The organism is Rhodococcus sp. MEB032, from assembly GCF_030208925.1.
Classification (GTDB): Bacteria; Actinomycetota; Actinomycetes; order Mycobacteriales; family Mycobacteriaceae; genus Rhodococcus_F; species Rhodococcus_F qingshengii.
Genome location: NZ_JARVSY010000009.1, coordinates 1 through 56,929, shown reverse-complemented (window position 1 = coordinate 56,929; position 56,929 = coordinate 1). Strand labels below are relative to the sequence as shown.

Sequence of the window (56,929 nt, the reverse complement as noted above, 5' to 3'; positions counted from 1 at the left end):
GTAGGTGTGCGCGCCGAGTGCGTGCAGTTGACGCTCGACATCGTTCGCGATGGTCGACTTTCCCGAACCGGAGAGACCGGTGAACCACAGAACTGCGGGTTGGTGTCCCTTGAGCCTGGTGTGCGCGGCCTCGTCGACGTCGACGGATTGCCAGTGAATGTTGTCCGATCGACGCAGCGAGTGCGTGATCATGCCCGCACCGACAGTGCCGTTGGTAAGGCGGTCGATGAGGATGAAGCTACCGGTGTCACGGTTGCCGACGTACGGGTCGAACGGGACCGGTCGATCGAAACTGAGGTTGCAGACACCGATTTCGTTGAGCGCGAGAGTAGTCGTTGCGGTCTTCTCGAGAGTGTTGACGTTGATCTTGTGTTTCGGTTTGGTGATGCGCGCAGTGACTGTGACGGTACCGATCTGGCACAGGAACGGCCGTTCGGGCAGCATGGGAGCCTCACCCATCCAGACGATGCAGGCCTCGAACTGATCGGCTACGGCCGGCGGATTGTCGCCGATGGACAGCACATCACCGCGACTGATGTCGATCTCGTCGGCGAGCGTGATGGTGACCGAGCGGCCCGCACCGGCAACGTCGAGGTCGCCACCCATGGTCACGATGCGCTCGACTGTGGACGTCTTTCCACTGGGGAGCACGCGGATGGGATCTCCGGGAGATACGGTGCCGGAAACGATCTGGCCGGAGAATCCGCGGAAGTCGAGGTCCGGCCGGTTGACCCACTGCACCGGCATCCGGAACGGAGCCGCGGCGGCAGCATCGTCGATGTCCACGCTTTCGAGATGCTCGATCAGGCTTGGTCCGGAGTACCACGGGGTATTCGCACTGCGCTCGGTGAGATTGTCACCCATGTATGCCGACATCGGGATGGCGACGAACCCGTCCAGACCGATCTCGTGAGCGAACTCTGCATAATCCGCGGTAATGGCATCGAAGACCTCTTGCGAGTAGTCGACGAGGTCGAGTTTGTTCACGGCAAGCACCACGTGCTTGATCCCCAGCAACGACACCAGATACGAGTGCCGGCGGGTCTGGGTCAGTATCCCCTTGCGGGAATCGACAAGGATCACAGCAAGATCGGCGGTCGACGCGCCCGTCACCATGTTTCGGGTGTACTGCTCGTGCCCCGGAGTATCGGCGACGACGAACTTGCGTCGCTCGGTCGTGAAGTAGCGGTAGGCGACGTCGATCGTGATGCCCTGCTCACGTTCGGCGGCGAGGCCGTCGACCAGGAGCGCGAAATCGAGCCCCTCCCCCTGGGTTCCGCTCTTGCGCGAATCGGCTTCGAGCGCCGTCAACTGGTCGTCGAAGACGAGTTTCGATTCGTAGAGCAGACGGCCGATCAAGGTGCTCTTGCCGTCGTCGACGCTGCCGCACGTGATGAATCGCAGCATGCTCTTGTTTGCATGACGTTCGAGGTACGCCTCGATGTCGTCAGCGATCAGATCCGAGGAAACAGTCATCAGAAGTACCCCTCTTGCTTCTTCTTTTCCATCGACGCGCTGGAGTCGTGGTCGATGACCCGTCCCTGGCGTTCGGAAGTGGTGGTGAGCAACATTTCCGAGATGATCTCGGTCAGGCTCGTTGCGGTCGATTCGACGGCTCCGGTCAGCGGGTAGCAGCCGAGGGTGCGGAAACGAACGCTCTTGAGTTCCGGGGTCTCTCCCGGCAGTAACGGCATCCGGTCGTCGTCGACCATGATCAGCGCACCGTCCCGCTCTACGACGGGCCGCTTGTCGGCGAAATACAGCGGAACGATCGGAATCTCTTCCTGGCGTATGTATTCCCACACATCCAGCTCGGTCCAGTTCGAGAGAGGGAAGACGCGCAGGCTCTCGCCCGGCGCTTTGCGGACGTTGTACATCCGCCACAGTTCCGGTCGCTGCTGCTTGGGATCCCAACGGTGCGCAGCTGATCGGATCGAGAAGATGCGTTCCTTGGCGCGGGATTTTTCTTCGTCACGTCGGGCGCCGCCGAATGCAGCGTCGAACTTGTAGTGATCGAGGGCTTGTTTGAGGCCTTCGGTCTTCCACATATCGGTATGGACAGCGCTGCCGTGAGTGAACGGGTTGATCCCCTGCTTCACGCAGTCCGGGTTGGTGTGGACGATCAGATCGAGATCGCCTGCAGCAGCGGTACTGTCACGAAGTTTGTACATTTCACGGAACTTCCACGTGGTATCGACGTGCAGAAGCGGAAACGGCAGCTTCGACGGATAGAAGGCCTTGCGCGCCAGATGCAGCATCACGGCGGAGTCCTTGCCCACCGAGTACAACATCACCGGGTTCTCGCTCTGGGCAACAGCTTCACGCATGATGTGAATGCTCTCGGCTTCGAGTCGTTCGAGGTGCGTCAGTGTCGCGGTCATCGGCCCAGTTCCTCCAGTGCTTTCGGGGCGAGTTCGGGTCGGCAGATCAGCAGATCCGGCAACCACGGGTTTTCCTGGTTGTAGCGCAGTTCGCTGCCATCGATACGCGAAACATGCAGTCCCGCAGCACGTGCGACAGCAACGGGCGCCGCCGAATCCCACTCGTACTGTCCGCCCGCATGTGCATAGATGTCTGCCTCACCCGAGACGACCGCCATTGCTTTGGCTCCGGCGGATCCCATTTCGATCAACTCCGCGCCCATCGAGTCGGCCATGCGCATGACCGGTTCCGGACGACGCGTCCGCGATACGACGACTCGAACCGGCGTCGCGGCATCCCGTTCGGTTCGATCATCGCTGCTCGAATAGGTGACGCCAAGGGCAGGCATTGCGACCGCACCCGTTGTGAGGACACCGTTTTCGGTCAGTGCAACATGAACGGCCCAGTCCGGTCGTCCGGCCTCGCCGTACTCACGGGTGCCGTCGAGAGGGTCGACGATCCACACCCGATCCGCAGCCAGCCTCGCGAGGTCGTCAGCCCCTTCCTCCGACAGCACTGCATCCGCAGGAAAGCGTCGGGCAAGTTCGGCGACGATGAATTCGTGACTGAGCCGATCGGCCGCGTTCTTGAAAGTCGCGACATCACCGTCGTTTTCGCCGAGGGATTTCCGATGGTCGAGCAGAAGTTCTCCAGCCGCAGCGGCGATGTCGATCGCCGCGCGTTCATCGTTAGTGCGTGTCATAGGTACTCCACAACTGTGTAGACCTCCCGATCGATACGGGAAGAAAGGTCAGGCCGACCGCAGAGTGTCCAGCACTTTGCACTGGCCTCGATGTGGTCTGCGCCATACCGTAACACCAGAATGAACGATGTTCATTCTATTTCGAACAATGTTCATTCTATGATCTGAGTCACATCAAATTCTGGACGGCGCTCGACAACGAACAGTGTTCGATGTGAATTGAGGATGCCGACCACCGCGACTACGGTGATCAAATGAGCAGTACCAGCAGCAAGTCGATCTACGGCGACGCCGAAGTGCGTCGACGCCGAACTCTCGACGCGGCGATCTCGCTTCTGGACGAAGGAGGCTACTCCGCGCTCACGATCCGCGCTGTCGCCAAACGAGCCGGCACCAGCACTGGCCTGATCTACCAGTACTTCGTCGACAAGCAGGACATCTTCGCCGCCCTCCTCAGCGAAAGTCAGCTGGAAATGGCGGACTTCGTGAACTCGCTCCCCCGCGAGCAGGGACTGAGCGCCTTACTCGAGTCCATGATTTCCGAGTTTGCTCGGCACTGGGCACGGGTGGGTCGACTCACCACCACTTGGCGCGACATCGAAGGCATGGCCGGGTCCGACCGAGAAAGCATGCGGGAACTTCACGCATCCGTAGCGGTCTACAACTCGGCATTGATTCGAGCGCTCACCGAATCTGCTGCAGCCGAAGGGAGCCGGTTGATCGACGACCCCGCGTTGATCCATCTCGTGCTCTCCGGACTCAAAGGCCTGTCGGACACCATCGTCATCAACATCGCCAAAGAAGTCACACCCGAGTACTTCGTGAGCTTCTCCGCCCGGGCGCTCGCGCGGTCCATCACGGAGTGACGGACCGACACCTTACGAACGAACGAGGCGAGCGATGGCCGCCTGAGCTTCCTTGATCTTGACGTCCGCTTCCGGACCACCCTGCTTGGCAGCTTCGACGACGCAACCCGCAAGGTGGGCGTCGAGAAGCTTCAGGGACACGGACTGCAACGCGCTCGTCGCGGCGGATACCTGGGTGAGCACGTCGATGCAGTACCGGTCGTCTGCGACCATGCGTGAAATTCCGGCTACCTGACCTTCGATACGACGAAGGCGCTTGAGCAGATCGTCCTGCTCGGGGCTGTAACTACTCATACCGCAACTATACCCCCTACCCGTATGAGGGCTACTGCGATGCGACGAAGCCCACCCGGACGCGGCGCACGACATCGATGGCCATCAGCCCCGCAACCAGAATCGACAACCCGGCGCCCGAGATCCAGAGACCGTCGTAGTGCGTGCTCTCGAACGGTGGAGCGCCCTCCAGTATCGGTCCGAAGTCGGACGTCGTCGTACCCGCTCGCCAGCACACGACCGCCAGAATCGTTGCGGCGACGATACCGAGTACACCGATCCACGTCTTCACGTCGACACGCGGGGATGGCTGTGGCTCAGTCATCGGCAGACCCGTCCGGTTCGACACCAACCACAACGACCTGACTCAACGCCTCGCGAAGTGCCTGATCGTCCTTTGCCCACGCCCGCACCAATCCCCCGGTGGTCAAACGTAAGCCGATACCGTGCCGACGCCTGGGCACTCCGGACAGCTCACCGAGCGCGCGTGCCGTTTCCCACGGTTCCATTTCGTCCTCGTAGGCAGCGTCGTCGGACTCCGGGAACACCTCGGCGATCTCGGTGATCGGCACCTCTTCGGTTCCCTGACGCAACGTGGTCGCGGTCAGAAGTACGCTCGCGTGCCGCCGTGCTGCGATCACCTGCACGTAGACCAATCCGGTGAGGATCACGGCGAACATCGCCAGACCGAACCAATGCACCACCGGGCCGGTGAACAGTTCGATGACCAAGGCGATCAGGCAGAAGATCGGACCGAACGCGATGGCCCACCACCGAGAACCCGGTTCGTAGTACAGAACGTCCGGGCCGATTTCCGGCGCGCGATCAGCCACGGGCAAACCAACTTCGGGTGGTGTCGCGGTAGATCGCGACGCAGGCACAGATCAGCATGACGGGAACAACCAGCGCGAGCACGGTACTGATCCCGGCGACGACCAGCGCGATCTGCAGCACCGCGAACACTCCGGACACGATCACCAGGATCCGTCGGCACAACGCCCTTCCGGCGCGAGTGGGACCGGCGAGGCCGCCGATCGCGAGGCCGGTCAACAGCAGAACCAGCCCTGACACCCGCACGAAGGTGACGTAGATGTCGATGTTTCCGGCCGAAACGCCTTGATCGGTGAACTGCTCACGCAACGAATACGAAGCGCTGGTGACATTGATCAGGCCGAAGAGTATGAGCAGGAACGCGCTGGCGATCCACAGCCAGAATGCTGCCTCGACAGCCGTCGGGCGCCTGACCTTCGTAGAGATACTCACGGGTTCAAGTGTGCGCTATCCGCTGACGATGCCCGGAATCATGAGCATCAGGAGTGTCACCAGAACAGAGGCTCCGAGGATCGCGAACAAGATCACTTCGGTGCGTGAACCACGTTGGCGCAGTGGCGCGTCGTGGGTGCTTTCCGTACGCAGGGCTTCCTGAGAACTCATCGCGTCCGACCTCTCCCCTACTACTTCAGTGACCCGTTTCACAGTACCCCGAGCTACCTACCGGTTCCCCGCCGGGGGGAAACGAAGAAAGTACGGATTGGACTCTTTTCGGTGCATCATCACGATCGCCCCGACAGCAGCAACTGCCTGCAGGATTTCCGCTCCGCCGAACAGCAGAGTGGCCGCGCCGCCGTCTCCGCCGAGCCCGAAGATCACCGGGATCGCGGAGACCAGCATGAAGACGCCACAGAACGTCAGCAACATTCGAGCCCAGTTCTTGCCGCGACTCATCGCGCGCACGAACAGAAGGAACACGGCGGTGACGATCACGACCAAAACCGCAGAGAATACGATGACCAGTGGGAACATGCCCTCCACGTCGGAACGCGTCAGACCGGCGTCGACAGCTGCCTGATTTCTGAGCATCTCGTCGACGAACATCGACTTCTGCCCGAGCAGCATCCAGATCATCGCGCCGCCCTGGACCAACCCGAGCGCCGTCACAGCCCACCACAACTGAATCGCAGTCACGATGTCCGTCGGCGGCTCGGGTTTCGGCGCAGGTCCCGGGTATCCGTTGTAACCGGGGCCGTATCCCGGGATCTGACCCGTCGGCATCGGTCCGAGTTCGCGGTACGGCTGATTCTCGAACGGCTGGTTCTCGTAGGGAGGTTCCCGGCGGGGCGGTTCCTGGCGCGACGGCGGCCACTGCTCGGTCATGACACCAGCGTATCGGTCGATACCGGCGCAGCCACCATGCGTGACTCCGTCACAGCCATCCGGCAACTTCCGACGCCCAGTAGGTGAGGACCACGTCGGCACCGGCGCGGCGAATGCTGATGAGCGATTCGAGAATCGCCGCGTCCCGATCGATCCACCCGTTCTGCGCGGCCGCAGTGATCATCGAGTACTCCCCCGAGATCTGGTACGCAGCGACCGGAACCGGGGACCGGTCGGCGGTCTCACGCAGAATGTCCAGGTAGGACATTGCAGGCTTGACCATCACCATGTCGGCGCCCTCGGCGACGTCGAGGTCTACCTCGCGCATCGACTCGCGGCGATTGGCGCCGTCCTGCTGATACGTACGACGGTCGCCTTGCAGTGAGGATCCGACGGCTTCACGGAACGGCCCGTAGAACGCTGACGCATATTTCGCGGCATAGGCGAGCTGGCCGACATCGACATACCCCGAAGCATCGAGTGCACCGCGGATCGCAGCCACCTGACCGTCCATCATGCCGCTGGGGCCGAGCAGGTGCGCACCCGATTCAGCTTGCGCGAGAGCCATTTCGACGTATCGGATCAAGGTCGCGTCGTTGTCGACAGCGCCGCCGGCAGTCAACACGCCGCAGTGGCCGTGATCGGTGAACTCGTCGAGGCAGGTATCGGCCATGATGACCGTCGAATCGCCGAGTTCGTCTGCCAGAGCGCGCAATCCGACGTTGAGGATTCCGTCGGGATCGGAGGCGCCGGACCCCTGGGGATCCTTGTCCTCCGCCTTCGGGACACCGAAGAGCATCAGGCCACCGACGCCGGCTTCCACCGCTTCCACCGCTGCGGACCGCAGCGAATCGAGGGTGTGCTGGAAAACGCCTGGCATGGAACTGATCTCACGCGGTGCGTCGATGCCGTCGGCGACGAACATCGGCAAAACGAGGTGCCGGGGTTCGAGCGAGGTCTCTGCCACGAGTCGCCGGAGCGCAGGAGTGCGCCGGAGCCGGCGAGGGCGATGAGTGGGAAACACGAGAAGTAGCCCTCCTTCGTCGGAACCTGTGAGCGGTTGAGGAGTCCACAGACTCCTCAACCCCTCACGGGTGCGCTAGCGCCTTCGAGACTTCTTGCGCGGGGGCGGCAAAGCACCTTCGGCGCGCAGACGAGCAGCATGCTCGGCGAGAGCCTCCACCAGCGGTCCCACCTGCGAGGTCTCGGGCTGCACGTCGACGCGCAGACCGAACTCGATAGCGGTTTCGGCCGTCTTCGGGCCGATGCACGCGACCAACGTGCGGGCGTGCGGCTTGCCGGCGATGCCGACGAGGTTGCGCACGGTCGAGGACGAGGTGAAGCAGACGGCGTCGAATCCACCGGTCTTGATCATCTCGCGGGTCTCGGCCGGCGGCGGCGCTGCCCGGACGGTGCGGTAGGCGGTGACGTCGTCGATCTCCCAACCGCGTTCGCGCAGGCCCTCTGCGAGGGTTTCGGTCGCAATGTCCGCCCGCGGCAACAGAACCCGGTTGACCGGATCGAAAACGTCGTCGTACGGGGCGAATTCGGCCAACAGGCCTTCGCTGGACTGCTCACCGGTCGGGATCAGCTCGGGGTTGATGCCGAACGAGCGCACCTTGGCTGCGGTTGCTTCACCGATGCAGGCGATCTTCACACCGGAGAAGGCGCGAGCGTCGAGGCCGAACTCTTCGAACTTCTCCCACACTGCGCGAACAGCATTGGTGGAAGTGAAGACGACCCACTGGTAGCGACCGTCGACGAGTCCCTTGACCGAACGCTCCATCTGAGCCGGGCTGCGAGGCGGCTCGACGGCGATGGTCGGAACCTCGATCGGGATCGCTCCGTGAGTGACCAGACGGTCGCTCATCTCGCCGGCCTGATCCTTGGTGCGCGGCACGAGGACGGTCCAGCCGTACAGAGCGCGCGATTCCCACCACGACATCTTGTTGCGCTGCGCGACAACCTTGCCGACGGTGACGATGAGCGAGCCCACCAGTTCGGATCCGGCTTCGTTGAGCGTCGCGAGAGTTGCCTCGACGGTTCGCTGCTGACGAGTGGTACCGCGGACGGTGATCGCAGCAGGCGTCTGCGGGGCCAAGCCGTTCTCGACCAGCGCGCTGGCGGTCTCGGCGAGATGTCCGGACGTCGCGTGCAGGACAAGCGGTCCCGGTGCAGCGGCCAGAGCAGCCCAGTCGACTTCACCGCGAACGTCGGCCTCGGTGTGACCCGAGCCGAGCGCCATGCCGGCGTAGCTCGGCACAGCCGAACCGGAAGGCAGACCCGGGAGAACCTCGAACTGAACCTGCGTGCGGGCGACTGCGGTGACCTCTGCGATCACGGAATCCGTGGTCAGCGGGTCGCCGGAGACCAGACGCACGACGTCGTGGCCGTTCTTGGCCTCGTGCACCAATGTCTTTGCAACCTCGGCAGGCTCGCCGAGTGCCGGACGCACGTCCGCGATCAGCTCGCCGGTCTCCTCGTCGCGGCCCATGTCGATGCCGACGAGTGCGACGACGCCCTTGTCGACATCCGGATCGGTGAATGCCATTGCGGCGCCGGTGAGGACGTCACGTGCGCGAACGGTGAGCAGGGCGGGGTCGCCCGGTCCCGATCCCACGAACAGGATCCGTCCGGGAGTGTTCTTTCGGACTCGGGTCATCGGTGATTCTCCAGTGCGCTGTATCGAAATGGGAACTTGGTGCAAGTGCAAAGTGGGGCGTCAAACATCGGCTGCCTCGCCTGTAGTCACGTTCATCAACTCGCGGGCGCCGAGTTCGAGTAACTCGCGCGCTACCGCTCGGCCGAGTTCCTCGGCCTTGTCCGGCGCACCCACTGCGCCGGTACGGATGACGTCCGAACCGTCGATGGCGGCTGCGCAGCCGCGTACCGACAGTTCGTCGAAGATTCTGCCGTCGTCGTCGAGGGATTCGACGATCTCCGCGATCGCTCCCACCGGAGCGGTGCAGCCGGCTTCCAACTCGGCGAGCAGTGCGCGCTCGGCCGTAACTGCCGCCCGGGTACCCGCGTCGTCGTGCTCGGCGAGGATCGCCGCCAATTCCACATTGGCAGAAAGGCATTCGACGGCCAGAGCACCCTGCGCCGGAGCGGGGAGCATCTGCACGGGCTCGATGTTCTCGGTGATGAGATCGAGCAGACCGATACGAGACAGGCCGGCGCGAGCGAGGATCACGGCGTCGAGTTCACCGGATTCGACCTTGCCGAGACGGCGCTGCAGGTTGCCCCGCAACGGCACGATGTCGAGGCCGAGACCGAGTGCCTTCAGCTGCGAAACACGGCGCGGCGCCGAGGTTCCCACCTTGGAACCGGCCGGAAGCTCCCCGAGGACCAGACCGTCACGGGCGACCAGCGCGTCACGCGGATCTTCGCGTGGCGGAATCGCCGCGATGACGAAACGCGGGTCCTGCGCGGTCGGTAAGTCCTTGTAGGAATGCACCGCAACGTCGACGCGGTTGTCCAGCAAGGCTTCTCGAAGCTCTGCCGTGAACACTCCGACGCCGATCTTCTGGACGGGATCGGTGGACTGGTCGCCCTTGGTCTTGATGATGACCAACTCGGCGGGATGTCCGGCCGCAATGAGGGCATCGCGCACGGTACCGGCTTGCGTGGTCGCGAGAAGACTTCCGCGAGTGCCGATCCGCAGCGGGCTCCCCGATCGAGGGGTGGTGACGCTCATGCCTGCAGGTCCCTTCCAGTGCGGTCGCCGTCCACCAGATCGGTGGGTGTGGCCACGGCCGCGGGAGATCCGGGGCTGAGTTCGAAGAGTTCGCGCAGCGCTGCTGCGTAGGAGTCGCCGCCGGGGGCCGACGCGAGTTGCTTGACGCGCACGGTCGGGGCGTGGAGCAGCTTGTCCACGACGCGTCGCACGGTGCGTGCAACCTCGTCGCGCTGCGGATCGTCCAGGCCGGGCAGACGCGAATCGAGTCGCATCAGTTCGGCTTCGACGACGTCGGCGGCGCGCTGCCGCAAAGCCGTCACGGTCGGAGTGACCTCGGCGAGGCGCTGTCCGGCAAGGTAGGTCGCAAGCTCACCGGCGACGATGGTGCGTGCGGCATCTGCGTCGGAAGCGGCTGCGCCCGCCGCTGGATCACGCTGCAGCGTCTCCATGTCGAGAACGGTCACACCCGGCAGGCCGGCGACGGCGGGATCGATGTCGCGCGGCAGCCCGAGGTCGCAGATGACGAGGTGCTTGGTGTTGTCGCGATCGGGCTCGGCGAGTGCGCGGTGCACATCCGCCAGGGTGACCACTGCCCCGACCGCGCCGGTACAGGTGACCATGACATCTGCCTGCGCCATCGCGGCCGAAAGCTGATCGAAGGCAACACCGTCGGCGTCGACGCCGTTGGAGCGTGCCGTCTCTGCCAGGTGCTCGGCGCGTTCCTGTGTCCGGTTGACGACGACGATGCGTGCGATTCCGGCGCGGGTGAGATGCGCAACCGACAGACCGCCCATCGATCCTGCCCCGACAACCACGGCAGTGCGGCCGACCAGGCCACCCTCACCGATGATGCCCGCTGCACGATCGAGAGCCACGGACACGACTGATGCTCCGGCGGAGTCGATTCCGGTTTCGGAATGCACTCGCTTGCCGACGCGCAGTGCCTGCTGAGCCAGTTCGTGGACTACGCGTCCGGCGGCCTGCTGCGCATCCGAAGATGCGTAGGCCGAACGGATCTGGCCGAGGATCTGCTGTTCGCCGATCACCATGGAATCGAGGCCGCTGGCCACCGCGAAGAGGTGCTCGACGGCTGCTTCGCTGTAGCGGACGTACGCGTGAGCGTGCAGCGCTGTCAGGTCGAGACCCGAATGGTCGGCCAGGATTTCACCGACCTCGGTGAGTGCACCGTGGAACGCGTCCACCACCGCGTAGACCTCCACCCGGTTACAGGTGGAGACGATCATCGCTTCGGAGATGTGCGAAGACGCCAGAAGCTTGTCGATCAGCTTCGGACGATCGGTGTCGGTGACAGCTACTCGCTCGAGCACCGGGACGGGCGCGGTTCGATGCGAGACCCCGACAAGCAGAACACTCACGGCGCGATCACTGATCCGTTTCTTGTCGAACCTGCTCCGACCGGAGCGGGTGAACTGGTGGATGGGACTGACGAAGCGGATGCGGCGTGAGCCACTCGTACTCGCGGCGCGCTGGATGCCTGATCGGCATTGCGCGCACTGTTGAAGGAGAGAACCTGCATCTCGACGGCTAGATCTACACGTCGCAGTTCCACGTGATCGGGAACGTCGAGGGCGATCGGCGAAAAACTCATGATGCAGCGCAGCCCGGCGCTGACGAACTGGTCGCACACGCCCTGAGCTGCCTCGTCCGGTGTGGAGATGACGCCGATGGTCGCATTCAGTTCACGGCAGGCGACGGTCAGTTCCTCGGTGCTGCGCACGACGAGATCCCCGACTCTGCTTCCGATTCGATCTGCATCACTGTCGAAGAGTCCGACCATCTCGAAACCGCGGCGGCTGAATCCGCCGTAGCCGACCAGCGCCTTGCCGAGGTTTCCGACTCCGACGAGAACGACCTTGTGCCCACGATCGAGTCCGAGTGCACGCTCGATGCGGATGCGGAGCCTGTTGACGTCGTACCCGACGCCACGGACACCGTTGGGTCCGAGGAACGACAGATCCTTACGCAACTTCGCTGATCCGACACCTGACGCCTGCGCGAGTTCCTCGCTCGAGACGATGGAGGTACCCCGGTCGGACATCACTCCGAGGACCCGCAGGTATGCGGCCAAGCGCGTCACCGTAGCCTGGGGGATGACGCGATCCTGAGCGATCGGGTCGGTAACCGAGGCGCTGGAAGCGTCGGTGACGGAAGAGCCCGCAGCGCCGGTGACGCGCTGAGCCACAGGCTCATGCGTCTGGTGCGGTTCGGTCACGTCGCTGGCTCCTCGTCCGGTCGACACGACTGTCGACCTCCACGATGCTCCGGGGGAATGTTCACACCACGGTAACCGCTTGTGAACCCATGCACAAAGTTGCTCGAGACGGGTTCGATGTGCCGTTCACCTGCAAAGCGGCTCCGCGGACAACTTTGAGGGTTGCCTTACTTGCGTAAATCGTCACGAAGGCGCTCCTCGTCGACTTCCCAGTAACCGTGCTCGCGTCCGTCGAGAAGAATGACGGGCAATCTGTCTCCGTACTCCGCTCTCAGCTCTGGATCCGTCGCGGCAGCTTCGTCCACGTCGATGCACGTCAATTCCAGCTCGAACTCGGAACAGACCCGTCGCAGGACCTCCGCCGCGCCGACGCAGGACGCGCATCCTGCGCGTGTCAACAGGGTCACTTCATGCGTAGCTGCAGTCATCGACGCATACCTTTCTTCTACGGGGACGCCATCTACTTGATCGGTCGAGTGTGCCTCCGGAGCCCCACTCGGTGCCAAATCGGCGGAGAGGAACGTCACACACCACAGGGAAGGTCACCATCCAACCCATCGGGCCTCATCGCGGAGGATAGGCTGACTCGAAGAGTTCTCTGCTCGAGAATGCAACACGGGAGGTGCGGGTGCCTGCGCGATCACTACCGAACGGCTCCGGATTCGGATCAGGGCTTGCCGGGGTCATTCTCCCCGGACGTCGCCACGTGAAGAATCCGCTGGGCCCGAGTGAGTCGGAAGTTCGAGCCAATCTCGCCGGCGAGGCGAGCGCTGACGCAGCTCTGGCATTGCACGAAGCTGCCAACCCCACAGAACCGGAAACCGGCGAAGAGCCCCCGGCCGTTCCGCGCGACCTCACGGCCGCCGCATTCTTCGACGTCGACAACACCATGGTGCAGGGTGCGTCGATCATCCACTTCGCCCGTGGTCTCGCTGCACGAAAGTATCTCAAGACCTCGGATCTGGTGGATTTCGCGTGGAAGCAGATCAAGTTCCGAGTCACCGGCCGAGAAAGTAGCGACGACGTCGCCGAAGGCCGCGAGAAAGCACTGTCCTTCGTGGCCGGTCGATCCACCGCCGAACTCGCCCGCCTCGGCGAGGAGATCTACGACGAGGTCATCGCCGACAAGATCTGGCCAGGCACGAGGGCGTTGGCCCAGATGCACCTCGACGCCGGACAACAGGTGTGGTTGGTGACGGCAACTCCGGTCGAACTGGCTCAGGTCATCGCCGAGAAACTGGGATTGACCGGCGCCTTGGGCACTGTCGCCGAGAGTGAGGACGGCGTCTTCACCGGCCGACTCGTCGGCGACATCCTGCACGGCATGGGCAAGGCGCACGCCGTACGGACGTTGGCGGTGCGTGAAGGACTCAATCTCAAGCGCTGTTCCGCCTACTCCGACAGCCACAACGACGTTCCGATGCTCTCGTTGGTGGGGACACCGGTGGCGATCAATCCCGACGCAGATCTTCGTGAACTCGCGAAGAACCGCGGGTGGGAAGTTCGCGATTTCCGCACCGGACGAAAGGCCGCCAAGATCGGCGTACCGACGGCGCTGGTGCTCGGAGCGGTCGGCGGGGCGCTCGCGGCAATTCTCGCCAGGCGCAAAGAACAGAACGTCTGAGCGGGTTCGGTCCGGATCGAGCAGCGATCCGGACCGAACTCAGCCGAGAAAGACGTTGCGACGCTTGGCCAACAGTCGATACAGCGTCTGCTGAATGGTTTCCCGGACGTGGTCCGTGACCTCGAACAGGACCATCGGATCGTCGGCGGCACCGCTCTCGAAGGTGTCGGTGACGATGGGCTTTCCGAACTCGATGTACCACTTCGACGGCAACGGAACCAGGCCGAGCGGCCCGAAGTGTGGAAACAGCGGTGTCACCGGGAAATACGGAAGACCGAGAACGCGTGCGAGTGTGGTGAGATCACCGATTTTGGGATAGATCTCCTCCGAACCCACGATCGAGCACGGAATGATCGGAACACCGGTTCGCATTGCGGCCGACACGAAGCCACCGCGCCCGAACCGCTGCAACTTGTACCGCTCACTGAACGGTTTCCCGATGCCCTTGAATCCTTCCGGGAACACGGCCGCGACTTCACCGTCGTTGAGCAGACGCTCGGCGTCGGGGTTGCAGGCCAACGTATGACCGGCTTTGCGCGCCAGTCCACCCACCACTGGCATCTCGAATGCCATGTCCGCAGCCAACATTCGCAGTGGACGATGCGCTGGATGGTGATCGTGCACGGCAACCGACGTCATCAGTCCGTCGATCGGGATCACACCGGCGTGGTTGGCGACCACAAGCGCTCCCCCGGTGAGGGGAATGTTCTCGATCCCACTGACCTCGACGCGAAACCACTTCTCGAACAACGGGCGCAACATCGGCATGACGACGTTGTCCGCGAAATGCGGGTCGAATCCGAACTCGTCGACCTCGTAGTCGCCCGACACCCGACGTCGGAAGAATTCTGCTGCCGAGGCGATCTGGTCGACGATCGCCGACCTGGCCGAATCGACGAACGTGCTCTCACCGCCGTGGTCGGCCGCCGAGGACACTCCGGACGGATGCCGACGTTCACTTTGTTCACGGATGTCACGCTCCGCACCGGTGACGGACTCACGCGAACGGGAAGTTGCCGACTTTCCGGTGTGAGTTGCGCTGGGCCGCAGGGGAATTACCTTCGCCACGTCAGTCACCCCTTCACCGCACTTCGTCCCGACAGCGGCATGTGCATCACGTCTGCACTTGTTGCCGCCGCGGCGGTGTCACCGCCGAGGATGGTGGTCAACGCATTCTCCGCCCGATCGATCCACTCGGACTTGATGATCCGGCGCGTCTGCATCGCACGCATGAAGTCGTCGAGTGCTTGCATGGTGGTCCATCGCGGCTCGAACCCCAGCTCGCTGCGCATGCGAGTGGTGTCGAGTCCGCAGCCGAACCGGAAGTACTCGAGTTGCTCGTCGGTGTACAGCCTCATGGACGACCCCACCAACGCGCTCCCGACGCTGCGGAACAGAGCGAGCGGCATGGGAACTTCCACCCTGCCTGCCCGGCGGATCGCCTGCGACATCATGACCACTCCGTCGCCGGCGATGTTGTACGTACCCGAAGCGTGTCCGATGGTCGCCTTCTCCAGCGCCGCGAGGGCATCCTCGACGTGGAGCAATTGCAGGCGCGCGTTGCGCCCGACGATGGTGGGCACGAGTGGGGCGGTGACGTAGTGCCCGACGGTTGCAGTCAGCTGAGGTCCGATCAACGGCGCCAACCGCAGAATCCCGACCGAGATGTCCGGGCGCCGACGCCCCATCCCGCGGAGGTATCCCTCGATCTCGAGGCTGTCGCGGGCATATCCGCCCGGCGGCCGGCGGCGCGCACTCATTTCTTCGGTGAACTGAGCGGGATCCTTGGCACTGCACCCGTAGACGACCGAAGCCGAGCGCAGGACCACCTTGCGAACCGTCGGAGCTTTCTGGCAGACCGCGAACAGTTGCATGGCGCCGATGACGTTCATGTCCTTCATCGCGGCGCGGCTGCCGGCTTTGGGGGCTTTCTGAAGCGTCGACGCGTGCACGACGGTGTCGACCTCGGCGTTTCGGATCACTTTGCCGATCAGCGGATTGCGGATGTCTGCTCGCACGAATTCCGCGCGGCCCATTCTGCGCATCATGTCCTTGCTCGGACTGACGGCGTCGACGGCGATGACACGCTCGATCGACGGATTCTGCGCAAGCCTGGTCACCAGGTAGCCGCCGAGAAATCTGCTCGCCCCGGTCACCAGTACGACGCGAGGCGTCGTGCCCCCTGAAGTGTTGTCACCTTCAACCACCAAGTACCCCCATATCCAGTAGAAACGCGCTCTGCCGAAGCGTCCCTCCCGCGATTTTCCCCCATTTTACGGGCAGAGGGGGTCCCGCGCTGACTACCCAAATTTCGGCCATTCAAGACAAACCGCCCAGCCAATGAGACGTGGCACACATCGCTTCCCCCCGAATATGCTGATGCCCGCCACCCCGGAAGGGGTGGCGGGCATCAACAGGTACTGCTTATTTACCGAGTTTCCTGCGCTGTACTCGGGTACGACGAAGCAACTTGCGGTGCTTCTTCTTCGACATGCGCTTGCGACGCTTCTTGATCACTGAACCCATAGCGGGTGTCCCTCACGTTCTTCTCTAGCGTTCCTGCGCACGCCGGTCACGTACGCCTGCGCCAAGCAATTGGCGCCTGGCCCTCGTTTTAACTAGCTCAGCGCCTTACGACACCAGCTTGCTGGTACGACAGTGACTCATCGTACCGGTGTGGAGTCACTCGGCATAAACCGAGCCTCCGGCACAGCAACCGCTGTGCCCGCGACTCGGCTCACGCCGAGGTCATCCTCTTCGAACCGGCTGGTCAGCCGGCATCGAAGTACGAGGTTTCGAGGTAATCGTGTACTGCCTTCGCATGTACACGGAACGAACGGCCCACTCGTACAGCAGGCAATTCGCCACTGTGTACCAACCGGTACACAGTCATTTTCGACACCCTCATCAAAGTTGCTACCTCAGCAACAGTGAGGAATTGCGTGCCGGCCACTGCCGGCTTTCCGTCGTGGGACGAACCCATGGACGGCTTGTTTGCAGACACCATTAATCCACATACCTCCAGCACGACTCGCGCCGCCGGCTTCCCCTCCGGCGGAACAGACACGTACGTACTAAGTCGAGCTTAGCTGTACTGGTGGGGTTAAAGCGACGGGTGTGGCTAAACGGACGACTAATCCGCAGCTGCACCCATCGCGGCCGAGCGCGACTTGGCGGCATCCAAGGCATCGAAGAACGCCGTCCGCAGGCCGCCCGCTTCGAGCTGACGCAGTGCCGCAGCCGTCGTTCCGCCCGGTGACGTCACCGCGGCGCGAAGATCCGTCGCGCTGTCGCCGGTGCGATCGAGCATCGCTGCGGAACCGACCATCGTCTGCACCACCAATTCGGTAGCGACCGGGCGCGTCAGGCCGAGACCGACTCCCGCGTCGATCATCGCTTCGGCGACCAGAAAGAAGTAGGCCGGGCCGGAACCGGAGACAGCCGTGACCGCGTCGATCTGCGATTCGGGAACCGTGACCACCTTGCCGACGCTGCCGAGGATGCCGCGTACGAGCTCGAGATGCTCGGCCTTGACGTGCCGTCCGGGCGAGAGCACGCTCACGCCCTCCCCGACCAACATGGGGGTGTTCGGCATGACGCGGATGACCGGGAACCCTGCGGGCAGACGCGTTTCGAAGAATCCCGTGGGGATTCCCGCCGCAAGGGAAACGATCAATTGTTCGAGGTCGCCGTCCAGATCGACCTTCGTCAACGCCGTGAGCGCTGACTCGACGTCGTTCGGCTTCACCGCGATGACGATGACGTCCGCACCCTCGGCGGCATCGGCGACCGTGCTGACGCGGATGGAGTATTCGGCGATCAATTCGTCTGCGCGAGGCTGATATTGCTCGGCGACGACCAGATCCTTGATGGCGTGGCCGGCCTGCAACAGCCCGGAGATCAGCGCCTCGCCGATCTTGCCGCCACCGATAATCGCAATTCTTGTCATGGCGAACAGCCTGCCACGACCGCAGCGATCGACCCTAGCGGGGCATCATCGCCAATTGACGACTCTGGACGACGACTGCGCCCGTCGAATCGAGAACAGCATGATCCTCTTCGAACCACGTGCTGCCCAGAACATCCGAGCTCGCCCGCACGCGAAGCCATCCCGGCGTCGGCAGTCGGCGCAGGTACGTCGTCAACTGCACGGTCGGCGCCCACCCGAACAGGCCGCGGTTCATCGTCACCGGCGCGCTGATGTCACCCGCCATGATCGCGAACAGCACAGCGGTGTCGAGGTCGTTTTCGTCCTCGGGTCGAGGACGGACCCACATCCTGACCTCGGCCTCGCCTTGGCTGCCGGTCAGGAAGTGCGCCGAGGTGGTGTCGATTCGCATGTCGCAACCCTGACCGACATGCACGACCTGCGCCATCGGGTGATGGCCGATGACTGCCACCGCACTCTCCGGCGGTTCCGGTGACATGTCGTCGATCGACGAGGCCGTGACGAAGGTGGGGTCGCCGTCATCGGGGAATCCGAGCGTGACCGCCGCGCGAACAGCGCTGCGGCCCGCCTGGCTCAACTCGACGTCGAACAACGCGACCTGGCGCCCCTGCTTTCGGACGATCACCTCCAGTTCGACTTCACCCGGATCTGGGGCCGACAGATAGTTGGCGCTCACCGCGAGTGGCTGCATCTTCAGAAGCGAGTCGTTCTCACCTGCGCCGTCTCGCAGACATCGACGCGCGGCAGCGGCGCACACAGCCATCATGGAGCCGCCGTGCACTTTCGGCCCGATGGTCCAGATCGAATCGATCGTTGCGGTGTATCGCCCGTCGCCGAGCGAGGTGAGGCGATTGAGATCTTGAAAGGGACTGGTGCTCATCGATTTTCCTGTTCGGTGCTTTCTCGGTGTTGCGGGAAATGTCGTGCGGCCAAATCTTGGTGCGCCAGGCGTCGCAAAGCTGTCAGGACGGGTTCGTACATGGCGGTTCCGAGGACCGCATAGCGAATGCCGTCCTCGGTCGAACTGGTAGGCATCAGCTCGATTTCCACTTCGGCAATCCCTCGGATGTGGTCGCCGTAGGCGCGCAGGCGCTCGTCCGAGAGACTCAGTCCTGCATCCTCGAGGCCGATCAGTGCCCGCTCGAGGTGCGCGACCGCCACGTACCTCGGCTCGAAAACCTGACCGAGAAACTCCAGAACCTTGCGAGCTCTGGGGAACTCTGGATCCGGTTCAGGTTCGACGTACGGGGGTAGTTGCGCGATTGCGCGGCCGAAAGTCTCGAATTCGGATCGCTCGTCAGTGTCCACCAGTTCGAGCACCGCGCGAATCCGTGGAATCGCGAGTCCCGCCCCGGCCAGGGCCCTGATCAACGCGAGTCGCCGGACGTGCTGTTCGCCGTACCTCGCTCCCGTTGCGCTGGTCGGCTCACCCGGCATCAGCAGACCTTCACGGAGGTAGTACTTGATAGTGGCCAGTGCAACGCCGGACTGTGCGGCCAGTTCGGAAACCTTCACCGCTCCTCCGTCCAACTCGCTCGACCGTTTACTGGATAGTGATGCTATCCAATGGTGGCCGAGCATCGGTAAGGAGGACACGCCTTGCGCTAGGGTTGAACCTTCTTTAGTCACACCACCAGAAATTTCCGAACGGAGCGAACAGGCGGAATGACGGATTTGCAGTCGGAGGCTCAGCCCGACGAACAGTGGCGCATCGTGGAACCACTGACGCTGACTCCCCTGCTCACCGCCGCACTCGAGGTGTTCCACGAACTCGGTTACCACGGAGCGTCGGTTCGTGACATCGCAAAACGTGCCGGTGTCACCGTGCCGACGCTGTATTACCACCACGGCAACAAACAGGGCATCCTCGTCGCGCTGATGGAACCGGGCATCGAGAACGTCACCGCACGCGCGAGCGCTGCGGTCGACGCTGCCGGACCGTCGCCGACGGCACAGTTCGGCAATCTCGTCGAGGCGTGTGTTCTGCACATGACCAGTCGCTCCGACATAGCCTTCCTCGATTCCGAACTGCGATACCTCGAGGACGCGGAACGAAAGAGCTACGCCGCCAAGCGAAAGAAGCTCGAGAACCTACTCGTCGACGTACTGACGGCAGGCGTCGAGAGCGGTGAGTTCACGGTCCCGGACATCACCGGAACGGGCCGTGCACTACTGGGAATGTGTCAGTCCGTCGTCCTCTGGTATCGACTCGACGGACCGCAGACTCCGCGCGAAGTCAGTGTTCTCTACCGCGAGATAGCCCTGAAAGCCGTCGGCGTCACTTCTTGAGCACTGAACTTCCCGGCATGTCCGATTAGCCCTTAACTGACGAACGTCACACCTGTCGGCTGACACCGAAACCGGGACGCGCCCACGGTCGCGGGTCCACACTTAGAAGCAGAGATGCGCGGGGTGGATCCGCAGACCGAGGGAGTTCTTGACGTATGGCCAACAGCAATCCATTTGTTCCTCCTAGCGCGGTCGACGTCGACCTTTCCGCGGTCGCCTGGGGGGCGAACCGCACGATGTCCGACTTCGAGACTGGAATGTGGCGGATGGAAGAGGCGCAGCCGCAACTGCGCTCACCGATCGTTGCGGTAGAGGTACTCGATCGTGCCCCGGACTGGGATCGACTTCTCGACGCAGTCGAGTGGGCATCGCACGTGGTTCCGCGTATTCGTATGCGAGCAGTGGAACCGGCAATGCAGCTGGGCAATCCGGTGTGGTCCGTCGATCCCGAGTTCGACATCGGCTACCACCTACGACGCGTCCGCCTACCTGCACCGGCGGACTTCGATCACGCACTGCGCATGTGTCGTCACCTTGCGACGGAACCTTTCGACAAGGCTCGACCGCCGTGGAGCGCGCTGCTCATCGAAGGTCTCGACGACGGTCGCGCCGTGTTCGTGGTCAAGACTCACCACTCCATCACCGACGGCATGGGCGGCATCCAGATGATGACGCTCCTGCACAGCAGACGCCCGGACCCCACTCCGAACAAGCCCGACCGCACACCGCCTGCTCCTGAGCATCTGTCATCGGTGGGCGCCTTCGGCGAGGAGGTCGTCAGCGAGATCCGGCGTGCGCCCTCGCGTATCGCCAAGCTGGTCCGCGGTGCCACCAATGTTGCGACCACGGCGATCTCGAGTCCGATCACGACGGCTTCCGAGGTCCTCGGTTACGCCAATTCACTCCGCAAGATCGTCACTCCCCCAGCTCGTTCCGGTTCCCCTCTGCTCCACGATCGTGGTCTCGGACGGTGGTTCGGAACTCTCGAAGTGGGTGTTCCCGAGCTCAAGGCCGGAGCAAAAGCTGCCGGCGGCTCACTCAACGACGCTTACGTCGCCGCATTGCTCGGCGGCTTCCATCGCTACCACGAAGCCTTCGGACAATCTGTCGAGAGCATCCCGATGGGTATGCCGATCAGCATGCGCACGGGCGCGGATGCCAACGGCGGCAACCGGTTTGCAGCCGTTCGCTTCAACGGCCCGGTCGCCGAAACGGATCCGGCCAAACGCATCAGGCAGGTGCGAGAGATCGTTCTGAGTCTGCGTGAGGAACCGGCGTTGGACGCTATCGACGTCGCCGCCCCGATCCTCGCTCGCCTGCCGAACTATCTACTCGCGAACTGGTATCTGTCCCAGTCGACGGGTCTGGACCTGCAGGCCAGCAACGTCGCCGGCGTACCGGTACCGGTCTATCTCGCCGGAGCGAAGATCGAGCGGATGTTCCCGTTCGGCCCGGCGCCCGGTTGCGCGGCAATGGCGACACTGGTCTCCCACGTCGGGGTGTGCTGTATCGGAATCAATCTCGACACCGCTGCGATCACAAAACCCGCGCTGCTGATGCAGTGCTTGCAGGAGAGCCTGGACGAGATCGTCGCTCTCGGAGTCACAACGGAAGGTGCGTGAGTCATGAGCGAGAACACGACCAACCCGCGCGTGTACCTCACCGAAACCATGACAGAGGCCGAAGCCGGCGTGCTGCGAAAGTGGCTTGCCGACAAGGCAACCGAATCCGAAACACGGCCGGTCACCGTCAACATCACCGACAAGACCCTGGCCGAACTGGCGGCGCGGACCGACGACCCGATGCTCGCGCCGCTTCGCGTGGTGTGGATCCCGGACACCCATACCAAGCACAACGTCGCGGTGCGACTACGTGATGCGCTGGCACCACGCGATCCTCTCCACCCCGGACGCGGTGCACAACGCAGAACCCTGCGCACCGACCCCTCTCGGTGCCAGGTCATCGAAGGTGAACCCGCACCACTGAGCGATCTCGAGCGTCGCCTCGAAAAGAGCGGTGGCGGTTCGCTACCGGAGTTCATCCGACGGCAGGCCGCTCTGGCACTCGAACGCGCCGAATTGGGCCTACTGGGTGGCCAGTACAAGGTGTCACGGTTCGTCGTCGACGAGATCACCGACACCCGCCGATTCGCCACCGAGGTCATGGCTTTGGCCGACCGGTTGAACATCGCCGTCGCCGAAGTCGATCGCCGCGCACGTGAAGCTCTCGAAGAAATGGTTGCCACCCAGAGTCGCCAAGCCATCGCGGTGTGGGATCGCCTGGGCCGCTACTTCGCTCGCGCCTACAAGCTGGACGTGGACACGAGCCGCTTCGAGGAACTCCGTGAGCTGAACAAGGAACACTCACTGGTCTTCCTCCCCAGTCACCGTTCGTACCTCGATCCCCTCGTCCTGCGTCCGGCGTTGATCGCGAACGGCTTGCCGCTCAATCACGTCATGGGCGGCCTCAACATCAGTTTCTGGCCCATGGGCTCGATCCTCAAGCGCAGCGGCACCGTCTTCATTCGTCGAAGCATCGGCAACGACGAGGTCTACAAATGGTCGATGCACGAGTACATGCGCTATCTGCTGACCAAGCGCTTCAATCTGGAGTGGTACATCGAAGGTGGACGCGGACGTACCGGGAAACTACGCCCGCCGCGCTTCGGTCTCCTGACCTACCTGACCAAGGCATTTCAGGTCAGCGGAGCGTCCGACGTGTACCTCGTCCCGGTTGCGCTGAGCTACGACCAACTCTACGAGGTCGGGGCCATGGCTGCCGAGGCGCTCGGCGCCGAGAAGACACCGGAAGGCCTGCGCTGGATGGTGGGTTACGTACGCGCCCAGGGAAAACGCAACGGTGTCGCGCACGTGACCATCGGCCGGCCGCTCTCACTCGCGGACGCACTCAGCCAGGAAACCGATCAGCGCCTTGCCATTCAGAAGGCCGGCATCGAGGTGTGTCACCGCATCAACGAGGTCACCCCGGTGACCGTGTCTTCACTGGCGATGTTGGCGTTCCTCGGAATCGAAGACCGGGCGTTGACAGTTCGTGAACTCACCGCGATTCTCACGCCGCTGTTCGGCTACATCACCGCGCGAAATCTTCCGATCGCCGGCGACGTCGAACTGTCCGATCCGCGTGTCATCGAGAAGGCATTGCAGACACACGTCGATTCCGGGGTGCTCGAGCGCTTCGATCGGGGCGGCGAGCAGGTCTTCTACCTCGGCAAGGACCAGCATCTTGTCGCTGCCTTCTACCGCAACAACACGATTCACTTTCTTGTCGTGCGTGCCATCACCGAACTCGTACTTCAGGCAGCCGTCGAAGAGCGGTTCGAGGACCCCATCGGGGACGGGTGGGCAGAGGCCAAGCGCATCCGAGATTTGTTGAAATTCGAGTTCTTCTTCAGTGACCGGGACACGTTCGAGCAGGAGATGCGGACCGAGCTGACGCTGATCGACCCCGAGTGGGAAACCGTCATGGCCGACGACAAACGAACCGAGCACATGATCGAGACGGTTCGCCCGTACCTCGCGCACCGCGTGCTCCAACCGTTCCTCGAGGCGTACCAGGTTGTCGCCGATCAGCTTGTGCTCGCGCCGATTTCGACATCGTTCGACGAAAAGTCGTTCATCAGCAACTGCATCGACGTCGCACATCAGCGTCGACTGCGGCAGCAGATCGCCAGCAACGAATCCGTCTCCGGTGAGTTGTTCGCCACCGCACTGAATTTGGCGCGCAACCGTAACTTGATCGAAGTCGACGACGACGGAGTCCGGGCCCGGCGCCTGGCATTCGCTGCCGAGATCAAGGTTCAGGTCGAGCGCCTGCGTCACCTTCGCGCACTCGCGCATGCACGACTCGATCAGGTGGCGATGCCGGTACCGGACGCCGCTGCGGTAGTGACCATTCCAGAAGCAAACCGAGCGCCCGCCGCGAACGAGGAAGTAGGACTGTGACCGGACTCGAGCGTCTGCACTCCGCCATCGAAGCCGCCCCGCCCGGGCCCGGAACGATCGCCGCCTTCGACCTCGACGGCACCTTGATCAGCGGGTACTCGGCCAGCGTTGTGTACCGAGACCGCCTGCGACGCTTGGATATCAGCGTCGGCGAACTCTTGCGCACCACCGGTGCCGCGATCGACACCCAATTCCGCGGCGCTGACGTCGGAGCACTGATGGACATCGGCGTTCGAGCCTTGGGCGGCCGTACCGTCGAGGAACTGAACGACTGGGGCCGACGGCTGTTCAAGCAGGAGATCGCCGCGATGATCTACCCGGAAGCCCGCGGGCTACTGGCGGCACACCGGCGAGCCGGCCACACGATCGTGATGGCTACGTCGGCGACTCCGTTCCAGGCCAAGTACGTCGCCGAAGATCTCGACATCGAAGACGTGCTGTGCACCGAGCCCGAAGTCGTCGACGGCATGCTCACCGGCGAACTGTCTTCGCCCGCACTGTGGGGGCCGGCCAAGGCCAATGCCCTTGCAGGCTATGCCGAGAAGATGGGCGCCGATCTGAAGAACGCGTTTGCGTACTCCAACGGTGTCGAAGACGTCTTCATGCTCGAGGCCGTCGGGCGACCTGTCGCGTTGAATCCCGATCGTGGTCTGGCCAAGATCGCGTTGCGCAATCACTGGCCTTCGGTCAGCCTGCGTAAACCGCAGCGAGGCGCAACACCGATCTCCACGATCCGAACGGCGACTGCCATGGGCGCGCTTGCTGCCACCGCCGCCCTCGGTGCGTCGGCAGGCATTGTCACCGGGAACCGTCAACTGGGTGCGAACCTGGTCGGCACGTACGGCCCCGACATCTCGCTCTCACTGCTGGGCATCGACGTCGAGATCGACGGCGAGCACAACGTGTGGGATCACCGCCCGGCGGTGTTCATGTTCAACCATCAGAGTTCCCTGGACATGTTGGTCCTGGGCACCGTGATCAAGCGTGACGTGACCGGCGTCGCGAAGAAGGAAGCGGCAAGCGATCCGCGGTTCATGCCCGTCGGTGCACTGCTCGACGTCGCCTACATCGACCGCACCGACACCACGAAGGCGAAGGCTGCACTGCAACCGGCAGTCGACAAGCTGAGGAATGGTGTCTCGATAGTCATAGCTCCGGAGGGCACCCGTTCTCCGACGCCACGTCTGGGCCCTTTCAAGAAGGGTGGATTCCACTTGGCGATCCAAGCCGGTGTGCCGATCGTGCCCGTGGTGATTCACAACGCGGGTGAACGGATGTGGCGCAATTCGCTTGTCGCCCATCCAGGCCCGGTCTATGTCTCGGTGCTCGATCCCATCTCGACCGAAGGCTGGGAGACCAAAGACCTCGACGCACACGTCGAGAAGGTGCGCGCGCAGTTCGAAGCTGCGCTACTTGCCGGCCACCGCTGAGCGTGCCAGGTGCTCGCGTGCAAACGCGAGCGCCTGCGCCAGCATCGACGACCGCTCCCGCCGGGTGCGCGCGTTCTGTGTGTTGATCTCGATGACTGCCTGGCCGCTGAATTCGCTCGCAGCCAATTGCTGACACAACTCCGCGCACGGCTGTGAGCCATGCCCCGGAATCAGGTGCTCGTCCATCGACGCCCCGCGACCGTCGGCCAGGTGCAGGTGCTCGAGCCCCTTGCCCATACGGAAGGCCAACTTCAGGGCATCCATGCCCGCCGTCGCGGTGTGCGACAGGTCGAGTGTGTAGTGAGCATGATCGGAATCGGTCGGGTCGTACGACGGACTGAACGCGGACAACGCTGCCCCTGGACCGCCACGTTTACGCAGACGCTCCGCGGACTTGTCCTTGCCGCCGAAGAAGCTGTCGGCGCGCATGGGGAACATGTTCTCCACCGCCACAACGACGCTGCTCTTCGATTCGAGTTCGACAACCTGTTCCGCGAAGCCTTCGGCGTACTTGCGCTGCCACCGGAACGGCGGGTGGACGACCACCGTCGTCGCTCCCAAGGTTTCGGCGGTGCGCACCGAACGCTCGAGCTTCTCGACCGGATCGGAACCCCACACGCGCTGCGAAATCAGCAGACACGGCGCATGCACCGCCTGCACCGGAATGGCGTACTTGCGAACGAGGGCGGCAACAGCACCGATGTCCTGACTCACGGATTCGGCCCACACCATCAGTTCGACGCCGTCGTATCCGAGATCAGCGGCGTAGCGAAATGCCGCTTCCGTGTTCTCCGGATACACCGAAGCCGTCGACAGGCCGACGGCTATCGGCCGACGAACCATGCGCTGCGATCCCCCGATCATCGTCCGATCAACCCGAGGTCAACAAGAACGCCAGTGGACCGAGCGTCACGATCATGCCGACGACCACCGCGATCACGAAACTCGTGATGTCGTCCGTCTTCCGCAGAACCCGCACGACAGCAACCAGGCCGACGATCACGATCAGCGCGAGCACCAACGCCACCCACGGCAGCATGTCCCACAGCTTCTCGAAGCCCTTGAACATCGCGCCGCCGACGATCAGTGCAACAACCACCTGACCGGCAAGCACTGCCCATTCACGGATCGAGTTACGCTCGCCTGCCTCTTCCGCTGCCGGTTCGGCTTCGACATCGGACTCCGCGGCGGCACTGGACTTTTTTGCACCGTCATCGACAGCCGGCGCCTTGACCAGATCGACAACAGCGGTCGATTCGGCCTCGCCGGCATCCGCGTCTGCGATCTTGTCGATCAGTTCGGTGCTCTCTTCCGGCGCGGCCGGAGCAGGAGCAGTCGGTGCAGGTGCCTTCACGACGGGAGTGGGGACACGCGGCGGCAGGATCGGCGGACGCAACGACGGCGACTGCGTTGCGGCGCGCTCCTGACGCATCAGGTCGCCCGCCAGGGTCTGACCCGACAGCAGGGCTGGTTCCTGCGTTACCTGCGTCGGTGACGAGGAGTTGAGCGGTGCCCGGCTCACCCACTGCCCGGGCGAGGACTTCGAGGTCTGTCCCGGCGAAGGTGTGGAAGTCGGCTTCGGAGTGGTGACCGGCGGCGCAGCAACCGGCTTCGACTCACCCTTGGGTGCCTGCGGCTCGTCATCGTCATCGTCGTCGTCGAACGAGACGGCGAAGGCTGCGGTGCGATCGGCGGGAACCTTCGGTGCCGGTTCGGCTGACTTGGCGGTTTCCGCGACAGCCTCGGCCGGCGCTGAAGGTGCAGAGTTTTCCGGCGCAGCGGCTTCGGGCTGGGCTGCTGGTTCGTCGGACTCGGGCTCGGCGGCCGCGCGCGATCCCGACTGGCGAACGATCGGGATCTCACCCGTCAGTTCGGCGACGGAGATGCCACCGGCTACGCCGCGCCGGCGTCGTCCACCTCGGGATTCGACGCTCTGACCGTTCCGCTTGAGCAGTTCCGCTACGGAAATCTGCTGACTGTCCTCGGTCATCAAGCACTCACCACCAATTCACCGCCCATTTCTGTGTCGAGCTTTCGCAGAATCAGACCCTCACGCAGTGCCCAGGGACAAATTTCCAGTTCGTCCACTCCGAGCGCCCGCATGGTTGCCTCTGCGATGAGCGCGCCGGCCACAATCTGCTGTGACCGATCCGAGCTCACTCCTTCCAATTCTGCACGGTCCGCCGCCGTCATCCTGGATATGAAGGCTATGAGTTGCCTGAGTCCGCTGGAAGTCAGGGTCCGTTTTGCCCGGGGGCCTGCGGCAGAAGGGGCCGCGCCGGTGAGCCGAGCCAACGATCGGAAGGTCTTCGAAGTCCCGACCGTGCGGTCCCAGTCGCCGGCGGCGCGCAGTTCCTTGGCTGGTCCGACCAACTCCGCGTCCAGCCAGTCGCGCAACACAGCGACCCGGCGCTTGCCCGGCGGATCGGCCTGTAGCCAGTCGCGCGTCAACCGTCCGGCACCGAGTTGCAGTGAGAAGGCGACGTCCGGATCCTCGTCACCACCTGCGGTGAGTTCGAGCGAGCCGCCGCCGATGTCCAGGTTCAGGATGCGTCCGGCGCTCCAGCCGTACCAGCGGCGCACGGCCAGAAAGGTCAAGCGGGCTTCGTCGACCCCGGACAGAACCTCGAGGTTGACTCCGGTCTCGGCGCGGACGCGGGCGAGTACGGCTTCGGAATTGTTGGCGTCACGGACCGCGGAAGTGGCAAAAGCCATCATTTCCTCGCACCCGGACGTCTTGGCGATACCGGCGAATTCGGAAACCGTCGAGACCAACCGATCGGCTCCTGACGTGGTGATATCGCCGCGGTCGTCGGTGTTCTCTGCCAGCCTCAACGTGGACTTGGTCGAGCTCATGGGTGTTGGGTGGCCGCCCCGATGGGCGTCCACAACCAATAGATGGACGGTATTGCTTCCGACGTCGAGTACCCCTAGTCGCACATCGCCACGTTACTGGGTCTACGGTCGGCCCTTGTGACAGCAGGTAACCCAGACCGGTCCCACAAGATGACTCCGAGCCCCGAGGTCGATCTCGATTTCCCGCGCGAATGGGTCGAATTTGTCGATCCGGATAACTCCGAACACCTCATTTCCGCTGATATGACGTGGTTGCTCTCGCATTGGACCTGCGTGTTCGGCACGCCGGCGTGTCAGGGCATCATCGGAGACCGCCCGGACGACGGTTGCTGCTCGCACGGCGCTTTCCTCTCCGATCAGGAAGATCAGGACAAGCTCGATGCGTCAGTGAAAATGCTCACAGCCGAAGACTGGCAGTTCATGGAAAAGGGTCTCGGCAAGAAGGGCTACGTCGAAGAAGACGACCTCGAGGACGAGCCCGCGCTGCGCACCCGCCGCTACAAAGGAGCGTGCATCTTCCTCAACCGGCCGGGTTTTGCCGGAGGCGAGGGCTGCGCTCTGCATTCCATGGCGCTCAAGAAGGGCATCGAGCCGCTCGAGGTGAAACCGGACGTGTGCTGGCAGCTACCGATCCGCCGCACCCAGGACTGGGTCGACCGGCCGGACGGCGTCCAGATCCTCAAGACCACGATCACCGAGTACGACCGCCGCGGCTGGGGTGAGGGCGGCGACGACCTCGCCTGGTACTGCTCCGGCTCCCCCGACGCTCATGTCGGGGAGCGGCAGGTCTGGCAGTCCTACGGGCCCGAGTTGACGGAACTTCTCGGAAAGCGCGCGTACGACGAGCTGGCTCGCCTCTGCAGGCGTCGCGCGGGCCTCGGCCTCATCGCAGTCCATCCGGCGACCACGATCGCTCAGAACAAAGCTCAGGGCTGACTCCGCCTGAACAAAAAGAATTCAGCCGCTCACACGATCGTGTGAGCGGCTGAATTCTTCTCGACATTTCTTCTCGACGAGGTTCGATCACGCTTCGAGCTTGTAACCCAATCCACGGACCGTGACCAGATGTTCCGGCTTGGCCGGATCCGATTCGATCTTCGAACGCAACCGCTTCACGTGTACGTCAAGGGTTTTGGTGTCACCGACGTAGTCGGCGCCCCAGACGCGGTCGATCAACTGTCCGCGGGTCAGCACCCGACCGGAGTTGCGGAGCAGGTACTCGAGGAGATCGAACTCCTTGAGCGGCAACGTCACCGGGTTACCCGCGACCTGCACGACGTGGCGCTCGACGTCCATCCGTACCGGTCCGGCCTCGAGCACCCCGTTGTCGGAGGCGAGGTCCGCCTCGTTCTCCACCCCGCGGCGCAGCACCGCACGGATGCGAGCGATCAGCTCACGCGCCGAATACGGTTTGGTCACATAGTCGTCCGCACCGAGTTCCAGTCCGACGACCTTGTCGATCTCACTGTCACGCGCCGTCACCATGATGACGGGGACGCCGGAGCGCGACCGCAGCGCCTTGCAGACGTCCGTGCCACTCATGCCGGGCAGCATGAGGTCGAGCAGGACGATGTCCGCTCCGGAGCGATCGAATTCCGCCAACGCCGACGGTCCGTCGTTGACGATGGTGGTCTCGAAGCCTTCCTTGCGGAGCAGGAACGCCAGCGGGTCCGCCAAGGACTCCTCGTCCTCCACGATCAGCACACTCGTCATCGTTTGGCCTCCATGCCGTTTTCTCTACTGCCTTGTTCTCGTCTGCCGATCCGCGTGGAACCGGCGGTTCCCGCGTTGTCAGAGTCGATGTCGTCGTCCGACTCCACGTGTGCCGGTATCTGCAACGTGAAGGTAGACCCTGTACCCGGTTTGCTCCACAGTTCGATGGAGCCGTTGTGATTGGCCGCGACGTGTTTGACGATCGCCAGCCCCAGACCGGTTCCACCGGTCTGCCGTGACCGCGCCTTGTCCACGCGGAAGAATCTCTCGAACACTCGCTCCTGGTCCGCTTTCGCGATGCCTTCTCCTCGGTCGGTGACTGCGATCGCGACATTGTCGCCGCGTACCGACCGACTGACGGAAACCGGAGAACCCTTGGGCGAGTATGCAATAGCGTTCTCGATGAGGTTGGACAATGCCGTGACGAGGAGAGTCTGATCCCCGAGTACTTCCAGCCCACTCGGATGGTCGGTGGTGACCGTGATCCCGGCGGCCTCGGCCGACAGATTCGACCTCGACAGTGCTTCGGACACCACGGTGTCGACGTCGACCACGTCGAGATCCGGCAGCTTCTCGGCACCTTGCAGACGCGAGAGTGCGATCAACTCGGTGACCATCTTGCCCAGACGAATCGACTCACCGAGCACCCGTTCGCCGAAGTGCCGCACCGATTCCGGGTCGTCAGCGGACTCGAGCAGTGCCTCCGCGAGCAGGCTCATCGCACCGACCGGCGTCTTCAGTTCGTGGCTGACGTTCGCGACGAAATCGCGTCGGGTCGCCTCCATGCGGACCTGCTCGGAATCGTCGTCGGCGAACAGGACCACGAAGTTGCGATCGTCCTTGCTGAGCAACCGGGCCGTGCCACGTACCGCGATCTTGTCGCGGCCCCGCTGAGCGGTCTGCGCCGTCAGATCGACCTCGACAGGTTGACCGGTCCGCAGAACTTCCTGAGCAGCCCGCCAAGCTCGCTCGTCGACCAGACGATTCTTGACGAGACCGAGTTCCTCGGCGCGAGGATTGAAGAGCACGACGTCGTGAAAACCGTCGACGACGGCGATACCGCTTTCCGAAGCCAACACGATGAGGTCGAGAACCTGGGACATCGTGAGCCCGGTCTGTTCGTCCGAGCGCTGACTCTGGCGCGACGACAGCCTGGGGACCAGCACCCCGCCGACGAGGTAGCCGACCAAGCCGGCGACCACGACCAGCAGCACTGCAATCACGACACTCACGGCGCAATCGTACGTTCGCGCGAAGAGTCGGTTACGGCGGGTTCGGACGTTCCCACCCGCGTAATCCGCCAGGTGGACGGCGTTGGTTCGTCGTTCATCTGTTGTTGGCCGAGGCCCCCCGAAATCACTGTTCGGGGGGCCTCGACGCACATCATCGGGTTGCTACTTTCCGCCCTGATTCGCCACCGCGGCGGCGCCGGCAGCTGCGGCCTCCGGATCCAGGTAGGTGCCGCCGGGATTGAGCGGCTTCAGGTTCTCGTCGAGGTCGTAACGCAGCGGGATTCCGGTCGGGATGTTCAGGCCCGCGATGTCCTCGTCCGAGATGCCGTCGAGGTGCTTGACCAACGCACGCAGCGAGTTGCCGTGCGCGGTGACCAGCACGTTCCGACCGGCGAGCAGCTCCTGGGAGATGGTGTCCTCCCAGTACGGGATCAGACGCTTGACGACGTCGAGCAGGCACTCGGTCAAGGGAACCTCGTCGAGGTTCGCGTACCGGGGATCGGTGTCCTGGCTGTACTCGCTGCCGGCTTCGATGGCGGGCGGCGGGGTGTCGTAGCTACGACGCCAGAGCATGAACTGCTCGTTTCCGTACTCTTCCTTGGTCTGCGCCTTGTTCTTGCCCTGCAGAGCGCCGTAGTGACGCTCGTTGAGGCGCCAGTCGCGGACCACGGGGATCCAGTGGCGATCGGCGGCGTCGAGCGCGAGGTTTGCGGTGCTGATCGCGCGGCGCAGCAGAGACGTGTAGAGAACGTCGGGCAACAGGTTGTGCTCGGCGAGCAGTTCGCCGGCGCGCTTGCCCTCGGCCATGCCCTTGTCTGTCAGGTGTACGTCCACCCAGCCGGTGAACAGATTGAGTGCATTCCATTCGCTCTCGCCGTGGCGGAGCAGGACCAGGGTTCCGATACTCATGGCGTTCATCCTGGCACGAGTACCGGAACCCTTCTTGATCAACCCTGTCCGGAAATCAGCTCGGGGCAACTTCCGCAGTTCGCAGATCCTTGCGGAGGATCTTTCCGGCCGCGGATTTCGGCACGGTGCTGATGAATGAAACCTGGCGGACCTTCTTGTGCGGCGAGACGCGCTCGGCGACGAAGGTGATCACGTCGGCTTCGGTCAACTCGGCGCCGTCCTGGAGCACGACGAATGCCTTCGGGACCTCTTCGCCCTCGGCGTCGAGCACACCGATCACTGCGGCGTCGGCGATCTGCGGATGGGTCAGCAGCAAGGCCTCGAGTTCCGCCGGGGGAACCTGGTAGCCCTTGTACTTGATCAGTTCCTTGAGGCGGTCGACGATCTTGACGACGCCGTCGCCGTCGACGGTCGCGATGTCACCGGTGTGCAGGTACCCGTCGTCGTCGAGGGTGTCCTTGGTGGCCTGATCGTTGCCGAGGTAGCCGAGCATGATGTTCGGGCCCTTGCACCACAGTTCGCCGGGCTCGCTGACGCCGTCCGAGCCGAGAGCCGGGTACGCGACCTCTTCGCCCGTTCCGGGGTCGACGAGCTTGCATTCCATGTTGGCGATGGTCGGACCGCACGTGTCGAGGGCGATGTCGTCACGATCGAAAGGGATCGCGTGCGAGACCGGGCTCATCTCGGACATGCCGTAGCCCTGGCGGACGTGGCAGTTCAACCGGTCGGCGACGGCCTTTCCGAGCGCCGCGTCGAGCGGGGCCGCACCGGAGAAGATGGTGTGCACGCTCGAGAGGTCGTACTGATCGACGAGCGGGTGCTTTGCCAGCGCGACGGCAACGGGCGGTGCGACGAAGATGTACGTCGACTTCTGCTCGGCGACGATCCGCAGGAACTCGACGAGATCGAACTTCGGCATCGTGATGAGGCTCGCGCGGCGGTAGAGCGCAGCGTTGAGCAGGACAGTCATGCCGTAGATGTGGAAGAACGGCAGGACCGCGAGAATCTTGTCGTCGGTCTCGATACCCATCCGCGGAATGATCTGGCAGACGTTGGCCACGAGGTTGCGATGAGTGAGCATGACCCCCTTGGGTCGGCCGGTGGTGCCCGAGGAGTACGGCAGCACCGCGAGCTGGGTAGCCGGATCGAAGGAGACCTCGGGCGCCGCTGCGCCCTCGCCGAGCAGATCACGCAGCGAGAGGTGGCCTTCGGCACCGTCGAGCACGAACACGTTCTCAGCCGGGATACCGACCAGGTCAGCAGCTGCCTTTGCCTGCGGCAGGAGCGGCGAGACGGTGAAGAGGAACTTGGCCTTGGAATCGGTGAGCTGCTTGGCGATGTCCTCGGCGGTGTAGAGCGCGTTGATCGTGGTCGCGACGCCACCGGCACGAAGGATGCCGTGGAAGACGGAACCGAAGGCCGGGACGTTGGGCGAATGCAGCCCGACCACGTCGCCGACGGCGAGTCCGCGCGCTGCGAGAGCGCCTGCAACGCCGTTGATCTGTGCGATCAGCGAAGCGTATGTGGTGACTGCGCCCGAACTGCCCTCGACGAAGGCCGTCTTGTCGAGGTCTGCGGGGTCGGTGTTTCCGAACAGGAAGTCGTAGACGCTGAGGTTGGGGATTTCAACGTCGGGGAACGGACTCTTGAAGCTCACTGTGCTCCTCGAAAAGTTGCGCGGCGGGGTGGTGTGACCAACTTACTGTGACTCACGGGAACAGTATTATTCCGTGACGACAGTCACAAGTAAAGGCCACTTTACGTGACACATCCGCGATGTGTCTCACCCCGCTCGATCAGCTCTGCGCGGGCTCTTCCTCGATGAGGTGCTTGAACGGTTCGAGATTCGCCAGCGACTCACCTCGCGACACCCGCCACGCCCACTCACGCTTGATGGACGAGGAGAAGCCGAGTTCGAGGATGACGTTGAAATCGCCGTCGGCGGCTTCGAGAACCTGACCGAGCACTCGGTCGAGTTCATCGCCGGTCACGGCATGCTCTGCGATCTTGCCGACGAGGTAGATGTCCCCGACCTTGTCGAGTGTGTACGCCACCCCGTACAGACGACGGTTGCGCTTGAGCAGGAATTTGTAGACGCCTTCGAAGTTCTCGTCCACCTTGCGGCACACGAAGGCCTCGACCCGCACACCGTGATTGCCGACGGTGAGCAGAGTCGACGTCTTGAGTTTGTGTTCACCGGGAAGTTCGACGATGAAATGCGCGTCGTCTTTTCTGGTGAAGTCGAGTTCGCGCTCGGTGAGGGCCTGCTCGATGGTGTCCGAAATGCTGCTCATGTACGCACTCCCCCGGTCCGGCGCAGACGCCACAGACCCCGCGCACGGCGGGGCGAGAAGTCGCTGGGACCGGTTCCGTTGTTGTAGTTGACTGCGGCTTTGCGATAGCTCTCGAGCAAACCGTCCGCGGTGTGTTCCCACGAGAAATTTTCGGCGTGGCGCGGTGCCTGCGCGGCGAGTTCGGCCAAGCGCGTCGGTGCTGTCACCAAAGATTCGAGGGCGCCGGCCCAATCTTCGGTGCGGTGTCCTTGAACCAGCAGGCCGGTCTCACCGTTGCGTACGGCCACTCCCAGTCCGCCGACGTCGGCGGCGATCACCGGAGTTCCGCAGGCTTGAGCTTCGATGGCGACCAACCCGAAGGACTCCGAATAGCTCGGCACCGCAACCAGATCCGAGGCACGGTAGACATCGGCGAGACGCTCAGGAGCCTGCGGCGGCAAGAACGTCACCTGCGCGGTGATGCCGAGTGAGCGTGCAAGTTCGATCAGCACGTCCGGCCGCGCGAGGCCAGTTCCGGACGGCCCGCCGACGACGAGGATGCGCAACGGCAACTCGGGGCGACGGCTGATCACTTCGGCGGCAGCACGCAGCAGAACGTCCGGTGCTTTCAGAGGTTGGATCCGGCCGACGAAAGTCACGACGACCTCGCCCGGGTCCAACCCCAACGACGCGCGGGCGGAATCGCGATCGCCCGGGCGGTAGCGGGTGAGATCGGCGCCGGGAGCCACGACGTCGATACGCGTGGGGTCTGCGCCGTACAACTCGTGCAGCGCCTTGGCTTCGTCGGTGGTGTTGGCGACCAGGCGATCGGACTCGGCGACTACTTGCTGCTCGCCGATCTGACGTGCTGCCGGCTCCGGGGTGTCTCCCTCGGCAAGCGAAAGATTCTTCACCGCCGCGAGGGTGTGGGCGGTGTGTACGAGGGGCACGCCCCAGCGGTCGCGGGCGAGCCAGCCGACCTGCCCGGACAACCAGTAGTGCGAGTGGATCAGGCTGTAGTACCCGGGCTCGTGTCGCGCTTCCTCCCGTAGAACTCCTGCGACGAAGGCACACAGTTGAGTCGGCAGATCCGCCTTGTCCAGCCCTTCGAAGGGACCAGCAGCAATGTTCCGAACCCGCACTCCGGGAGCGGCGTCCACCACGGGTGCGTCGGCCGAGGACGTCGCGCGGGTGAATATCTCCACCTCGACGCCACGTTTGGCGAGCTGAATGGCGGATTGCAGAACGTAGACGTTCATCCCACCCGCGTCACCGGTGCCGGGTTGCGCCAATGGCGAGGTGTGGACCGAGAGAACGGCCACCCGGCGAGGGCGCGAAATGTGCATGGGCGTCACGACTCCATACTGCCCCCTCACCGGGCGCGAACTCTAACCGAGGCTCGAGATGAAGGTTCGCACTTCGGACACGAATCGTGTCGGATCCTCCACGAACGGGCCGTGATTGCAGCCTTCCCAGTACGACGCCTGGGACTGGGGAATCAGTTCCTCGGCGTGCTTACCTGCGCTCACGTCGACGACGGAGTCGTCGGTTCCGTGCAGAACGAGGACCGGGATGTCCAGGTTGCGAAGCAACTCGTCGTGACCGACAGCACGGTTGAACAGTGCTGCGCGCACCCGCGGACGCGTCGAGAGGCTGTACCCGAACAAGGCCTGCGACGCTGCACCCTTGCCCTCGGGTGGGCCGGTGAGAGCATTGCCGAAAGCGCCGAGTGCACGGATCGCCTCGCGCGGATCTTCGGACATCGCGCCGGGAACTGCGCTACGCATCGCCGAGCCGACCTTGCCACCTTTTTCGCCGCGCCCGATGCTGGTGATCGCCCCGACCAGAACCGCGCCCGCCACCGCGCCGGTGCCGTGCGCTGCCAGGTAATCGCAGATCACCAGACCGCCGTACGACCAGCCGAGCAGGATCGCGTTCTCGGTGACGCCTTCGGCCGCAAGAACAGCCGCGACGTCGCCGGCCCAGTTCGCGGAATCGTCGTATCCGGATTCGGGCGCATCGGAGTAACCGTGGCCGCGCAGATCGACGGCGATCAGCCGATAGTCCGCGGCCAGGTCCGCGAGGACCTGCTCGCCCCAGCACTGCGAGGACTGAGCCCAGCCGTGCAGCAACACCAGCGGGGTCCCCGCCGAATTTCCGGTTACTCGATAGACGATGGACGTGCCGTCGACGCTGACGGCTTCACGAATAGACATGCCGTCACGATAGAGGCTGCGACTGCGGCGCCGACGGCGAGCATGTAGGCCGACGGGACGCCGTATCGATCGATCAGCTGTCCGGCCAGCGCAGACCCGAGCGCCACGCCGACGCCGAGGCCGGTAACCGTCAGGGTCATTCCCTCGGTGAGCTTTTCCGGCGGGACGATCTGTTCGACCAGGGCTGTCGCGATGATGAGCGTCGGTGCGATGGTCGCGCCCGCCAGCACGTAGGCACCCGCAAGTGCGGCCACGTTTCCGACCAACAGAAGCGGGACGCTGAGAACGGCGACCGCCGAGGACGCGATCATCAACTGCCCGCGCAGCGATCGCGCCGGGTGCATCGACCCGAAGATCAGTCCCGCGATTCCCGAACCGCCGGCGAACAGCGCGAGGACCAGCGTCGCCGACCCCGGCGAATTCTGTTCCTTGGTGAACGCGATGGCGCCGACGTCGATGACGCCGAAGATCGTTCCGAGCATCACCATGATCACGATGACGATCCACATCACGTGGTTACCGAGAACCGATCGTCCGCGGCCGGGTCGACGCGGATGCACCTTCGGTTCGGTTCCGCGCTGTATGACCAGCAGCAGGGTTCCGGTGACCAGCAGGATCAACCCTGCCAGTGGTCCAGCCTCGGGGAAGAGCCCGATGCTCAGACCTACCGATATGACCGGGCCCGCCACGAAGCAGAGCTCGTCCACCACCGATTCGAAGGCGAAGGCGGTGCGCAGCTGAGGTTTTCCGACATAGATCGCCACCCACCTGGCGCGAATCATCGCGCCGATCGTCGGAGTGGCGCCGCCGGGGACGACCAGAACGAACAGCAGCCAGTCGGGAGCTTCCATCCGGACAGCGAGCAGGAGCGCCCCGATCGCGGTGACGCTCACGGCTGCGGCAATCGGCAGGACCGCTCGCTGTCCGAAGCGGTCGACCGCACGCGAGACCGCGGGCGCGATGATCGCCGACGAGAGCGCGAAAACCGCGGCGAGCGCGCCGGCGAGCGCGTAGTCACCACGAAGTTGCGAGATCATCGTCACGATTCCGATACCGATCATGGCGATCGGCAGCCTTGCGACAAATCCGGCGGCCGAGAAGGCGACCGATCCGGGGGCGGCAAAGATCTCGCGGTAGGCGCTCAGCAGGCCTTTGTTGGTGGATTCGCTCATGTCAGCTTCTCGTGCACTGAACAAGGTTCACAGAGCCGAGGCCGACTCGACAAATCGTTTTCACTGTGCGCTCGGGTTGACCTGTCGGTAACTTGCCTTACGATTGCGCGAATGAGTGTCCTGGTGTGTTTCCACGCCCATCCCGATGACGAAGTTTTCACTACGGGCGGCGTGATGAGAATGGCCGCCGACGCAGGTCACCGCGTCGTAGTCGTCACCGCTACCGACGGTGCTCTCGGTGAATTCCCCGACGGACTGTTGGACGAATACGAGACGTTGGCTCAGCGCCGCAGCCGTGAGCTCGAGGCGTCCACCGACGCGTTGGGTGCCAGTCGCGTCGTGTCCCTGCACTACCCGGATTCGGGGATGGTGGGTACGCCCGAGAACGAGAATCCGGAAGCGTTCTGCAACGTCGACGTCGAGAAGGCCGCCGAGCGTCTGGCCGAGGTTCTTCGTGAAGAGAACGCCGATGTCCTGACCATCTACGACCCCAACGGCGGATACGGCCACCCGGATCACATCCAGGTCCACCACGTCGGCGTTCGTGCTGCAGAACTCGCGGGCACGCCGTTCGTCTACGAGGCGTCCACCAACCGCGATCACATGAAGATGCTGATGCAGGCCAACCCCGAGTGGACCGAGGAGGCGCAGCCGCCGGACATCGAATCGTTCGGGCTTCCGGCTGACCAACTCACCACCGCAGTCGACGTCAGGTCGGTGATCTCGTCCAAGCGCGCGGCCATGTACGCGCACGCGACGCAGGTCGGCGATTTCGGCCCGTTCCTCGAAATGCCGACGGAGCAGCTCGCCGCGGCATTCGGCACCGAGTGGTTCCGTCGTCGCAACGCGCCGGAAGGGCTGTCGGAAACCGCCCTGCCCCTCTGAGTCACCGCCCTCGATAAACCGAAGTCCCGACGGAGGTTTCGGCGGCTCGTTAACATCGGTAGGCATGGACCTCGAACAACTTGTCGCGAGCATGCCTTTTGCAGTTCACACCGGAATTCAGTTGGACAGCGCGGCACCCGAACAGGTTGTCGGCCATCTGGATTGGGACAGCCACCGCACCACCGCCGGCAACGGAATGCACGGCGGCGCCTTGATGACGCTGGCAGACAGCGTCGGCGCCGTCTGTGCATTCCTCAATCTGCCGCCCGGCGCAAGTACGTCCACCACCAGTTCGTCGACCGTGTTCACCCGCGGGGTTCGTAAAGGCACGGTCACCGCAACTGCCCGGCCATTGCACGCGGGACGCAGCACCATCGCGGTGGTGACCGAGATCCGCGACGACGAGGGCCGCCTCGTCGCTCAGGTCACCGCATCACAGGCAGTACTGGGACCGTGAAGCTTCCCGCGTACCGCGCTTCGGGTGCCACCCTGCCGTACGGCAATCTGCTTGCCTCCCATGACGTTGCGATGGAGGGTTACTTCTGGCGATTCACGATGCCAGACAGCGGACGGGTGGTGATCGCGCTCGCCGGAATCAACAAGGCCGACGGCGACAGCTGGTCGACGCTCGGTCTCGCGGCACACCCAGGCGGATTCCTCCGCACTGCTGAGCATCCGAATGGATCGGCCGATCCCCGTATCCTGGGGGCCTACGCCGACAACGCTTTCCGCGGCAATGCCGATCGACTCCAGGTCGATTTCGGCGACAGTCATCTCGACGTGCGCATCAGTAGTCAGCGATTCTGGCCGCACCGCCGCTTCGGGGGATCGAGTTACTTCCAATCAGTTCCCGCACTCAATCAGTACTGGCATCCGTGGCTGCTCGGCGGCCGGGTCGAGGGAAGCGCCGTCATCGACGGACAGAGCTGGGATCTCACCGGAGCGCAGGTGTACGGCGAGAAGAACTGGGGAAAGGGAGGATTCCCGGAATCCTGGTGGTGGGGACAGGCACAGGGGTTCACCGATCCTCGAGCCTGCGTGGCGTTTGCCGGCGGACAGGTCAGCGCCGGACCTCTACGCACCGAAGTCACCGCCGTCGTTGCCGCGCTACCGGACGGAACGGTATTGCGGCTGGGTAATCCACTGACGTCACAGGTGGAGACGACGGTGTCCGACGATCGCTGGACGCTTCGGGGTTACAGCCGGAAGTGGAGCGTCGACATCGACGGGACCGCACCCATCGCCGACGCACACATACTTCCTGTTCCGATACCTGCCGAGCGTCGAAACGTGCCAGGAGCGCTCGAGCATCTCGGTGGAACGATGTCGGTCATCGTCCGCCGGCGCGGCACCATCGTCTGGAAGGACAAGTCGAGGTTGGCTGCTCTCGAGCACGGCGGATTGGATCGGGCGCAGGCCGAACTCACTCGGCGGGAACAGCTCTCGCAAGATCGATGAGAGCGGAGGCCGCAGGATTCTTGCCGCCCGACGAACGCCAGACCAATTCCAGCCGAGATCGCGCCTCCGGTTCGAGATCGATCCGATGCAACTCCCCCACTGCCGACTCGGGAAGCACGGCCATTCCCAGCCCCTGCGCTGCCAATGAAACGATGATGCCGAGGTTGCTTGCCTCGAGCGCAACCGTCGGCGTGGTGCCGGCCGCGGCGCACGCGAAGTTCAGACACGTCCTGATACCGGTTCCCTCCGGCAGACAGATGACCGATCGCGTGGCGAGCTCGGCAAACGGTAGAGACGACACCTCGGCCAGCGGATGATCCGTTGCCACTCCGGCCACCAGTCGTTCGTCGGTGATCACCCTCGATTCGAGCCCTTCCGGCAGCTCTCCCGCTACCCCGATGACGGCTATGTCGAAGGTTCCGTCCGACACTCCGGCAAGCAGACTGCGCGAATCGTCCTCGGCCAGCGAAATGTCCAGTCCGGGGTGTTTGTTGTGCAACCGACTCAGCAGATCTGTGAGGTCGGCGGAAGCGCAGGCGGTAACCATCCCGACCGAAACGGAACCCCGGACCAGTCCGTTCAAGGCATCGACAGCGTCGCGGGTGCTCTGAACGGCAGCAAGTGCAGCGTAGGCGTGCGGGAGGACAGCTCGCCCGGCGTCGGTCAGACAAACGGTTCGACCACTACGATCGAGCAATTCCTGCCCCAACTCACGTTCGAGCCGTTTGACCTGGGCACTCACACCGGGTTGGGCTACGTGAAGCCGCTCGGCGGCGCGAGTGAAGTTGGCTTCCTCCACTACCGTGACAAAGTATTCGAGCTGCCGAAGTTCCATAACTGCTGATTCTAGCTGCGAGACAAACTAGATCTTGGACTTATCGCCGGAGTACTAGAACGATGGAAGCATGACAACAACAGATGACGTTCAGAAGGCCGGAACCCCGGAAGACATCGCGAAGCTTTTTGTGCAGTTCGCCAACGCTGGTGACGCAGACGCCGTCGCCGCACTCTACGAGGAGGATGCGGTGATGGCCTTCCCTCCCGGATCCCTCACCGTGGGCCGCCAAGCCATCCGCGAGGTGATCTCTCAGATGCTGGCAGCTGCACCGAGATTCACCGTCGAGGAATCTCTACCGACGGTGATCAGCGGCGACCTGGCCATGACCTCGACCAAACCTTCCGACGGAACCGGCGGGCGCACGCAGGTCGCGCGCCGCCAGCCCGACGGATCATGGTTGCGAGTCTTGGATCGACCGGAACTCTGACTACCCTCTTCGCAGTCAGACGGCCGACGCGCGGCGCATAGCCGCAGCGGGATCAGCAAACAGTGAACTCAGTGACACGACCGTGGAAGCGTATTCCTGAACCCGATTGCCGAAACCGGTAATTCGAATGTCCTTACGCTCCAAGGAGGATGCCGTCGAGAAGGCCTCGGCGACATGGGGCACCCCGGCGGGATAGTCGGTAAATGCCTGACCACCCAGAATCACCCGATCCGGGTTGAACAGGTCACGCAGCATCGCCACTGTCCGGCCGAGGACGCGTGCTCGATCAACCAGAAGCTCGTGTGCCGGAATGGAACCCGACGACGCGGCCCGGTAGACGTCCGCGATCGTGACACGCTCGCTGCCCTGGATCACGGCGCCCGAAGACAAAGCCTGCGCGACTACGGCGCGGTCACTGATCGTCGCTTCAAGGCAACCCACGGCTCCGCAGGTGCACCGTGCGGACGAACCGGTGGGGAGGTGCGCGATCGAACCGGGTCCGCTGGACGGCGTGTGCACTCGCCCTTCGAAAGTGATTGCGATGCCGGCAGTTTCACGAGCGTAGAAGTACAGGCCGGTAGTGCCCGGCGTCGGGGCTTCGGCACGGTCGGTGCTGAGCAGTAGTTCCGACGCGGCCATCGCCTCGACGTGGGCGGCTACCGATACAGGGAGATCCAAGCCGGCTCCGATGATGGACCCGACCTTGGCGCCCTTCCATCCCAGACGCGGGTGATCGACGACTCCGGTCGCTGAATCGACGCGACCGCCGATGGCCACGCCGACGGCGAGCGGACGACGCTTGTGCCACCGCGAGGCAAAGGATTTGGCCGAGCGCGCAATGGTGGCAAGCGCGACAGCAGAATTGGTGGCAGGCGTCGGAATCTCGACGGCGCCGAGCACCTTTCCACGAATGTCGCTGGCAATGATGCTGGTGACGACGGCACCGATGTGGATGCCGACTGTCAGATAAGGCTCGTGGTTGACCTCGAACGGAACTCGCGGACGCCCGATTGCTCCGGAGGCCGTCAGGTCCGCGCGTTCGCGCAGGATCCCGAGGTCCAGCAGGCTCGTGACCTGCCGGTTCACGGTGGCGATGCTCAGTCCTGATGCCTTTGCCGCAGTGTCACGTGAGAGCGGCCCACGGGATCGAGCAATGCGCAACACAGTCGCGGACGGGCCGTCGGCGATGCGTAGTTCGGGCGCAACTATCTGGGTACGGGTCCGGGTTCCCGAGAGCGCGGTTCGCGATCGGATGTTCGGAATGGCGGAGATTGTGGGTGTCGACATGGCTGTCCCTTGCAGAAGGAGGAGAAGGCGCATATCTCTGTCGACCGAGAAATCAGCGTTTCCACTGGTCACACGAAGAAATAGACAGAAAAGGCGCAGAAATTAGCTGCAGAAAGAACGGCGGCGACAACACAGCTCTCGCGCCAGAGGCAGACGCGAACCAAGCGCAGCGGTCACATAGGTGACCCGCAAAGCGGCAGGCTGGTCGGTCGACATGGCTCCAAAAGTAGCAGCTTCACCGAGATTCACAAATCAGGTGCGGTAACGATCACACTGAACGCAACCCTGTCGGGGCGAAATCTCGCGTGTTTGGGTGGGCACACTCCCCACGAAAGGTGCACCATGTCTACAGCTTTCGCCAAGCCGACCCTCACGAATTCGGTATCAACGAACGGAGCGGCCGTTGACGCCGCTCGCGGCACTGTCACCACCCTCGGCGCGCATATCGGCGCCCGAATCGACGGAATCACTCTCGGCGGGCATCTCGACCCGGCGACGATTTCCCTCATCCGGCAAGCACTTCTCGAACACAAGGTGATCTTCTTTCGCGGGCAAGACCACCTCGACAACGATTCGCAGTACGAGTTCGCCCATCTGCTGGGTACCCCGACCACTGCCCACCCCACCGTGAAGTCGCACGGCGCAAAAGTTCTGCCCATCGACTCGGACCTGGGCAAGGCCAACAGCTGGCACACCGACGTCACCTTCGTCGACCGCATCCCCAAGGCTTCGATCCTGCGCGCGGTGCAGCTACCCGAATACGGCGGTTCCACGACGTGGGCGTCAGGGGTAGCCGCCTACAACGGACTGCCGGATCCGCTCAAGGCGCTCGCGGAGAACCTCTGGGCTCGCCACACGAACGTCTACGACTATGCGGCAACCAGCGCCGAGCGGCTCACCGAAGATCGCACGGCCGCCTACCGCGAGGAGTTCCAGTCCACGTACTTCGAGACGGAACACCCGGTGGTGCGGGTCCACCCCGAAACCGGAGAACGCACGCTCGTCCTCGGACATTTTGTCAAGAACTTCGTCGGGTTGAGCACCGAACAGTCGAACGGTGTATTCAAGCTCTTGCAGGATCACGCCATCAAGCTCGAGTACACGACGCGGTGGAACTGGGAAGCGGGTGATGTCGCGATCTGGGACAACCGCGCCACCCAGCACTACGCGATCGCCGACTACGACGATCAGTACCGGCGTCTGGAGCGCATCACTCTTGCCGGCGACATCCCGGTCAACATCCACGGGGAACGAAGCCGCAGCATCGCCGGCGACGCTTCCGAATACTCGATCATCGAAGGCGCCTCGACTCTCCCATGACTTCACCGGATTCCGCCCCTCCTACGCACGCCCGCGGATACGAAGGCTTCGAGGGTCGAATCGGCCGCACCGCAGCCGATTCGACCCCGTCGTGGCCCACCTCCACGACCCCGATTCCCGGATCACCCAACATCGTCGTGGTTCTGATCGACGACATGGGGTACAGCGACATCGGGCCGTTCGGCTCCGAGATCGAGACTCCCACCCTCGACCGCCTTGCCGCGCAGGGCATTCGGATGACCAACTATCACACGACGCCCCTCTGCTCGCCGTCGCGCGCAGCTCTTCTCACCGGCCTGAATCCGCACCGCGCCGGGTACGGCTTTGTCGCCAACGCCGATCCGGGCTACCCCGGACTGCGTCTGGAATTGGCCGACGACGTCCAGACACTCCCCGAAATCCTCCGCGGCGCGGGCTATGCGACCTATGCCGTCGGCAAGTGGCACCTCGTACGCGACGCCAACCTGGCCCCGGGACGAAGTCGTGACTCCTGGCCGACGCAGCGCGGTTTCGATCGCTACTACGGCTCACTCGAAGGCCTCAACTCCTTCTACTATCCCAATCAACTGATCTCCGACAATTCTGTGGTCGACGTGGACGAGTACCCCGAGGGCTACTACCTCACCGACGATCTGACCGACAAAGCGGTCGGGTACATCAAGGACCTCCGCGCCCACGATCAGGACAAGCCGTTCTTCCTCTACTTCGCACACGTCGCCATGCACGGACCGTTGCAGGCCAAGCCTGCCGACCAGGAAAAGTACCGCGGCCGCTACGACGAAGGGTGGGATCGAATCCGCGAGTCGCGGTTCGCCTCTCAGCTCGTGCAAGGCCTCTTTCCGGAAGGTACGCAACAAGCACCGCGAAACTCCGAACCCGGCTTCGACGTCCCCGAATGGGAATCACTCACGCCGGAAGTGCAGTCCAGGTTCGCCCGCTACATGGAGGTGTACGCGGCGATGGTCGACTCGATCGATCAGAGCGTCGGACGCATCGTCGACACCCTGGACGAACTCGGCGAGCTCGACAACACGATCATCGTCTTCACCTCCGACAACGGCGGCACCGCCGAGGGCGGTTCGGACGGGACCCGAAGCTACTTCGCACAGTTCGCGCATATTCAGGATCCGGACTGGGTGGGCGATGTCCCCCACGACGAATCCCTCATCGGCGGACCTGAATTGGGCGTCCACTATCCACGTGGATGGGGACAGACGTCCAACACCCCGTTCCGGTTCTACAAAGGGCAATCCTTTGCCGGCGGGATCCGTGTTCCTTTTCTCCTGTCCTGGCCCGCTGGATTGAAACCCGGAGCAGACGACAACGGGATTCGCGACCAGTTCGCGTACGTCACCGACCTGACCCCTACGCTGCTCGAACTGGCCGGAATCGACGCACCCAGTGTGCGAAACGGGCTCCCGGTGAAAGAGTTCGACGGGGTGTCTTCCGCGCCCGTTCTGCGTTCGTCTGCCGCTCCGAGCACTCACACCGAGCAGTACACCGAGATGACCGGCAACCGTGGCTACTACAAGGACGGCTGGAAACTGCTGGCTCTCACCCCAGCGGACATCGACAAACCACACTGGCAGTTGTTCGACGTCCGCACCGACCCGACCGAGCTCGACGACCTGGCATCACGGTTTCCCGACAAGGTTCGCGAACTCGCCGAGGCCTGGGACCACTCGGCGTGGGCGAACACCGTGTTTCCTCTACTCGGCAATACCGTCGGCGCGGTTCGCCGTCCGGAGGAAGGAGCACTCTCACGCCCGGTGCGACTACTTGCCGGAACGCCCCCGCTGGAGCGCTACCGCTCATCCAAGCTGATCGGGTTCCGCGACTTCGACATCACGGTCGAACTCGACGGTTACCGCGAAGGTGACGCCGGTGTCCTTGTCGCCCATGGCGATCCGCAGGGTGGGTACCTTCTCTACGTCGAGGACGGGCACCTGCATCTCGGGTACAACGCGTTCGGTTCCTACTCCGTTGTCGACGCCGGACCGCTGGCGCTCGGCACCGAACGCATCGAGCTGTCGGTGACGGTGGTACCGCGGTTGCGTTGGGATCTCCACGTCAGCGTCGACGGCATTCACGCGGGCCGGCTGCTCGGGCAAGTACAACTGGTGGGAATGGCGCCGTGGACCGGCATCTCGGTCGGTGTCGACGCCAGGGGACCTGTGTCGTGGGAGGTACGACGACGCCATGGTCCCTTCCGGTACAGCGGCGCGCTGCGCGCCGTCACCTACACACCCGGCCGGATACAAGTACCGCGTCGTCACATCGAATCCATCGAACGGGAAGCAGAGTATGCCGCCGACTAGCCCTACGATTGCATCATGACCATTTCTTCCGATGCCCGCATCGCCGTAGTCACCGGAGCCAGCTCCGGAATCGGTGAGGCCACCGCCCGCACCCTGGCAGCTCAGGGATTCCACGTCGTGATCGGTGCTCGCCGCGTCGATCGTCTCGAGAAGATCGCCGAGGAAATCGGTGGTACCGCTCTCGAACTCGACGTCACCGACGAGGATTCCGTCGACGCGTTCGCGGCCGTGGTCCCCCGTGTCGACGTGTTGGTCAACAACGCGGGTGGTGCAAAGGGTCTGGCAACAGTCCTGGACGCCGATCTGGACGACTGGCGGTGGATGTGGGAGACCAATGTTCTGGGCACGTTGCGTGTGACGAAGGCACTGCTGCCCAAGCTGATCGATTCGGGTGACGGTCTGGTCGTGACCATCACCTCGGTGGCCGCGCTGGAGGCGTACGACAACGGCTCGGGCTACACCACCGCCAAGCACGCTCAAGCCGTCCTTCATCGGACATTGCGTGGTGAACTGTTGGGCAAGCCCGTTCGACTGACCGAAATCGCGCCGGGAGCCGTCGAGACGGAGTTCTCACTCGTCCGGTTCGAGGGCGATCAGGACAAGGCCGACAAGGTGTACGAGGGAATCACACCGTTGGTGGCGCAGGACATCGCCGAGATCATCGGTTTTGTCGCGTCGCGGCCGTCACATGTGAACCTCGATCAGATCATCGTCAAGCCGAGGGATCAGGCAAGCCCCGGTCGGTTCCACCGCACCACCAGCTAGTTCGAATCGTTCTGACTAACCAGTGCGAATCACCCGGTGCAGGACGAGGCCGAGATTGCGTGCAATCTCGGCCTCCGTCATTTCCGTGGAAGCGCTGCGGGCACTTACGGTTTCACCAGCGGTGACGATGTACCGACCATCTCCGGCATAGTCGTACCAGTGGAACGTTATGCCGTCGTCTGTCGGTCTGCTGTCCACCGCTCCTCCCGGGTATGTGGTGACTTCACCGATCGAGGTCCGCTCTCGGCCGAAGAATCTGCTCACTTCCTCGCTCCCGCGCGCACCGGCAGCACTGCTCAGAAAGCTCGCTCTACCGGAAGTTTTCGGCCTTTCGATGCTCACACCACGCTCCGATCCAGCGGGGCAGGTCGGCAGGTGATCGACGAGCATCCGTGGAATTGCCGATGGGCGTACCACGGTGAAAACCACGTCGGAGCCACAGTCGACAGTCCTGCCGGGCAGTTGAGTCAGGAGCACCCCCAGGTCGCCGGCAACAACGCCGTGCAATCGCGTCACCGTACTCATGTTCTGCCCGTGAAAACCGGAAACCTCCACGCGAGCATCAGGATTCGCAAGAGCACCGAGAACGTGATGCAGCCGATCGTCGAGCAACCAAGCCAGGTGCGCTCCCGCTTGACGTCGCTCTTCTGTCAGCTCGTTCATGGTTTCGGCCGTCGGACGAAACCGCAGCGGGTACGGGAGTCGGTCACGTCCGACCGCTTCCCAGAGAATCTGGAATTCGAGGCCGGTGAACTGCCACTGCATGGTGGTCATTCGCCCAGCACCGCCGGGGAGACCATCGGTAGGTCGCCGACCAGGGCATTGCCGTTCTCGACTGTGACGAGGTAGCCGGGGGTGTCGTGAACGTTGTCTTCGTCTTGCCCTTGCCCTCGTCCCGGTGCCATGCCGCCGACGCCACCCATCGCGCCCCGACCGCTCTGCGCGCCCGTCGCCGAGGTACCGCCAGTTCCGTTGACGCCCCCACGCCCGCCATTGGCGAGGCCGCCCACGCCGCCAGGGCCGAGAGCGCCACCTCCGGTTCCACCTGGCCCGAAGCCGCCGGTACCGATTCCACCTGCGGAACCACCACCCGAACCGCTACCCATGAGGCCTGAAGGCACTCCGGAACCGAGCTGAGCACCATTCGGAGTTGCACCTGCCAGGCCACCTGGCGCTGCACCGGCCGGCAGTGGGCCGGCATGTGCCGCGGCAGTCCCGGCCGGGGCGGAATCGTTTGCGAACCGGGCAGCATCGGCACCCGAATTCCCTTGGGCATCAACGCCGCCACGGTTGTCACCATTTCCGGAATTGGTGCCGGATGGGTTCTGACCGGAACCGTCTCCGGCCGGGTTTGCACCGCCGAGGTGTCCACCGTCCGCTCCTCCACCAACTCCGCCACCCGATGTAGACGGCGTGCCGAGCCCGTTCTCCGAACCCGAAGTGTTCCCGCCGCCGGCACCACCACCACCGAATGCGCCGCCACTTCCAGCCCCTCCACCGCCGGTGACCGGATTGAATGCGGCCGGGAGGATCGGCACCTGATCGTCCGCACGCTTCATGGACGGCAGATACACGTCCTTCATCACCTGGCGCGCTTGACGTTCGGCTTCTTCCGCTTCGTATTGTGCCTGCTTCCATGTAGCCCCGGGAACCATGCTGAGAAACCTCTCGACCGTCGAGGCGCCGTCGGGGGCCGGAATCGAGCGTTTGGCCTCGTCGAGTGCGATCTTCGCCTCCTCGATCTTGTTCGAGATCAGATCGACCCGCACCTTCAGCTCACCCGCATCAGCCGAGTAGGCCAGCACTGCTTCCAGCGCAGCCGAGCCGCCGCGCCCCTGCCAGCCTTCGGTGATCGCACCGTTCACGTCGTTCTGGAACTTCCCGATGCCGGCTTCGACCCGGCCTGCAATGGCCTTCCAAGCCTCACCGATCGCATTCAGGGTTGCCGGATTCATCTCGTTGACGTGGTCGAAGATTTCGGAGTGCGACATCGCATCGAACGGATCGTCGTCCACGATTGCGTGTTCGCTGTACTCGAGCGACGACGTCTGGGCGGTGAGGGCATCGCGCTCACCCCAGGCTCGTGCGCGCTCCACATCGGCGTCGACGGTCGCAGCAGCCATCTCGTCGTCGAACGCGCCGCGGTCGTCGGTTATGGATTGCACCAGAGCAGATGTAGCGATTGCGCTCGCGATGGGAGTACCGACAACTGGCAATGCCGCCACGCCAGGAGGCACGGCCTGCGTCGCATCGGAGATTCTTCCCAGCACGTCTTCCAGAAATGGAATGCCCACCGCTGTCCCCCTGAAGTCGAAAACCCCCGTCGGACTCCCCCGAGCCGACAGCACTTACCTGTACAGACGCAAGCAGAGCCCGGACGGTTCCCTCATCCACGGATTTACCGCAGTACAGAGTTACGGCAGTGCCGACATCGACTTCCAGGTCGGCAGATCGATCGCCCAGTCGTAGATGTCGCCGTCCGCAGGAGACAGGTCGATCGACGTGCCGGTCACCTCCACGGGGTCACCGTAGAGGGCCGTTCCGAAGTACTCCTGCGCGTCGGACGTCGACAGGTTGATGCAACCGTTCGTGACGTTCGACGAGCCCTGCACCCCAGTGGTTTCAGGATTGGCGTGGATGAATTCGCCGTTGTTGGAGATGCGCACAGCCCAACGCTCGCGCACGTTCTCGTAGAACGGCGGGTTGGACATCATGAAGTCTTCGTACTTCTCGGTCACCATGTGAATGCCACTGCGCGTGACGTTTCGGGGTTCGTTGCCCTCGCCGTAGCTGACGGGAATATCCATGATCGTCTGGCCGTCGCGCACCACCTGCATGCGGTGGCTCGGTGCATTCGCCTTCACGATCTGGCTACGACCGATCGTGAAGTCGAGCGTGAGATCCTGGTCGCCGAAGGCGCCACCGCCGTAGTTCAAGCCGTAGAGCTTGGCGTCCAGATGGACAGTCGTGCCCGGCACCCAGTAATCGGCCGGACGCCAATGGGCCCGCGATCCGCCGTTGTCGTCGGCCAGCCAAGCCCACGATCCGGCGGTGGGCGGCACGGTGGTCACGACAAGCGCCTTCTCGACGGCCGCCTTGTCGACGACGGAGTTGTCGAACTGCAACGTGATCGGTGCCGCGATACCAACTTCTTGGCCGTCGGCGATGTTGAGGGTGGCGCCGGTGGTCGACTCCGGGGCAACCGTCGTAAAGCTCCCTTGGACTGGCACGGATTTACCGTCGGTTCCGGTTGCCGAGCCCGACCACGAATACGTGGTGCCGTAGCCGAGTGCCTCACTGACGGTGAACGATGTCTTGTCAGGCGACAATTGTCCTGCAACGGCTTTACCGGCTGCGTTGCTGAGGCTGACGTCGGACAGCGTTCCCTGGGTCACCGCCACCGAGACGGGGGCGACCGGGCTGACATCTTTGGTGCCGGGCGCCGGCGTCGACACCACAGTCGCCACCGGTGCTGGTTCGGCGGCCGCCGCGCCGCCCTGTCCGTCCTTGCCGCCGATCGTGCAGCCGACGACGGCCACCATCACAGCGAGCAATACAGCTACCAACGCAACAAGACGCGAACGACTTCTCCTACCACCCAGCTCATGCACTTCAACAGGCTACCTGCGGGCTCTGTCAGGAATCAGACGGTGCAGCCCACAGTTACCGGTTCCGGTTCCAGGTGGACACCGAACGCGGCTTCGACGCCGTCGCGCACTGTCCGCGCGAGCGAGACCACATCCGCACTCGTTGCAGACCCTCTGTTGGTCAACGCCAAGGTGTGTTTGGTCGACAGCCTGGCCGGTGCATCTTCGCCGGGATAACCCTTCGAGAATCCGGCCCGTTCGATCAACCATCCGGCCGAGAGTTTGGTTCCACCACTGCCCGGGAACTGCGGCACGGTGACGTCCCCGAGCTGTTCGGCGATTGCTCCGAGCACGGCAGGCAGCTTGTCGTCGGGCACCACGGGGTTGGTGAAGAAGGAACCCGCGCTCCAGGTGTCGTGATCGTACGGATCGAGGACCATCGCCTTGCCTGTCCGAAGTCCCAGAACTGCCTCGCGGACCTGCGACGCAGGTAACCGCTCGCCTTCTTCTGCCCCCAGCGCGGTGAACAGTTCGCGGTACGCGAGCGGGGCACTCAGTCCATCGGTCGACGCATCGAATTCGACGGCGAGAACCAGTGCTGCGTCCGAATGCTTGAGGACGCTCGACCGGTAACCCAAGTCGAGTTTCGACGGTTCGACCCACGACACTTCGCCATTGCGTCGGTCGAGCAGTTGAACTCGCCGGAGTCGCGAGCCCACCTCGACGCCGTACGCGCCGACGTTCTGCACCGGCGTCGCACCGGTCGAGCCCGGAATCCCGGACAGGCACTCGAGGCCACCCAGTTCCGCGGCGACGGATTGGCCGACTACTTCGTCCCACACCGCGCCCGCTTCGGCAACGACGCGGTCCGTGTCGAGGCTCACGGTGGTGTTGGCCACACGAACGACAACTCCGTCGAATCCCGAGTCGGAGATCACGAGATTGGATCCGCCGGCGAGAATCAGCGTCGGGATCTGCTCGCGATCGAGCAGCGTCACGACGTCGATCAACGACTGCGTCGTCGGGCATTCGGCGAGCAGCCGCGCCGGTCCCCCGATTCGGAGCGTCGTCAATCCTGACAAGTCAACGTTCTCGGATACGAAAGCGCCTGATTCCACGACGCGTCTGCCAATGGTTACGTCCCACACATCGATAAACGGTAGCCTCCACAATCGTGAGCCGTCGCATCGAGCATTCGTCGAAGTACACAGTCCCCGCCGAGAAGGTCCATGAGGCGGTGACCTCCGAGCAGTACTGGCGCGACCGAATCGTCGCTGTCGGTGGTCCCGGCGCGGCGATCGAAGAGCTGACCGTTCGCGACGAGACCGTCGCGGTCACGATGTCGCAGATCATTGCCGCAGAGCACCTCCCCAGCATGGTGTCGAAAGTCGTCAACGGCGACATCGTCATCAAGCGCAGTGAAACGATGGCGCCTTTCAAGGATGGCAAGGCCACCGGCACCTTCTCCGCCCACGTCGACGGCGTTCCCGCCCGTGTCGAGGGCACGCAGGTGCTGACAGGTGACGAGAACTCCGCCACTCTCGAGATCGACGGTGAGGTCGAGGTCAAGATCCCGTTCCTCGGCGGAAAGATCGAAAGTGCGATTGTCGACGAGGTTGTCCGGCTCATCCAGGCCGAACAGGACTTCACCCGGGAGTGGATCACGAAGTAAAATCCTGCGAGCGGCGGCAGTTATGGATACAGCCGATTTGGCTTGTCACAGCGTGTAACAGGTATTCTTTCCGATCATGGCTCGCCGCATCGACTACTCCGCCCGCTATCAGCACTCCCCCGAGCAGGTCTATGCGGCACTGGCGGACCGCTCGTACTGGGAGGCCCGTGTCGAGGAGATGCGCAAGCATTCCGAGAACCATGTGGAACATTTCGAGGTCACCGATTCCGGAATCGATCTCGTGCTGCACCACATTCTCCCGCGCACCGATTTGCCGGACATTGCTCAGACGGTGATGAAGAAGGATCTGGTCATCACTCGTAAGGAGTCGTACGGCGCCTTCGGTGACACCGTGACCGGAACGTACGAAGCGTCCATCCCGGCCGGGCCGGGGAGTTTGTCCGGCACCATGGAGTTGTTCGCGACCGATACCGGGTCCACGCTGCGAACCACGTCCGAGGCCAAGGTCTTCATACCGTTCATCGGCGCGAAGTTGGAGCAACTGATGCTCATCAACCTCGTAGATCTGTTCCGCACCGAAGCTCAGGTCACGGCGACCTGGCTCGCCGCACGCTGAAGCCGGCGTGAAGAAGGCTCCACCCCCGAAGATCGAGGGGGTCATCACCCGTGGCACGACGGGGATCAACAGACTGCGACGTAGTGACCGGTGGATCGTGCACAACCGCACTATCGCGCACGCCCTGAACAACGCGACCGATCCGTTGATCGTCGACCTCGGGTACGGGGCGAGGCCCGACACCACCTTCGAGATGGCAAGCCGCCTCACCGCTGTCCGGCGGGATCGACGCGTCATCGGGCTCGAGATCGACCCCGCCCGCGTGGTCGAGAGTCGTGACGGTGTCAGCTTCGCCCGTGGTGGATTCGAACTTGCCGGTCTCACACCCGTCTTCGTACGCGCCTTCAACGTGCTCCGGCAGTACCCGGAGGAGGCTGTGGACTCTGCGTGGTCACACATTCAGTCCGGTCTCGCACCGGGCGGGCTGCTACTCGACGGAACCTGCGACGAACTCGGAAGGCGTTGCGCTTGGGTGCTTCTCGACGCTGATCGTCCATTGACCCTGACACTGGCCTGGGACCCCTTCGACATCGAGCGTCCTTCCGACATCGCGGAACGTCTCCCGAAGGCTCTCATCCACCGCAACGTTCCCGGTGAGCCGATCCACGCGTTGCTCAGCGCGGCCGATCGAGCCTGGGCCACCGCCGCGCCGCACGCCTCGTTCGGACCTCGCCATCGTTGGGCCGCCGCATTGGAAATTCTTCGGGCGCAAGGAATTCCCGTGCAACCCGCGCGGCGACGTCTTCGTGACTGCATCCTGACCGTGCCCTGGCACGTCGTAGCGCCGAATCCCTGAACTCACAGACGGGAAACGCCCCGCCGCGGAGGTGTTCTCCGCGGCGGGGCGTCCGTGTGCAGGCGTCGGGCTAGGACCCGAAGATGTTTTCCAGGCTTCCCAGTGAACCGGTCGAACTGCCGCCGTTGCCGGGATCGCCGCCGTCGGACGCTGCCGTTACCTTGACGGTGACTGCGGCCTGGGTCTCGGAACCGAGATAGCCGTCAGTTCCACTGAACACCGCGGTGATTCGGCGATCTCCGAGTTCAGTGAAGGTGTGCGAGAGCGTGGCCTTACCGTTCACCACGGCAACCGGTCCACCGATCGGGGTGGTTCCGTCCATGAACTGGACCGTTCCTGCGCTGAGCGTAGGTACCACTGCCGCAACAAGATCGACCTTCGCGCCCTTGACCGCTGACGCCGGAGCGCTCACGGTGACGGACGTTTCCTGATCCTCCGCGGCCGGAGCCGTGACCGAAACCGACTGAGCAGCCGAGGTAGAGGTGAGGAATCCTGTTGCACCCGAGTAGACGGCCGTGATGTCGTGCGTACCGACGCTCGCGAACTCGTGCATGATCGACGCCTTGCCCTCGACGACCGGCACCGGTGAGCCGAGATTGCCCGAGCCGTCCTTGAACTGCACTGTGCCGCCAACCGGCGTCGGCGTGACGGTTACGGACAGACCAACTGCCGTACCGGTTTTTGCATCCGCCGGAACGGTCAAGACCGTCTGGGTCTGCTGGTCGGTGGGAGCCGGCGCCTTGACGTTCACGGTCTGGGCGTTCGATGTCGAGCCCAGGTAGTTACCCGAACCCGAGAACACTGCGGTGATGCTGTACTCACCCGCCACGTTGAAGATCGGCGTGGTTGTCGCTTTTCCGGTTGCGTCCACGGGAATCGGGGAGCCCAGATCCCTGCCACCTTCCTTGAACTGCACGGTTCCGCCTGCAGCACCGGTCGAGACGGAGGCAGTGAACGACAAGGCCTCCCCTGTCGAACCTGTCGACGGGCCGACGAGGGTAGTCGTTGTGTTCTCCTCGACCACCACCGGAGCGACTGTCAGCGCATGTGGCGCCGACGTCGAAGTCTGGTAGACACCGGAACCGGAGTACACCGCCACGATCGAATGCGCTCCGACTACATAGGAATTCGTCAGCGAAGCCTTGCCGTTGGCATCGACGGGAACGGCGCCGCCGAGGTCGGTTGCACCGTCCTTGAACTGCACCGTGCCACCCGCCGGAGTGGGCGACACCGTAGCCTCGACGGTCACGGACTCACCTGCAACTGCACTTGCGGGACCGGTGATCGCGGTTGCAGTGCTCTTGTCCGCTTCGGACACTACGACGTCGACAGCCGACGACGTGGAGGTCGCCACCTTTGCATTACCGAGATACTTGGCCGTCACGCTGTGGGTTCGGACGTCAGCCGGTGTCCAGGCAAGTGTTGCAACACCATTACCGAGCGCGCCCGCACCGATCTTGGTGGCACCGTCGAAGAACTCCACCGAATCACCGTCGGCACCACCGGTCACCGTCGCACTCAACGTCACCGGTTGCCCCACCTGAGCGCCACCGACGGGAGCAAGTGCCGTCGTCGAGACGTTCTTCTGAACCCTCACCGACGGACCGACACCCTTGAGTTGACCCGAACCCAATGTCCCACTGACATGCAACTCGGTCATCAAATCCACATCACGAGCACACCCCGCGCCGACCGTGTAACTGAACTCAACCGTCCGGAACTTCGGATTGATCAAACCGCCGTTCCAGTACACCGCCCAACTACCCGAGATCTTCGCATAATCAGAACGAACCTCGACGTCATTGCGACCGATCACCGAACCGTCAACCTTGGCCGAATCAGTAACGTAGGTAAGACAATCCGGATGAACATCTTTGACCTGCTGAAGGTACTCGAGAGTCCCCGTACGAGTCAGCACCGACTTCACCGTAATCGTCTCCCCCTCATTGGGAGTTCCGTTCGAGACAGTGCGCACAACCTTGTAGTCATGCACATTTCCCTCCGCCGTCACCGGAGCCGCACCAGCAACCCCGACGCCCGCAACCACCGCGAAGCCCGCAGAAACAGCAAACACACTCAGACCTGCAACTGCACGGCGTGCAGAACCTACAGACATAGCTTTTCCTTCTCGAGAAGTGAGCGAAATGGGTGATGCCCCACCGCCGAACGCAGGCGGGGCATCACCAGGTGTCGGCGGCTAGGAGCCGAAGATGTTGCCGAGGCTGCCGAGCGAACCGGTGCCGTTGCCTGGTTCTTCACCGTCGACGGGTGCGGCGATCTGGACGGAGACCTGATCGGACGATGCCGTCACCGTGCCGGCGCCCGAGTACTCCGCCGCGACAACTCGCTGCCCTTGAGTTGCGGGCTTCCACGAAAGGCTGGCCTTTCCGGATGAATCGACCGTAGCCGTGCCGATGACGGTCTCGCCGTCCTTGAAGGTGACTGTGCCACCCGCATTGGCGGGGCTGATTTGAGCGGAGATCGTCTGGGCAACGCCGACCTGGCCCGCTACTACGCTGAGATCTGTTGTGGAGCTTGTTGTTCCGGCGGGCTGTTCGGCGACTGTCACATTCGCGGTGGTACTCGACCCGGTGACACCGGATCGACCGGCGAATACGGCTTCCACCGTCTGTGCACCGGCGACCGTCGGAACCCAGGCATAGGTCGCTTCACCGTTGCCTGCCACCGGCACCGAAGCGAGCACCGTTCCGCCGACCTTGAACGTGACCGTTCCACCGGTGCCCGACGCGGACACAGTCGCTTTGAGATTGGTCGACTTGCCGACCTGCGCGCCCGAGATCGGCGCCAGAGTCGTGCTGGACTGAGCATCGGCCTGCGAAACACTCGCGTTCACCGGTGCAGAAGTCGAACCTACGGCGCGCGCCGTGTCGACGAACTTCGCTGTGATCGAGTGGTCCCCACGGGTGGTCGGCGTCCAGGCAAGCGTTGCAACACCATTACCGAGCGCGCCCGCACCGATCTTGGTGGCACCGTCGAAGAACTCCACCGAATCACCGTCGGCACCACCGGTCACCGTCGCACTCA

At 63.5% G+C, this 56,929-nt stretch carries 58 protein-coding genes (1 of these 58 cut by a window edge); 17 read left to right on the top strand and 41 right to left on the bottom strand.

The window, feature by feature from the left end; genetic code table 11:
• The 3 genes in view from cysN to QRN54_RS09225 are tightly spaced (each overlapping or abutting the next) and all read right to left on the bottom strand, a layout consistent with a single transcriptional unit that may run on beyond the window.
• Positions 1-1,476 carry the 5' portion of a sulfate adenylyltransferase subunit CysN gene (gene cysN, locus QRN54_RS09235; RefSeq protein WP_007735300.1) on the bottom strand. 426 nt of this gene lie to the left of the window's left edge, so the window shows 1,476 of its 1,902 coding nt (coding positions 1-1,476); its start codon is at positions 1,474-1,476; its stop codon lies beyond the left edge, outside the window.
• Complete coding sequence (cysD, locus tag QRN54_RS09230) at positions 1,476-2,381, bottom strand: sulfate adenylyltransferase subunit CysD (RefSeq protein ID WP_019744365.1); 906 nt, start codon at positions 2,379-2,381, stop codon at positions 1,476-1,478. The genes cysN and cysD overlap by 1 nt, the downstream gene beginning before the upstream one ends.
• Complete coding sequence (locus tag QRN54_RS09225) at positions 2,378-3,124, bottom strand: 3'(2'),5'-bisphosphate nucleotidase CysQ (RefSeq protein ID WP_064074197.1); 747 nt, start codon at positions 3,122-3,124, stop codon at positions 2,378-2,380. The genes cysD and QRN54_RS09225 overlap by 4 nt, the downstream gene beginning before the upstream one ends.
• Positions 3,125-3,378: 254 nt before the next feature.
• Here QRN54_RS09225 and QRN54_RS09220 point away from each other — a divergent pair, with 254 nt between their 5' ends.
• Entirely contained in the window at positions 3,379-3,990 is a 612-nt protein-coding gene (locus QRN54_RS09220; RefSeq protein ID WP_003942004.1) for a TetR/AcrR family transcriptional regulator, read from the top strand.
• Positions 3,991-4,002: 12 nt separating this feature from the next.
• Here the strand turns inward: QRN54_RS09220 and QRN54_RS09215 are convergent, their stop codons facing one another.
• The 12 genes from QRN54_RS09215 to QRN54_RS09160 all read right to left on the bottom strand — a co-directional run bounded on the left by QRN54_RS09215 (position 4,003) and on the right by QRN54_RS09160 (position 12,757).
• Positions 4,003-4,284, bottom strand: coding sequence for a metal-sensitive transcriptional regulator (locus QRN54_RS09215; RefSeq protein WP_003942012.1), 282 nt, complete (start codon positions 4,282-4,284; stop codon positions 4,003-4,005).
• Positions 4,285-4,315: 31 nt separating this feature from the next.
• Positions 4,316-4,588: a hypothetical protein gene (locus tag QRN54_RS09210; protein ID WP_007735305.1), complete on the bottom strand. Its 273-nt coding sequence runs from the start codon at positions 4,586-4,588 to the stop codon at positions 4,316-4,318.
• Positions 4,581-5,096, bottom strand: a complete 516-nt coding sequence (gene mce1N, locus QRN54_RS09205) for a transport-regulating membrane protein Mce1N (RefSeq protein WP_003941872.1) — start codon at positions 5,094-5,096, stop codon at positions 4,581-4,583. The genes QRN54_RS09210 and mce1N overlap by 8 nt, the downstream gene beginning before the upstream one ends.
• Positions 5,089-5,526, bottom strand: coding sequence for a hypothetical protein (locus tag QRN54_RS09200; RefSeq protein ID WP_003942066.1), 438 nt, complete (start codon positions 5,524-5,526; stop codon positions 5,089-5,091). Before QRN54_RS09200 ends, mce1N begins: the two co-directional genes overlap by 8 nt.
• A 15-nt stretch (positions 5,527-5,541) precedes the next feature.
• Positions 5,542-5,697 carry a hypothetical protein gene (locus QRN54_RS09195; protein WP_003941930.1) on the bottom strand — a complete coding sequence of 52 codons (156 nt, stop codon included), beginning with the start codon at positions 5,695-5,697 and terminating at the stop codon, positions 5,542-5,544.
• Positions 5,698-5,754: 57 nt separating this feature from the next.
• On the bottom strand, positions 5,755-6,417 hold the full coding sequence (locus QRN54_RS09190; RefSeq protein WP_285181883.1) for a hypothetical protein: 663 nt from the start codon (positions 6,415-6,417) through the stop codon (positions 5,755-5,757).
• 49 nt (positions 6,418-6,466) lie between these two features.
• Positions 6,467-7,441 carry a porphobilinogen synthase gene (hemB, locus tag QRN54_RS09185; protein ID WP_007735309.1) on the bottom strand — a complete coding sequence of 325 codons (975 nt, stop codon included), beginning with the start codon at positions 7,439-7,441 and terminating at the stop codon, positions 6,467-6,469.
• 75 nt (positions 7,442-7,516) lie between these two features.
• The gene (locus QRN54_RS09180; RefSeq protein WP_003941969.1) at positions 7,517-9,079 is read right to left on the bottom strand and encodes a bifunctional uroporphyrinogen-III C-methyltransferase/uroporphyrinogen-III synthase; all 1,563 of its coding nucleotides are present in this window, start codon (positions 9,077-9,079) and stop codon (positions 7,517-7,519) included.
• A 60-nt stretch (positions 9,080-9,139) separates the two neighbouring features.
• The gene (gene hemC, locus QRN54_RS09175; RefSeq protein WP_007735311.1) at positions 9,140-10,114 is read right to left on the bottom strand and encodes a hydroxymethylbilane synthase; all 975 of its coding nucleotides are present in this window, start codon (positions 10,112-10,114) and stop codon (positions 9,140-9,142) included.
• The gene (locus QRN54_RS09170) at positions 10,111-11,472 is read right to left on the bottom strand and encodes a glutamyl-tRNA reductase (protein ID WP_003941867.1); all 1,362 of its coding nucleotides are present in this window, start codon (positions 11,470-11,472) and stop codon (positions 10,111-10,113) included. Before QRN54_RS09170 ends, hemC begins: the two co-directional genes overlap by 4 nt.
• Positions 11,469-12,356 carry a redox-sensing transcriptional repressor Rex gene (locus tag QRN54_RS09165; protein WP_007735314.1) on the bottom strand — a complete coding sequence of 296 codons (888 nt, stop codon included), beginning with the start codon at positions 12,354-12,356 and terminating at the stop codon, positions 11,469-11,471. Before QRN54_RS09165 ends, QRN54_RS09170 begins: the two co-directional genes overlap by 4 nt.
• A 140-nt stretch (positions 12,357-12,496) precedes the next feature.
• A complete protein-coding gene (locus tag QRN54_RS09160) occupies positions 12,497-12,757 on the bottom strand; it encodes a glutaredoxin family protein (protein ID WP_003941953.1) in 261 nt (86 codons plus the stop codon).
• A 200-nt stretch (positions 12,758-12,957) separates the two neighbouring features.
• On the opposite strand from QRN54_RS09160, the gene QRN54_RS09155 reads away from it, so the two are divergent.
• Complete coding sequence (locus QRN54_RS09155; protein WP_003941873.1) at positions 12,958-13,953, top strand: HAD family hydrolase; 996 nt, start codon at positions 12,958-12,960, stop codon at positions 13,951-13,953.
• 39 nt (positions 13,954-13,992) lie between these two features.
• Here QRN54_RS09155 and QRN54_RS09150 read toward each other — a convergent pair whose 3' ends face one another.
• The 7 genes from QRN54_RS09150 to QRN54_RS09120 form a co-directional block, all read right to left on the bottom strand.
• Positions 13,993-15,030 carry a lysophospholipid acyltransferase family protein gene (locus QRN54_RS09150; RefSeq protein WP_042923247.1) on the bottom strand — a complete coding sequence of 346 codons (1,038 nt, stop codon included), beginning with the start codon at positions 15,028-15,030 and terminating at the stop codon, positions 13,993-13,995.
• Complete coding sequence (locus QRN54_RS09145) at positions 15,027-16,160, bottom strand: NAD-dependent epimerase/dehydratase family protein (RefSeq protein WP_003941967.1); 1,134 nt, start codon at positions 16,158-16,160, stop codon at positions 15,027-15,029. The genes QRN54_RS09150 and QRN54_RS09145 overlap by 4 nt, the downstream gene beginning before the upstream one ends.
• 217 nt (positions 16,161-16,377) lie before the next feature.
• On the bottom strand, positions 16,378-16,479 hold the full coding sequence (locus QRN54_RS09140; protein WP_003402602.1) for a 30S ribosomal protein bS22: 102 nt from the start codon (positions 16,477-16,479) through the stop codon (positions 16,378-16,380).
• Between the two features lie 244 nt (positions 16,480-16,723).
• Positions 16,724-16,960: a helix-turn-helix domain-containing protein gene (locus QRN54_RS09135; protein WP_003941845.1), complete on the bottom strand. Its 237-nt coding sequence runs from the start codon at positions 16,958-16,960 to the stop codon at positions 16,724-16,726.
• 126 nt (positions 16,961-17,086) lie between these two features.
• Positions 17,087-17,902 carry a pyrroline-5-carboxylate reductase gene (gene proC, locus QRN54_RS09130; RefSeq protein ID WP_003941923.1) on the bottom strand — a complete coding sequence of 272 codons (816 nt, stop codon included), beginning with the start codon at positions 17,900-17,902 and terminating at the stop codon, positions 17,087-17,089.
• A 34-nt stretch (positions 17,903-17,936) separates the two neighbouring features.
• Complete coding sequence (locus tag QRN54_RS09125) at positions 17,937-18,782, bottom strand: thioesterase family protein (protein WP_285181882.1); 846 nt, start codon at positions 18,780-18,782, stop codon at positions 17,937-17,939.
• Positions 18,779-19,417, bottom strand: a complete 639-nt coding sequence (locus QRN54_RS09120) for a MerR family transcriptional regulator (protein WP_042453006.1) — start codon at positions 19,415-19,417, stop codon at positions 18,779-18,781. The genes QRN54_RS09125 and QRN54_RS09120 overlap by 4 nt, the downstream gene beginning before the upstream one ends.
• Before the next feature lie 150 nt (positions 19,418-19,567).
• On the opposite strand from QRN54_RS09120, the gene QRN54_RS09115 reads away from it, so the two are divergent.
• The 4 genes from QRN54_RS09115 to QRN54_RS09100 all read left to right on the top strand — a co-directional run bounded on the left by QRN54_RS09115 (position 19,568) and on the right by QRN54_RS09100 (position 25,583).
• Complete coding sequence (locus QRN54_RS09115) at positions 19,568-20,191, top strand: TetR/AcrR family transcriptional regulator (RefSeq protein ID WP_003942051.1); 624 nt, start codon at positions 19,568-19,570, stop codon at positions 20,189-20,191.
• 155 nt (positions 20,192-20,346) lie between these two features.
• Positions 20,347-21,813, top strand: a complete 1,467-nt coding sequence (locus tag QRN54_RS09110) for a wax ester/triacylglycerol synthase domain-containing protein (RefSeq protein ID WP_003941881.1) — start codon at positions 20,347-20,349, stop codon at positions 21,811-21,813.
• Positions 21,814-21,816: 3 nt separating this feature from the next.
• The gene (locus tag QRN54_RS09105) at positions 21,817-24,153 is read left to right on the top strand and encodes a glycerol-3-phosphate 1-O-acyltransferase (RefSeq protein ID WP_218696068.1); all 2,337 of its coding nucleotides are present in this window, start codon (positions 21,817-21,819) and stop codon (positions 24,151-24,153) included.
• On the top strand, positions 24,150-25,583 hold the full coding sequence (locus QRN54_RS09100; protein WP_218696069.1) for an HAD-IB family hydrolase: 1,434 nt from the start codon (positions 24,150-24,152) through the stop codon (positions 25,581-25,583). The genes QRN54_RS09105 and QRN54_RS09100 overlap by 4 nt, the downstream gene beginning before the upstream one ends.
• On the opposite strand, the gene QRN54_RS09095 is transcribed toward QRN54_RS09100, so the two are convergent.
• Genes QRN54_RS09095 through QRN54_RS09085 form a run of 3 tightly spaced genes read right to left on the bottom strand, consistent with a single transcriptional unit; the run spans position 25,563 to position 28,523 of the window.
• Entirely contained in the window at positions 25,563-26,447 is an 885-nt protein-coding gene (locus QRN54_RS09095; RefSeq protein WP_218696070.1) for a sugar phosphate isomerase/epimerase family protein, read from the bottom strand. The genes QRN54_RS09100 and QRN54_RS09095 overlap by 21 nt on opposite strands.
• Before the next feature lie 7 nt (positions 26,448-26,454).
• Entirely contained in the window at positions 26,455-27,573 is a 1,119-nt protein-coding gene (locus QRN54_RS09090) for an Rv0497 family membrane protein (protein ID WP_218696071.1), read from the bottom strand.
• Entirely contained in the window at positions 27,573-28,523 is a 951-nt protein-coding gene (locus tag QRN54_RS09085; protein ID WP_003941975.1) for a Ppx/GppA family phosphatase, read from the bottom strand. Before QRN54_RS09085 ends, QRN54_RS09090 begins: the two co-directional genes overlap by 1 nt.
• Before the next feature lie 66 nt (positions 28,524-28,589).
• Here QRN54_RS09085 and QRN54_RS09080 point away from each other — a divergent pair, with 66 nt between their 5' ends.
• A complete protein-coding gene (locus QRN54_RS09080) occupies positions 28,590-29,375 on the top strand; it encodes a DUF3109 family protein (RefSeq protein ID WP_003941928.1) in 786 nt (261 codons plus the stop codon).
• Positions 29,376-29,462: 87 nt separating this feature from the next.
• On the opposite strand, the gene QRN54_RS09075 is transcribed toward QRN54_RS09080, so the two are convergent.
• The 8 genes from QRN54_RS09075 to QRN54_RS09040 form a co-directional block, all read right to left on the bottom strand.
• The gene (locus tag QRN54_RS09075) at positions 29,463-30,152 is read right to left on the bottom strand and encodes a winged helix-turn-helix domain-containing protein (RefSeq protein WP_003942020.1); all 690 of its coding nucleotides are present in this window, start codon (positions 30,150-30,152) and stop codon (positions 29,463-29,465) included.
• The gene (locus QRN54_RS09070; protein ID WP_058038156.1) at positions 30,149-31,384 is read right to left on the bottom strand and encodes a sensor histidine kinase; all 1,236 of its coding nucleotides are present in this window, start codon (positions 31,382-31,384) and stop codon (positions 30,149-30,151) included. Before QRN54_RS09070 ends, QRN54_RS09075 begins: the two co-directional genes overlap by 4 nt.
• A gap of 162 nt (positions 31,385-31,546) precedes the next feature.
• Positions 31,547-32,302, bottom strand: coding sequence for a phosphoglyceromutase (locus QRN54_RS09065; RefSeq protein WP_003941992.1), 756 nt, complete (start codon positions 32,300-32,302; stop codon positions 31,547-31,549).
• A gap of 46 nt (positions 32,303-32,348) precedes the next feature.
• Positions 32,349-33,950: an AMP-binding protein gene (locus tag QRN54_RS09060; RefSeq protein ID WP_064688317.1), complete on the bottom strand. Its 1,602-nt coding sequence runs from the start codon at positions 33,948-33,950 to the stop codon at positions 32,349-32,351.
• A gap of 139 nt (positions 33,951-34,089) precedes the next feature.
• Complete coding sequence (locus tag QRN54_RS09055) at positions 34,090-34,587, bottom strand: type III secretion system chaperone family protein (RefSeq protein WP_047268888.1); 498 nt, start codon at positions 34,585-34,587, stop codon at positions 34,090-34,092.
• Complete coding sequence (gene mshA, locus QRN54_RS09050) at positions 34,584-35,912, bottom strand: D-inositol-3-phosphate glycosyltransferase (RefSeq protein ID WP_003941843.1); 1,329 nt, start codon at positions 35,910-35,912, stop codon at positions 34,584-34,586. The genes QRN54_RS09055 and mshA overlap by 4 nt, the downstream gene beginning before the upstream one ends.
• 42 nt (positions 35,913-35,954) lie before the next feature.
• Positions 35,955-36,782 carry an alpha/beta fold hydrolase gene (locus QRN54_RS09045; RefSeq protein WP_285181881.1) on the bottom strand — a complete coding sequence of 276 codons (828 nt, stop codon included), beginning with the start codon at positions 36,780-36,782 and terminating at the stop codon, positions 35,955-35,957.
• Positions 36,728-37,954 (bottom strand): MFS transporter, encoded by a 1,227-nt coding sequence (locus QRN54_RS09040; protein ID WP_003942019.1) that lies wholly within the window; start codon positions 37,952-37,954, stop codon positions 36,728-36,730. The genes QRN54_RS09045 and QRN54_RS09040 overlap by 55 nt, the downstream gene beginning before the upstream one ends.
• Positions 37,955-38,065: 111 nt before the next feature.
• On the opposite strand from QRN54_RS09040, the gene QRN54_RS09035 reads away from it, so the two are divergent.
• The 3 genes from QRN54_RS09035 (at position 38,066) to QRN54_RS09025 (ending at position 40,297) form a co-directional block, all read left to right on the top strand.
• Complete coding sequence (locus QRN54_RS09035) at positions 38,066-38,839, top strand: PIG-L family deacetylase (RefSeq protein WP_285181880.1); 774 nt, start codon at positions 38,066-38,068, stop codon at positions 38,837-38,839.
• 64 nt (positions 38,840-38,903) lie between these two features.
• Positions 38,904-39,296 carry a PaaI family thioesterase gene (locus QRN54_RS09030; RefSeq protein ID WP_042452984.1) on the top strand — a complete coding sequence of 131 codons (393 nt, stop codon included), beginning with the start codon at positions 38,904-38,906 and terminating at the stop codon, positions 39,294-39,296.
• Positions 39,293-40,297 carry a tocopherol cyclase family protein gene (locus QRN54_RS09025; protein ID WP_285181879.1) on the top strand — a complete coding sequence of 335 codons (1,005 nt, stop codon included), beginning with the start codon at positions 39,293-39,295 and terminating at the stop codon, positions 40,295-40,297. Before QRN54_RS09030 ends, QRN54_RS09025 begins: the two co-directional genes overlap by 4 nt.
• Here the strand turns inward: QRN54_RS09025 and QRN54_RS09020 are convergent.
• Positions 40,263-41,132 (bottom strand): LysR family transcriptional regulator, encoded by an 870-nt coding sequence (locus QRN54_RS09020; protein WP_285181878.1) that lies wholly within the window; start codon positions 41,130-41,132, stop codon positions 40,263-40,265. The two genes, QRN54_RS09025 and QRN54_RS09020, sit on opposite strands and share 35 nt — an antisense overlap.
• A gap of 70 nt (positions 41,133-41,202) precedes the next feature.
• On the opposite strand from QRN54_RS09020, the gene QRN54_RS09015 reads away from it, so the two are divergent.
• Positions 41,203-41,562, top strand: a complete 360-nt coding sequence (locus tag QRN54_RS09015) for a YybH family protein (protein WP_054187841.1) — start codon at positions 41,203-41,205, stop codon at positions 41,560-41,562.
• A 15-nt stretch (positions 41,563-41,577) separates the two neighbouring features.
• Here the strand turns inward: QRN54_RS09015 and QRN54_RS09010 are convergent, their stop codons facing one another.
• Positions 41,578-42,849 carry an ROK family transcriptional regulator gene (locus tag QRN54_RS09010; RefSeq protein ID WP_074447122.1) on the bottom strand — a complete coding sequence of 424 codons (1,272 nt, stop codon included), beginning with the start codon at positions 42,847-42,849 and terminating at the stop codon, positions 41,578-41,580.
• A 342-nt stretch (positions 42,850-43,191) separates the two neighbouring features.
• Between QRN54_RS09010 and QRN54_RS09005 the strand changes: the two genes are divergently transcribed.
• From QRN54_RS09005 to QRN54_RS08995, 3 genes are read left to right on the top strand one after another with little or no spacing between them, the layout of a single operon-like run.
• The gene (locus QRN54_RS09005) at positions 43,192-44,169 is read left to right on the top strand and encodes a TauD/TfdA dioxygenase family protein (RefSeq protein WP_003942011.1); all 978 of its coding nucleotides are present in this window, start codon (positions 43,192-43,194) and stop codon (positions 44,167-44,169) included.
• A complete protein-coding gene (locus QRN54_RS09000) occupies positions 44,166-46,487 on the top strand; it encodes an arylsulfatase (protein ID WP_285181877.1) in 2,322 nt (773 codons plus the stop codon). Before QRN54_RS09005 ends, QRN54_RS09000 begins: the two co-directional genes overlap by 4 nt.
• Before the next feature lie 15 nt (positions 46,488-46,502).
• Positions 46,503-47,252 (top strand): SDR family NAD(P)-dependent oxidoreductase, encoded by a 750-nt coding sequence (locus QRN54_RS08995; RefSeq protein WP_003942076.1) that lies wholly within the window; start codon positions 46,503-46,505, stop codon positions 47,250-47,252.
• A gap of 15 nt (positions 47,253-47,267) precedes the next feature.
• Here the strand turns inward: QRN54_RS08995 and QRN54_RS08990 are convergent, their stop codons facing one another.
• From QRN54_RS08990 to QRN54_RS08975, 4 genes are all read right to left on the bottom strand, one after another.
• Positions 47,268-48,026, bottom strand: a complete 759-nt coding sequence (locus QRN54_RS08990) for an ESX secretion-associated protein EspG (protein ID WP_285181876.1) — start codon at positions 48,024-48,026, stop codon at positions 47,268-47,270.
• Positions 48,023-49,546: a hypothetical protein gene (locus tag QRN54_RS08985; protein WP_285181875.1), complete on the bottom strand. Its 1,524-nt coding sequence runs from the start codon at positions 49,544-49,546 to the stop codon at positions 48,023-48,025. Before QRN54_RS08985 ends, QRN54_RS08990 begins: the two co-directional genes overlap by 4 nt.
• 120 nt (positions 49,547-49,666) lie before the next feature.
• Positions 49,667-50,863 (bottom strand): L,D-transpeptidase, encoded by a 1,197-nt coding sequence (locus QRN54_RS08980; protein WP_042452959.1) that lies wholly within the window; start codon positions 50,861-50,863, stop codon positions 49,667-49,669.
• Between the two features lie 32 nt (positions 50,864-50,895).
• A complete protein-coding gene (locus tag QRN54_RS08975) occupies positions 50,896-51,987 on the bottom strand; it encodes a UDP-N-acetylmuramate dehydrogenase (RefSeq protein WP_054826636.1) in 1,092 nt (363 codons plus the stop codon).
• Positions 51,988-52,013: 26 nt separating this feature from the next.
• On the opposite strand from QRN54_RS08975, the gene QRN54_RS08970 reads away from it, so the two are divergent.
• The 3 genes from QRN54_RS08970 (at position 52,014) to QRN54_RS08960 (ending at position 53,884) form a co-directional block, all read left to right on the top strand.
• Entirely contained in the window at positions 52,014-52,511 is a 498-nt protein-coding gene (locus QRN54_RS08970) for a DUF2505 domain-containing protein (RefSeq protein WP_054826635.1), read from the top strand.
• A 76-nt stretch (positions 52,512-52,587) separates the two neighbouring features.
• On the top strand, positions 52,588-53,088 hold the full coding sequence (locus tag QRN54_RS08965; protein ID WP_007735352.1) for a DUF2505 domain-containing protein: 501 nt from the start codon (positions 52,588-52,590) through the stop codon (positions 53,086-53,088).
• A 7-nt stretch (positions 53,089-53,095) separates the two neighbouring features.
• Positions 53,096-53,884 (top strand): hypothetical protein, encoded by a 789-nt coding sequence (locus QRN54_RS08960; protein ID WP_003941937.1) that lies wholly within the window; start codon positions 53,096-53,098, stop codon positions 53,882-53,884.
• A gap of 70 nt (positions 53,885-53,954) precedes the next feature.
• Here QRN54_RS08960 and QRN54_RS08955 read toward each other — a convergent pair whose 3' ends face one another.
• Together QRN54_RS08955 and QRN54_RS08950 are read right to left on the bottom strand one after the other, a co-directional pair.
• Positions 53,955-56,000, bottom strand: a complete 2,046-nt coding sequence (locus QRN54_RS08955) for an Ig-like domain-containing protein (protein ID WP_285181874.1) — start codon at positions 55,998-56,000, stop codon at positions 53,955-53,957.
• An 81-nt stretch (positions 56,001-56,081) separates the two neighbouring features.
• Positions 56,082-56,929, bottom strand: an 848-nt coding sequence (locus QRN54_RS08950; RefSeq protein WP_285181873.1) for an Ig-like domain-containing protein, incomplete at its 5' end; no start/stop codon positions are given.

Bases quoted from the DNA above. Each gene is read 5' to 3' on its own strand.
- QRN54_RS09055 (WP_047268888.1), bottom strand. From the start codon at position 34,587: ATGAGCAGCATTTCGGACACCATCGAGCAGGCCCTCACCGAGCGCGAA.
- QRN54_RS09210 (WP_007735305.1), bottom strand. From the start codon at position 4,588: ATGACTGAGCCACAGCCATCCCCGCGTGTCGACGTGAAGACGTGGATC.
- QRN54_RS09010 (WP_074447122.1), bottom strand. From the start codon at position 42,849: ATGTCGACACCCACAATCTCCGCCATTCCGAACATCCGATCGCGAACC.
- QRN54_RS09075 (WP_003942020.1), bottom strand. From the start codon at position 30,152: ATGACGAGTGTGCTGATCGTGGAGGACGAGGAGTCCTTGGCGGACCCG.
- QRN54_RS09110 (WP_003941881.1), top strand. From the start codon at position 20,347: ATGGCCAACAGCAATCCATTTGTTCCTCCTAGCGCGGTCGACGTCGAC.
- QRN54_RS09220 (WP_003942004.1), top strand. From the start codon at position 3,379: ATGAGCAGTACCAGCAGCAAGTCGATCTACGGCGACGCCGAAGTGCGT.
- QRN54_RS09020 (WP_285181878.1), bottom strand. From the start codon at position 41,132: ATGGAACTTCGGCAGCTCGAATACTTTGTCACGGTAGTGGAGGAAGCC.
- proC (WP_003941923.1), bottom strand. From the start codon at position 17,902: ATGACAAGAATTGCGATTATCGGTGGCGGCAAGATCGGCGAGGCGCTG.
- QRN54_RS09160 (WP_003941953.1), bottom strand. From the start codon at position 12,757: ATGACTGCAGCTACGCATGAAGTGACCCTGTTGACACGCGCAGGATGC.
- QRN54_RS09045 (WP_285181881.1), bottom strand. From the start codon at position 36,782: ATGTCTATTCGTGAAGCCGTCAGCGTCGACGGCACGTCCATCGTCTAT.
- QRN54_RS09090 (WP_218696071.1), bottom strand. From the start codon at position 27,573: ATGACCGAGGACAGTCAGCAGATTTCCGTAGCGGAACTGCTCAAGCGG.
- QRN54_RS09125 (WP_285181882.1), bottom strand. From the start codon at position 18,782: ATGAGCACCAGTCCCTTTCAAGATCTCAATCGCCTCACCTCGCTCGGC.
- QRN54_RS09180 (WP_003941969.1), bottom strand. From the start codon at position 9,079: ATGACCCGAGTCCGAAAGAACACTCCCGGACGGATCCTGTTCGTGGGA.
- QRN54_RS09080 (WP_003941928.1), top strand. From the start codon at position 28,590: ATGACTCCGAGCCCCGAGGTCGATCTCGATTTCCCGCGCGAATGGGTC.
- QRN54_RS09065 (WP_003941992.1), bottom strand. From the start codon at position 32,302: ATGAACGCCATGAGTATCGGAACCCTGGTCCTGCTCCGCCACGGCGAG.
- QRN54_RS09225 (WP_064074197.1), bottom strand. From the start codon at position 3,124: ATGACACGCACTAACGATGAACGCGCGGCGATCGACATCGCCGCTGCG.
- QRN54_RS09005 (WP_003942011.1), top strand. From the start codon at position 43,192: ATGTCTACAGCTTTCGCCAAGCCGACCCTCACGAATTCGGTATCAACG.
- QRN54_RS09215 (WP_003942012.1), bottom strand. From the start codon at position 4,284: ATGAGTAGTTACAGCCCCGAGCAGGACGATCTGCTCAAGCGCCTTCGT.
- QRN54_RS09135 (WP_003941845.1), bottom strand. From the start codon at position 16,960: ATGGTGTCTGCAAACAAGCCGTCCATGGGTTCGTCCCACGACGGAAAG.
- QRN54_RS09190 (WP_285181883.1), bottom strand. From the start codon at position 6,417: ATGACCGAGCAGTGGCCGCCGTCGCGCCAGGAACCGCCCCGCCGGGAA.
- QRN54_RS09115 (WP_003942051.1), top strand. From the start codon at position 19,568: ATGACGGATTTGCAGTCGGAGGCTCAGCCCGACGAACAGTGGCGCATC.
- QRN54_RS09030 (WP_042452984.1), top strand. From the start codon at position 38,904: ATGGACCTCGAACAACTTGTCGCGAGCATGCCTTTTGCAGTTCACACC.
- cysD (WP_019744365.1), bottom strand. From the start codon at position 2,381: ATGACCGCGACACTGACGCACCTCGAACGACTCGAAGCCGAGAGCATT.
- QRN54_RS09095 (WP_218696070.1), bottom strand. From the start codon at position 26,447: ATGATCGGGGGATCGCAGCGCATGGTTCGTCGGCCGATAGCCGTCGGC.
- QRN54_RS09140 (WP_003402602.1), bottom strand. From the start codon at position 16,479: ATGGGTTCAGTGATCAAGAAGCGTCGCAAGCGCATGTCGAAGAAGAAG.
- QRN54_RS09035 (WP_285181880.1), top strand. From the start codon at position 38,066: ATGAGTGTCCTGGTGTGTTTCCACGCCCATCCCGATGACGAAGTTTTC.
- QRN54_RS08990 (WP_285181876.1), bottom strand. From the start codon at position 48,026: ATGACCACCATGCAGTGGCAGTTCACCGGCCTCGAATTCCAGATTCTC.
- QRN54_RS08955 (WP_285181874.1), bottom strand. From the start codon at position 56,000: ATGTCTGTAGGTTCTGCACGCCGTGCAGTTGCAGGTCTGAGTGTGTTT.
- QRN54_RS09105 (WP_218696068.1), top strand. From the start codon at position 21,817: ATGAGCGAGAACACGACCAACCCGCGCGTGTACCTCACCGAAACCATG.
- QRN54_RS09040 (WP_003942019.1), bottom strand. From the start codon at position 37,954: ATGAGCGAATCCACCAACAAAGGCCTGCTGAGCGCCTACCGCGAGATC.
- hemC (WP_007735311.1), bottom strand. From the start codon at position 10,114: ATGAGCGTCACCACCCCTCGATCGGGGAGCCCGCTGCGGATCGGCACT.
- mshA (WP_003941843.1), bottom strand. From the start codon at position 35,912: ATGCACATTTCGCGCCCTCGCCGGGTGGCCGTTCTCTCGGTCCACACC.
- QRN54_RS08995 (WP_003942076.1), top strand. From the start codon at position 46,503: ATGACCATTTCTTCCGATGCCCGCATCGCCGTAGTCACCGGAGCCAGC.
- QRN54_RS08965 (WP_007735352.1), top strand. From the start codon at position 52,588: ATGGCTCGCCGCATCGACTACTCCGCCCGCTATCAGCACTCCCCCGAG.
- QRN54_RS09000 (WP_285181877.1), top strand. From the start codon at position 44,166: ATGACTTCACCGGATTCCGCCCCTCCTACGCACGCCCGCGGATACGAA.
- QRN54_RS09015 (WP_054187841.1), top strand. From the start codon at position 41,203: ATGACAACAACAGATGACGTTCAGAAGGCCGGAACCCCGGAAGACATC.
- QRN54_RS09195 (WP_003941930.1), bottom strand. From the start codon at position 5,697: ATGAGTTCTCAGGAAGCCCTGCGTACGGAAAGCACCCACGACGCGCCA.